At 64.1% G+C, this 53575-nt stretch carries 57 protein-coding genes and 1 pseudogene (2 of these 58 running past the window's edge); 28 read left to right on the forward strand and 30 right to left on the reverse strand.

What is annotated here, in order from left to right; all coding sequences use genetic code 11:
- On the forward strand, positions 1-644 hold the 3' portion of the coding sequence (locus ACFSOZ_RS05215) for a hypothetical protein (protein ID WP_379094389.1). Its footprint begins 40 nt before the window's first position; only the last 644 of its 684 coding nucleotides appear in the window; its start codon lies off the left edge, out of view; the stop codon is at positions 642-644.
- Here the strand turns inward: ACFSOZ_RS05215 and ACFSOZ_RS05220 are convergent.
- Together ACFSOZ_RS05220 and ACFSOZ_RS05225 are read right to left on the reverse strand one after the other, a co-directional pair.
- Positions 631-837: a DUF1737 domain-containing protein gene (locus ACFSOZ_RS05220; RefSeq protein ID WP_027046018.1), complete on the reverse strand. Its 207-nt coding sequence runs from the start codon at positions 835-837 to the stop codon at positions 631-633. The two genes, ACFSOZ_RS05215 and ACFSOZ_RS05220, sit on opposite strands and share 14 nt — an antisense overlap.
- Before the next feature lie 50 nt (positions 838-887).
- A complete protein-coding gene (locus ACFSOZ_RS05225) occupies positions 888-1778 on the reverse strand; it encodes an HpcH/HpaI aldolase/citrate lyase family protein (RefSeq protein WP_379094391.1) in 891 nt (296 codons plus the stop codon).
- A 501-nt stretch (positions 1779-2279) separates the two neighbouring features.
- On the opposite strand from ACFSOZ_RS05225, the gene ACFSOZ_RS05230 reads away from it, so the two are divergent.
- Genes ACFSOZ_RS05230 through ACFSOZ_RS05245 form a run of 4 tightly spaced genes read left to right on the forward strand, consistent with a single transcriptional unit; the run spans position 2280 to position 7311 of the window.
- Positions 2280-3818, forward strand: a complete 1539-nt coding sequence (locus ACFSOZ_RS05230; protein WP_379094393.1) for a DUF4153 domain-containing protein — start codon at positions 2280-2282, stop codon at positions 3816-3818.
- Between the two features lie 3 nt (positions 3819-3821).
- A complete protein-coding gene (locus tag ACFSOZ_RS05235) occupies positions 3822-4514 on the forward strand; it encodes a response regulator (protein WP_379094395.1) in 693 nt (230 codons plus the stop codon).
- Positions 4505-6106, forward strand: a complete 1602-nt coding sequence (locus ACFSOZ_RS05240) for an ATP-binding protein (RefSeq protein ID WP_379094397.1) — start codon at positions 4505-4507, stop codon at positions 6104-6106. Before ACFSOZ_RS05235 ends, ACFSOZ_RS05240 begins: the two co-directional genes overlap by 10 nt.
- 38 nt (positions 6107-6144) lie before the next feature.
- Positions 6145-7311 (forward strand): NAD(P)/FAD-dependent oxidoreductase, encoded by a 1167-nt coding sequence (locus tag ACFSOZ_RS05245; RefSeq protein ID WP_379094399.1) that lies wholly within the window; start codon positions 6145-6147, stop codon positions 7309-7311.
- A gap of 222 nt (positions 7312-7533) precedes the next feature.
- Here the strand turns inward: ACFSOZ_RS05245 and ACFSOZ_RS05250 are convergent, their stop codons facing one another.
- From ACFSOZ_RS05250 to ACFSOZ_RS05265, 4 genes are all read right to left on the reverse strand, one after another.
- Entirely contained in the window at positions 7534-8025 is a 492-nt protein-coding gene (locus ACFSOZ_RS05250; protein ID WP_379094401.1) for an SRPBCC family protein, read from the reverse strand.
- Positions 8026-8067: 42 nt separating this feature from the next.
- Positions 8068-8514 (reverse strand): SRPBCC family protein, encoded by a 447-nt coding sequence (locus tag ACFSOZ_RS05255; RefSeq protein ID WP_379094403.1) that lies wholly within the window; start codon positions 8512-8514, stop codon positions 8068-8070.
- Positions 8514-8825, reverse strand: coding sequence for an ArsR/SmtB family transcription factor (locus tag ACFSOZ_RS05260; RefSeq protein WP_379094969.1), 312 nt, complete (start codon positions 8823-8825; stop codon positions 8514-8516). Before ACFSOZ_RS05260 ends, ACFSOZ_RS05255 begins: the two co-directional genes overlap by 1 nt.
- A gap of 92 nt (positions 8826-8917) precedes the next feature.
- Positions 8918-9343 (reverse strand): GNAT family N-acetyltransferase, encoded by a 426-nt coding sequence (locus ACFSOZ_RS05265; protein WP_379094405.1) that lies wholly within the window; start codon positions 9341-9343, stop codon positions 8918-8920.
- A 170-nt stretch (positions 9344-9513) separates the two neighbouring features.
- On the opposite strand from ACFSOZ_RS05265, the gene leuD reads away from it, so the two are divergent.
- Positions 9514-10119: a 3-isopropylmalate dehydratase small subunit gene (gene leuD / locus ACFSOZ_RS05270; RefSeq protein WP_379094407.1), complete on the forward strand. Its 606-nt coding sequence runs from the start codon at positions 9514-9516 to the stop codon at positions 10117-10119.
- Positions 10120-10288: 169 nt separating this feature from the next.
- On the opposite strand, the gene ACFSOZ_RS05275 is transcribed toward leuD, so the two are convergent.
- Positions 10289-10915 (reverse strand): imm11 family protein, encoded by a 627-nt coding sequence (locus ACFSOZ_RS05275; RefSeq protein WP_379094410.1) that lies wholly within the window; start codon positions 10913-10915, stop codon positions 10289-10291.
- 247 nt (positions 10916-11162) lie between these two features.
- Here ACFSOZ_RS05275 and ACFSOZ_RS05280 point away from each other — a divergent pair, with 247 nt between their 5' ends.
- The 5 genes from ACFSOZ_RS05280 to ACFSOZ_RS05300 all read left to right on the forward strand — a co-directional run bounded on the left by ACFSOZ_RS05280 (position 11163) and on the right by ACFSOZ_RS05300 (position 14682).
- The gene (locus tag ACFSOZ_RS05280; RefSeq protein ID WP_379094412.1) at positions 11163-12092 is read left to right on the forward strand and encodes a hypothetical protein; all 930 of its coding nucleotides are present in this window, start codon (positions 11163-11165) and stop codon (positions 12090-12092) included.
- Between the two features lie 166 nt (positions 12093-12258).
- On the forward strand, positions 12259-12642 hold the full coding sequence (locus ACFSOZ_RS05285; RefSeq protein WP_379094414.1) for a RidA family protein: 384 nt from the start codon (positions 12259-12261) through the stop codon (positions 12640-12642).
- A gap of 13 nt (positions 12643-12655) precedes the next feature.
- A complete protein-coding gene (locus ACFSOZ_RS05290) occupies positions 12656-13006 on the forward strand; it encodes a VOC family protein (protein ID WP_379094416.1) in 351 nt (116 codons plus the stop codon).
- Positions 13007-13091: 85 nt separating this feature from the next.
- Complete coding sequence (gene leuB / locus ACFSOZ_RS05295; RefSeq protein ID WP_379094418.1) at positions 13092-14195, forward strand: 3-isopropylmalate dehydrogenase; 1104 nt, start codon at positions 13092-13094, stop codon at positions 14193-14195.
- A gap of 4 nt (positions 14196-14199) precedes the next feature.
- Positions 14200-14682, forward strand: a complete 483-nt coding sequence (locus ACFSOZ_RS05300) for a GNAT family N-acetyltransferase (RefSeq protein WP_379094420.1) — start codon at positions 14200-14202, stop codon at positions 14680-14682.
- Here ACFSOZ_RS05300 and ACFSOZ_RS05305 read toward each other — a convergent pair.
- Positions 14672-15382 carry a DUF805 domain-containing protein gene (locus tag ACFSOZ_RS05305; protein ID WP_379094422.1) on the reverse strand — a complete coding sequence of 237 codons (711 nt, stop codon included), beginning with the start codon at positions 15380-15382 and terminating at the stop codon, positions 14672-14674. The genes ACFSOZ_RS05300 and ACFSOZ_RS05305 overlap by 11 nt on opposite strands.
- 108 nt (positions 15383-15490) lie before the next feature.
- The gene (locus ACFSOZ_RS05310; RefSeq protein ID WP_379094424.1) at positions 15491-17371 is read right to left on the reverse strand and encodes a DEAD/DEAH box helicase; all 1881 of its coding nucleotides are present in this window, start codon (positions 17369-17371) and stop codon (positions 15491-15493) included.
- A gap of 463 nt (positions 17372-17834) precedes the next feature.
- On the opposite strand from ACFSOZ_RS05310, the gene ACFSOZ_RS05315 reads away from it, so the two are divergent.
- On the forward strand, positions 17835-18869 hold the full coding sequence (locus ACFSOZ_RS05315; RefSeq protein ID WP_379094426.1) for an aspartate-semialdehyde dehydrogenase: 1035 nt from the start codon (positions 17835-17837) through the stop codon (positions 18867-18869).
- 179 nt (positions 18870-19048) lie between these two features.
- Entirely contained in the window at positions 19049-19501 is a 453-nt protein-coding gene (locus ACFSOZ_RS05320; protein ID WP_379094428.1) for a GNAT family N-acetyltransferase, read from the forward strand.
- Between the two features lies 1 nt (position 19502).
- Here the strand turns inward: ACFSOZ_RS05320 and ACFSOZ_RS05325 are convergent, their stop codons facing one another.
- Positions 19503-19910: an ACT domain-containing protein gene (locus ACFSOZ_RS05325; protein ID WP_379094431.1), complete on the reverse strand. Its 408-nt coding sequence runs from the start codon at positions 19908-19910 to the stop codon at positions 19503-19505.
- Between the two features lie 184 nt (positions 19911-20094).
- Between ACFSOZ_RS05325 and ACFSOZ_RS05330 the strand changes: the two genes are divergently transcribed.
- The 4 genes from ACFSOZ_RS05330 to ACFSOZ_RS05345 all read left to right on the forward strand — a co-directional run bounded on the left by ACFSOZ_RS05330 (position 20095) and on the right by ACFSOZ_RS05345 (position 22570).
- Positions 20095-21000 carry a bestrophin family protein gene (locus ACFSOZ_RS05330; protein WP_379094433.1) on the forward strand — a complete coding sequence of 302 codons (906 nt, stop codon included), beginning with the start codon at positions 20095-20097 and terminating at the stop codon, positions 20998-21000.
- Positions 21001-21204: 204 nt separating this feature from the next.
- Complete coding sequence (locus ACFSOZ_RS05335; RefSeq protein WP_379094435.1) at positions 21205-21615, forward strand: DoxX family protein; 411 nt, start codon at positions 21205-21207, stop codon at positions 21613-21615.
- A 20-nt stretch (positions 21616-21635) separates the two neighbouring features.
- Positions 21636-22163, forward strand: a complete 528-nt coding sequence (locus ACFSOZ_RS05340) for an SRPBCC family protein (RefSeq protein ID WP_379094437.1) — start codon at positions 21636-21638, stop codon at positions 22161-22163.
- Positions 22164-22306: 143 nt separating this feature from the next.
- A complete protein-coding gene (locus tag ACFSOZ_RS05345) occupies positions 22307-22570 on the forward strand; it encodes a YMGG-like glycine zipper-containing protein (protein ID WP_379094972.1) in 264 nt (87 codons plus the stop codon).
- Between the two features lie 79 nt (positions 22571-22649).
- Here the strand turns inward: ACFSOZ_RS05345 and rpsP are convergent, their stop codons facing one another.
- From rpsP to ACFSOZ_RS05380, 7 genes are all read right to left on the reverse strand, one after another.
- Entirely contained in the window at positions 22650-23051 is a 402-nt protein-coding gene (gene rpsP, locus ACFSOZ_RS05350; RefSeq protein WP_184872646.1) for a 30S ribosomal protein S16, read from the reverse strand.
- Positions 23052-23101: 50 nt separating this feature from the next.
- The gene (locus ACFSOZ_RS05355) at positions 23102-23428 is read right to left on the reverse strand and encodes a chorismate mutase (protein ID WP_111544094.1); all 327 of its coding nucleotides are present in this window, start codon (positions 23426-23428) and stop codon (positions 23102-23104) included.
- A 7-nt stretch (positions 23429-23435) separates the two neighbouring features.
- On the reverse strand, positions 23436-25037 hold the full coding sequence (gene ffh / locus ACFSOZ_RS05360; protein ID WP_379094439.1) for a signal recognition particle protein: 1602 nt from the start codon (positions 25035-25037) through the stop codon (positions 23436-23438).
- Between the two features lie 291 nt (positions 25038-25328).
- Positions 25329-26288, reverse strand: coding sequence for a CPBP family intramembrane glutamic endopeptidase (locus ACFSOZ_RS05365; RefSeq protein WP_379094441.1), 960 nt, complete (start codon positions 26286-26288; stop codon positions 25329-25331).
- A gap of 275 nt (positions 26289-26563) precedes the next feature.
- Positions 26564-27160 carry a DUF1236 domain-containing protein gene (locus ACFSOZ_RS05370; RefSeq protein ID WP_379094443.1) on the reverse strand — a complete coding sequence of 199 codons (597 nt, stop codon included), beginning with the start codon at positions 27158-27160 and terminating at the stop codon, positions 26564-26566.
- A gap of 62 nt (positions 27161-27222) precedes the next feature.
- Positions 27223-28320 (reverse strand): zinc-binding metallopeptidase family protein, encoded by a 1098-nt coding sequence (locus tag ACFSOZ_RS05375; RefSeq protein ID WP_379094445.1) that lies wholly within the window; start codon positions 28318-28320, stop codon positions 27223-27225.
- Positions 28321-28412: 92 nt separating this feature from the next.
- Positions 28413-29660, reverse strand: a complete 1248-nt coding sequence (locus ACFSOZ_RS05380; protein WP_379094447.1) for a flavin monoamine oxidase family protein — start codon at positions 29658-29660, stop codon at positions 28413-28415.
- 147 nt (positions 29661-29807) lie between these two features.
- Here ACFSOZ_RS05380 and ACFSOZ_RS05385 point away from each other — a divergent pair, with 147 nt between their 5' ends.
- On the forward strand, positions 29808-30605 hold the full coding sequence (locus ACFSOZ_RS05385) for a lytic murein transglycosylase (protein ID WP_379094449.1): 798 nt from the start codon (positions 29808-29810) through the stop codon (positions 30603-30605).
- Between the two features lie 224 nt (positions 30606-30829).
- On the opposite strand, the gene ACFSOZ_RS05390 is transcribed toward ACFSOZ_RS05385, so the two are convergent.
- Both ACFSOZ_RS05390 and ACFSOZ_RS05395 read right to left on the reverse strand, forming a co-directional pair.
- Positions 30830-31045, reverse strand: coding sequence for a hypothetical protein (locus ACFSOZ_RS05390; protein ID WP_379094451.1), 216 nt, complete (start codon positions 31043-31045; stop codon positions 30830-30832).
- A 264-nt stretch (positions 31046-31309) separates the two neighbouring features.
- Entirely contained in the window at positions 31310-32533 is a 1224-nt protein-coding gene (locus ACFSOZ_RS05395; protein WP_379094453.1) for an argininosuccinate synthase, read from the reverse strand.
- A gap of 302 nt (positions 32534-32835) precedes the next feature.
- On the opposite strand from ACFSOZ_RS05395, the gene ACFSOZ_RS05400 reads away from it, so the two are divergent.
- On the forward strand, positions 32836-34923 hold the full coding sequence (locus ACFSOZ_RS05400) for a putative bifunctional diguanylate cyclase/phosphodiesterase (protein WP_379094455.1): 2088 nt from the start codon (positions 32836-32838) through the stop codon (positions 34921-34923).
- A gap of 129 nt (positions 34924-35052) precedes the next feature.
- On the forward strand, positions 35053-35694 hold the full coding sequence (locus tag ACFSOZ_RS05405; protein WP_379094457.1) for a LysE family translocator: 642 nt from the start codon (positions 35053-35055) through the stop codon (positions 35692-35694).
- Here the strand turns inward: ACFSOZ_RS05405 and ACFSOZ_RS05410 are convergent.
- The 6 genes from ACFSOZ_RS05410 to ACFSOZ_RS05435 all read right to left on the reverse strand — a co-directional run bounded on the left by ACFSOZ_RS05410 (position 35666) and on the right by ACFSOZ_RS05435 (position 39580).
- On the reverse strand, positions 35666-36139 hold the full coding sequence (locus ACFSOZ_RS05410; protein ID WP_379094459.1) for a hypothetical protein: 474 nt from the start codon (positions 36137-36139) through the stop codon (positions 35666-35668). The genes ACFSOZ_RS05405 and ACFSOZ_RS05410 overlap by 29 nt on opposite strands.
- A complete protein-coding gene (locus tag ACFSOZ_RS05415; protein WP_379094461.1) occupies positions 36136-36579 on the reverse strand; it encodes a hypothetical protein in 444 nt (147 codons plus the stop codon). The genes ACFSOZ_RS05410 and ACFSOZ_RS05415 overlap by 4 nt, the downstream gene beginning before the upstream one ends.
- Positions 36576-37811, reverse strand: coding sequence for a dual-specificity RNA methyltransferase RlmN (rlmN, locus tag ACFSOZ_RS05420; protein ID WP_379094463.1), 1236 nt, complete (start codon positions 37809-37811; stop codon positions 36576-36578). The genes ACFSOZ_RS05415 and rlmN overlap by 4 nt, the downstream gene beginning before the upstream one ends.
- Positions 37812-38005: 194 nt before the next feature.
- A complete protein-coding gene (locus tag ACFSOZ_RS05425; RefSeq protein ID WP_379094465.1) occupies positions 38006-38509 on the reverse strand; it encodes an invasion associated locus B family protein in 504 nt (167 codons plus the stop codon).
- Positions 38510-38783: 274 nt separating this feature from the next.
- Positions 38784-39146, reverse strand: coding sequence for a YkvA family protein (locus ACFSOZ_RS05430; RefSeq protein WP_379094467.1), 363 nt, complete (start codon positions 39144-39146; stop codon positions 38784-38786).
- Between the two features lie 137 nt (positions 39147-39283).
- On the reverse strand, positions 39284-39580 hold the full coding sequence (locus tag ACFSOZ_RS05435) for a 4a-hydroxytetrahydrobiopterin dehydratase (protein WP_379094469.1): 297 nt from the start codon (positions 39578-39580) through the stop codon (positions 39284-39286).
- Between the two features lie 88 nt (positions 39581-39668).
- Here ACFSOZ_RS05435 and ACFSOZ_RS05440 point away from each other — a divergent pair, with 88 nt between their 5' ends.
- Positions 39669-40187: a low molecular weight protein-tyrosine-phosphatase gene (locus ACFSOZ_RS05440; RefSeq protein WP_379094975.1), complete on the forward strand. Its 519-nt coding sequence runs from the start codon at positions 39669-39671 to the stop codon at positions 40185-40187.
- Here ACFSOZ_RS05440 and thpR read toward each other — a convergent pair.
- Positions 40091-40687 (reverse strand): RNA 2',3'-cyclic phosphodiesterase, encoded by a 597-nt coding sequence (gene thpR, locus ACFSOZ_RS05445; protein ID WP_379094471.1) that lies wholly within the window; start codon positions 40685-40687, stop codon positions 40091-40093. The two genes, ACFSOZ_RS05440 and thpR, sit on opposite strands and share 97 nt — an antisense overlap.
- 126 nt (positions 40688-40813) lie before the next feature.
- The gene (locus ACFSOZ_RS05450; RefSeq protein WP_379094472.1) at positions 40814-41458 is read right to left on the reverse strand and encodes an arylesterase; all 645 of its coding nucleotides are present in this window, start codon (positions 41456-41458) and stop codon (positions 40814-40816) included.
- 85 nt (positions 41459-41543) lie between these two features.
- Between ACFSOZ_RS05450 and ACFSOZ_RS05455 the strand changes: the two genes are divergently transcribed.
- The 4 genes from ACFSOZ_RS05455 (at position 41544) to ACFSOZ_RS05470 (ending at position 46476) form a co-directional block, all read left to right on the forward strand.
- Entirely contained in the window at positions 41544-42239 is a 696-nt protein-coding gene (locus ACFSOZ_RS05455) for an ABC transporter ATP-binding protein (protein ID WP_379094474.1), read from the forward strand.
- Entirely contained in the window at positions 42239-44788 is a 2550-nt protein-coding gene (locus tag ACFSOZ_RS05460; protein WP_379094476.1) for an ABC transporter permease, read from the forward strand. Before ACFSOZ_RS05455 ends, ACFSOZ_RS05460 begins: the two co-directional genes overlap by 1 nt.
- A 227-nt stretch (positions 44789-45015) precedes the next feature.
- Complete coding sequence (locus ACFSOZ_RS05465) at positions 45016-45795, forward strand: Bax inhibitor-1/YccA family protein (RefSeq protein WP_379094478.1); 780 nt, start codon at positions 45016-45018, stop codon at positions 45793-45795.
- Between the two features lie 108 nt (positions 45796-45903).
- On the forward strand, positions 45904-46476 hold the full coding sequence (locus tag ACFSOZ_RS05470; protein ID WP_379094481.1) for a GNAT family N-acetyltransferase: 573 nt from the start codon (positions 45904-45906) through the stop codon (positions 46474-46476).
- Between the two features lie 4 nt (positions 46477-46480).
- Here ACFSOZ_RS05470 and ACFSOZ_RS05475 read toward each other — a convergent pair whose 3' ends face one another.
- Both ACFSOZ_RS05475 and ACFSOZ_RS05480 read right to left on the reverse strand, forming a co-directional pair.
- Positions 46481-46867 (reverse strand): DUF2794 domain-containing protein, encoded by a 387-nt coding sequence (locus tag ACFSOZ_RS05475; protein WP_379094483.1) that lies wholly within the window; start codon positions 46865-46867, stop codon positions 46481-46483.
- Positions 46868-47705: 838 nt separating this feature from the next.
- Positions 47706-48461, reverse strand: coding sequence for a DUF1223 domain-containing protein (locus tag ACFSOZ_RS05480; RefSeq protein ID WP_379094485.1), 756 nt, complete (start codon positions 48459-48461; stop codon positions 47706-47708).
- A gap of 174 nt (positions 48462-48635) precedes the next feature.
- On the opposite strand from ACFSOZ_RS05480, the gene ACFSOZ_RS05485 reads away from it, so the two are divergent.
- Complete coding sequence (locus tag ACFSOZ_RS05485) at positions 48636-49307, forward strand: ceramidase domain-containing protein (protein ID WP_379094487.1); 672 nt, start codon at positions 48636-48638, stop codon at positions 49305-49307.
- A 72-nt stretch (positions 49308-49379) separates the two neighbouring features.
- On the opposite strand, the gene acnA is transcribed toward ACFSOZ_RS05485, so the two are convergent.
- A complete protein-coding gene (gene acnA / locus ACFSOZ_RS05490) occupies positions 49380-52070 on the reverse strand; it encodes an aconitate hydratase AcnA (RefSeq protein WP_379094489.1) in 2691 nt (896 codons plus the stop codon).
- A gap of 281 nt (positions 52071-52351) precedes the next feature.
- Between acnA and ccmA the strand changes: the two are divergent.
- Both ccmA and ccmB read left to right on the forward strand, forming a co-directional pair.
- A pseudogene (gene ccmA, locus ACFSOZ_RS05495) lies at positions 52352-52979 on the forward strand (heme ABC exporter ATP-binding protein CcmA).
- Between the two features lies 1 nt (position 52980).
- Positions 52981-53575, forward strand: the 5' portion of a protein-coding gene (ccmB, locus tag ACFSOZ_RS05500; protein ID WP_379094491.1) for a heme exporter protein CcmB. Its footprint extends 71 nt past the window's final position; the window shows 595 of its 666 coding nt (coding positions 1-595); it begins with the start codon at positions 52981-52983; the stop codon falls past the right edge of the window.

Consider the following 53575-nt stretch of genomic DNA (forward strand, 5'->3'; position numbering starts at 1 on the left):
TCATTTCGCTTCAGAGTCCAGCCGAAGAACCTCAGCACGAGGAGAATTTCGTGATTGCTCAGTCGAGCGCGGCTGTGCCCAGCGTCACGCTTTATCGGCTTGCCTCCGTCGCAGGGATGGGAAGCGCGCTTATTCTTCTGGTCAACGCGGCTAAACGCAGCTCGCTCATCGCGACCACCGATCTGACGCAACTTCTCGCACCAGTCGCCGAGATATTGGCGCTTGGTCTTGTCGTAGGCTTGTTTCTTGCGTTTGGCCGGCGCGCGGGCTTGTTCGGCACTATCGCGTTTGTCAGCAACTTCGTTGCATTGGCAAGCTTGGTAGGCGTGGAAGTGGTGATCAATCTCATATTTTCGAAACTTCCGCTGACGACCATCATCGACCTGCGAGCCGGGCCGCTCGGACTGGCTCTGGTCGTCAGTTCGGTTCTTTTTCTGCTTGGAACGCTCGCGTTTGTAATCTCTCTTGCCGTTGGAAGAGGCGTGCCGCGCATTCCTCTCGCCCTCTATTTCATTGGCGCGGCGCCTATCGCGCTCCGTGCGTTCGTGCCGGAGTGGGCTCTTGACCTGGGCTTGGTAACGCTTGCGGCAGCGATCGCCTGGCTGGCGGGGTGGTTGTGGATGCGAGCGCCTACCAGTCGCTGAGCTTGGTGTCCGGCCCGTATTCCTGACCGTCGATATCCTTGACCACGGCCTGGCCGCAGCGCATCGTCTTGGCTTTCTTGTCGTAGGCATAGGTCGGCGAGCCGAACAGGTGCCAGCCCTTGTTCAGCGCCGCCGTCACCTTGTGGCAGAAGCTGGCATCGTCAGGGGCAGTCAGAAAGCGGTAGAGTTTCATGTCTCAAGTCCTGTCGTGAGTGCCCATAGCCCGAGAGCATCAGGCTGATATCATGCGCCGATGACGGCCGCCTTCGCCAGCAGTTTTTCAGCCTGCGCAAGGTGCAGCCGCTCGACCATCCTGCCGTTCAGCGCGATCACGCCTTTGCCGGCATTCTCCGGAAGCGCGAAGGCATCTTTCACCAGGCGCGCCTCGGCCACTGCCTGCGTGGACGGCGCGAAGGCGCGGTTCGCCGCCTCGATCTGGGCCGGGTGGATGAGGGTCTTGCCGTCGAACCCCATGGCGGCGGCTTCCGTGCATTCACGGCCGAAAGTCTCGAGATCGCGGAAATCGTTGAAGACGCCGTCGAGCATGTCGAGGCCGCCGGCGCGCGCGGCCAGCACCATCTGCATCAGCCACGGCACCAGATAGCGCCGGTCGGGCGTCGCCAACACGCCGGTGTCGTTGAGCAGGTCATTCGTTCCGGCAACGAAACAAGCCAGCCGCGAAGCAGGGTCACGGCCAAGCTCGGCGATGACGCCGATGTTGAGCAGGGCCTTGGGCGTCTCGATCATCGCCCATAGTTTCACGCTGTCGGGAGCAAAATTGTCGTCGAGCACATCGCCGGCTTCGAGCAGGTCACGTGGCGTGTCGACCTTGGGCAAGAGGATGCCATCGGGCTCGCAGTTCGCGGCGGCCAGCAGGTCGTCGGCGCCCCATTCGCTGGCCAGCACATTGATGCGCACCACCATCTCGCAGCGGCGGCCAAGGTGGTTGGCAACCGGGCGGTTGGCGAGAATGCCGGCCAGTTTTTCGCGTGTCGCAATCTTGTCGGCCGGAGCGACGGCGTCCTCCAGGTCGATGATGACGGTGTCGCAGGCAAGCTGTGCGATCTTGGCCAGCGCCTTGTCGTTGGAGGCCGGGACGTAGAGCACCGAACGGCGCGGGCGATAGGTTTCCATGAGTGATCTATGCCGTCTGCGGGTGGTCGAGGCAAGTCGGCACAGGGCAATCACTTTTGAGTCCACCAATTGTCAGAGTTGGCGCCGCCCCTCATTGCCCTGCCGGGCATTTCTCCCCGGAGAACGGGGAGAAAGAGGCTGGCCGCAGCTTGGCGAAACCATCGACAACAGCGTCCCTCGCCCCGTTTACGGGGAGAGGATGCCGGCAGGCAGGTGAGGGGCAGCGCAGACGCCCGGGAGGATGACGGGGCGGCCCTGCACGAAAACTGCACACGCTTGCGGAAAACCTCCTCGGATCCGCCCCGCCGTCTCCCTGCCGGCCTGCGAAACAGGCGGCATGCAAAAGCGAGCAAAACCCCGTTGGTCCCTGCCCCGCAGGCTGTGCAGCGAAGGCTGGTGGCTGGTCGATCCGCCACACGCGAATTCGGTGGCAACCCTCATCCCTTTCGCCCGCAAATGCCCGCCGATCATCCGGCTGGAAGCCATCAGGAAAGCCAGGTCATGACAGCGTTCCTTACCGCCGCACCGAGCTATTGCACCCGCTTTGGTGTTGCCGCGCTGCTGGTCGCGCTGGCGGATTTTCTCTTTTACGGCCAGCCTGCCGGCATCACGGTTTTCCTGTTCGCCGTGCTGATTGCCGCTGCGGTCGTCGCCGTGCATCCCGCCGCCTTCAGCGACGGCAGGTTGTGGATCAAGCCCGCCGCGCTGCTTGTCGCGCTGCTGCCACTTGCCGAAAACGTCAGCGCCCTGTCGGTGTCGATCGCACTCGCGGCCTTGATCGTCTTCGCGCTTTCGCTCAGCGGGCGGCTGCGGCACCGGATCGCCCGCATTGCCGGCCAGATCGCGCTGTTCGGGCTGGCGGCGCCGTTCCGGTTCATTGGTGATTTCATCCGCTGGCGCAAGACGGCGCGCCGGTTCGGCCGCCGCCGCGTCCGGTTGGCGGCGATCGCCGTCTGGGTGATGCCGCTGACCCTGGGCGCGGTCTTCCTGGCGCTGTTCGGCGCCGCCAATCCGGTCATCGACTACTGGTTGTCGCTGATCGACCTTCTGAAACTGCTCGATCTCATCCAGCTCACGCGGATTGTCTTCTGGCTGTTCATGCTGGTCGGTGTCTGGGCCTTTCTGCGGCCACGCCTGCCTCGCCTGGTTCGTCGCATCCCGCGCGCGGCACCGCCAGTCAGCGCCCAATCCGAGAAAACCGTCACCACCATCGAGGACATTCTGTTCGGCAAAGCCGCCATCCTGCGCGCGCTTGTTATCTTCAACATGCTGTTTGCACTGCAGACCGGGCTCGACGCCGCCTATCTGTGGGGCGGGGCAGCACTTCCCGACGGGCTGAGCTACGCCGCCTATGCGCATCGCGGCGCCTATCCCTTGATCGTCACCGCGCTGCTTGCCGCCGGCTTCGTCCTGGCGGCGCTGCGGCCCGGCAGTGCGACATCGGCCGATCCGCTCATCCGCCGCCTGGTCTATGCCTGGGTGGCGCAGAACATCATGCTCGTCATCTCGTCGATCCTGCGGCTGGACCTCTATATCGGCATCTATGCGCTGACCTACTGGCGGGTCGCTGCTTTCGTCTGGATGGGGCTGGTGGCAGCCGGCCTCGCCCTGATCATCGCCCGCATCGCGCTTGGAAAATCCAATGAATGGCTGCTGTCCGCCAATCTTCTGACGTTATCGGCGACGCTTTATGCCGGCTGTTTCATCAATTTCGCCGCGCTGATCGCCAACTACAATGTCGACCATTCCCTCGAAATGACCGGCCAGGGCATTTCCCTCGACGCCTGGTATCTGCGCTCGCTCGGCCCGGGCGCATTTCCGGCGCTCGATCGCTTCTTCGACCATCAGAGCCGGACGCCTGCCGCCGGCGCTGTCCGCGAACTGGTGGAGCAGCGCCGCAGCGATGAAGGCTGGTATCGCGCCCTCCAGCAGAACTGGCGGGCCTGGAGCTTTCGCGACTGGCGTTTGCTTGCCTATCTCGACACGAGGGGCCCTGTCGTGGTTCCTGACGCCAGCAAATCTTTCGGGCCGGGCCGCTGATCCATGCCGCATCACATCCTCGTCGCCGACGATGATCCGCATATCCGCGAGGTGATCTGCTTTGCGCTGGAGAAGGCCGGCATGAAAACGCAGGCGGTGGCCGATGGCGCCGCCGCCCTGCAAGCGATCGGACGCCGGGCGCCAGATCTCGTCGTGCTCGACATCGGCATGCCGGAGATGGACGGGCTGGAGGTCTGCCGGCGGCTGCGGCACACATCCGATGTGCCGGTGCTGTTCCTGTCGGCGCGCGACGACGAGATCGACCGCATCCTCGGGCTCGAAATGGGCGGCGACGACTATGTGACCAAACCGTTCAGCCCGCGCGAGCTGGTCGCCCGCGTCAACGTCATCCTGCGGCGCGCCCGCCCGGCGCCGGCCGAACCGACCGACGACAGGCAATTCGCGCAGGGCAAGCTCGCCCTGGCGCCGGCCAGCCATAGCGCCAGCTTCGACGGCAAGCCGATTGCGCTGACGGGCATAGAATTCTCGATCCTGAAGGGGTTTTTGGCGCGGCCGACGCATGTGCTCGACCGCGACGCGGTGATGGCAAACGCCTATGCCGCGAACATCCACGTCGCCGACCGCACCGTCGACAGCCATATCCGCAACATCCGCGCCAAGCTGGCGGCAGCGGGTTGCCTGGATGCCATCGAAACCGTGCATGGCGTCGGCTTCCGGCTCGGCCGATGCGGCTGACGACCTCTCGCAAATGGATCGGCCGCAAATGGCGGCCTCGCCTCGCCACGGTCGTCGTCGCCATCCTGATCCTGGTGATGGCGCTGCCGCTGGTCGGCCTGTTCTTCTTCCGGCTCTACGAGAACCAGCTGATCCGCCAGACCGAGGCGGAACTGATCGCGCAAGGTGCCGCCATCGCCGCCATCTATGCGCAGGACGTGCGCGACGCCGGCATCCCGCCGGACAAGCTCGGCGCGCCGATGCCGCAGGGAAGCGGCGATGCGAGCCGAAGCGTCGATCCGGCCCCCCTATACAGGCCGATCGAACCCCGTCTCGATCTCGCCTCGGACTACGTTCTCCCGACCCGGCCGGCGGCGATATCAGCAACCGCCGATCCCACCTTCGTGGCGATCGGCGCGCGCCTGTCGGGCATTCTCGATGCCACGCAGAAAACCACGCTGGCCGGCTTCCGGCTGCTCGACCCCAAGGGCGTCGTCATTGCCGGGCGCAACGAGGTCGGGCAGTCGCTGGGCGAGGTCGAAGAGGTGCGAGAGGCGCTTGCCGGCCACTATGCCAGCGCACTCAGGCTGCGCATCCCCGACCAGCCGGCGCCACCGCTCTACTCGGTCAGCCGCGGCACCAAGGTGCGTGTCTTCGTCGCCCTGCCGGTGGCCGTCGCGGGCCAGGTCGCCGGCGTGGTCTATGTGTCGCGGACGCCCAACAACATCATCAAGCATCTCTATGGCGAACGCGGCAAGGTGACCCTGGCGGCAATCGCCATCCTCGGCGGCACGTTACTCATCGGCCTGGTCTTCCTGCGCACCGTCAGCCGGCCGATCTACGCACTGATCGATCGCACAGAGCGGATCGCCGCCGGCGATCGCGCGGCGATCCGGCCGCTCGACCACCACGGCACCTACGAAATGGCGGAGCTTTCCGCCGCCTTCCTCGACATGGCCGAAAAGCTGCAGGCGCGCTCGGACAGCATCCAGACCTTTGCCACCCATGTCTCGCACGAGCTCAAATCGCCGCTGACGGCGATCCAGGGCGCGGCCGAATTGCTGCGCGATTCCGGTTCGGCGATGGACGAGGCCGAGCGGCGGCGCTTCTCAGACAACATCGTCACCGATGCGGGGCGGCTCAACCTGCTGGTGCGCAGGCTGCTCGACCTGGCGCGGGCCGAAAATCTCGCGCCGAGCGGCGAAAGCACCTCGCTTGGCGCCGCGCTGGCGCTGCTGCCCGCCGATATCAGGCTGGCGGTTCGCGTCGAGGCCGGCGGCGAGATCGGCCTGCGCATGTCGGCCGAGAACGCGGCAATCGTGCTTGCCAATCTCATCGACAATTCGGCCAGGCACGGCGCGACGCTGGTCTCGATTGCCGCGGCGAGCGCAAGCGGCAAGGCGACGGTGCTGGTCAGCGACGATGGCGCCGGCATTTCGCCGAGCAACCGGGCGCGCATCTTCGAACCGTTCTTCACCACGCGGCGCGATTCCGGCGGCACCGGCATGGGGCTCGGCATCGTGCTGGCCCTCCTGAAAGCGCATGATGGTATGATCCGGCTGGTTGACTCCGAACGCGGCACGCGCTTCGAGATCATTTTGCCGACCGCATGACTTCCGATCAGCGGCTCGAACCGGAAAGGGCATAAAGCGTGCGCTACGACATCGTCATCATCGGCGGGGCCATCGTCGGGTCCTCGATCGCCTATTATCTGCGCGAGGAAGGGTTTTCGGGCTCGATCGCGCTGATCGAGCGCGATCCGCAATTCGCGCACGCGGCAACGACACTGTCCTGCGCCTCCATCCGCCAGCAGTTCTCCATCCCCGAAAACATCCGCCTGTCGCAGTTCACGCTAAAACTGTTCCGGCGGTTGACGGAAGAGTTCGGTGCCGACGCCGATATCGGCTTTCGCGAGGGCGGCTATCTCATCCTCGCCGGCGAAAACGGCTTGCCGATCCTGAAAGCCAATCACGACGCGCAGATGGCCGAAGGCGCCGACATCGTGCTCGAGGATGCAGATGCGCTGGTGCGCCGCTTCCCCTGGCTGTCGGCCGAAGGCATCACCGCCGGTGCCTATGGCCGAACTGGCGAGGGCTGGTTCGACGCGCATGCGATGCTGATGCTGTTCCGCAAGGCACTGCGCAGCAAGAAGATCGATTTTATCACCGCCGATGTCACCGGCATCGAGCGGCAGGGCGACCGCGCCACCAGCGTCAGCCTCGACAATGGCGAGACGCTCGAAGCCGGTACCGTTATCAACGCCGCCGGGCCGAATGCCGGCAAGGTGGCGGCGATGGCCGGGCTGGTGCTGCCGGTCGAGCCGCGCAAGCGCAACGTCTTCGTCTTCGAGGCGCGCGAGAAATATGCCGACATGCCGCTGCTGGTCGACCCCTCGGGCATCTATGTGCGGCCGGAAGGCTCGGTCTACATCACCGGCGGCGCCGAGCCGGAAGAGGGCGACGGTCCCGCTGACCCCGCCGATTTCGAGCCCGACTGGCCGCTGTTCGAAGAGGTGATCTGGCCGGTGCTGGCGACCCGCATTCCGGCCTTCGAGGCGATCAAGCCGACGCGCGCCTGGGCCGGCCATTACGACTACAACACGCTCGACCAGAACGCGGTGATCGGCCCGCATCCGCACGTCGGCAATTTCCTGTTCGCCAACGGCTTTTCCGGCCACGGCCTGCAGCAGGCGCCGGCGGTCGGCAAGGCGCTGGCCGAGCTGATCGTGCATGGCGGCTACCGCACGGTGGATTGCTCGGCGTTCGGGTATGGCCGGGTGGCGGAAGGGCGGGCGTTCCGGGAATTGAATGTGATTTGACGCCGGCGCTGCGGCCGGACGCGACCTCTCTTTCCCTTCTCTCCTTGTGGGAGAAGGTGTCGCCAAAGGCGACGGATGAGGGGTGCTCCAGCTTGGCAACCGACGCGCCCCGTCCAACACCCCTCATCCGTCCCGGCGCTACGCGCCGATCCACCGCCCTGGGCGAGTCACGGGCCTCGCCCGCCCTTTGGGCCCCACAGGGGGAGAAGGGAAGACGCGCGTCTAAGCTGCCGCTCGTCTACCCGCCCCGAAATAAGCCTGCAGCCAGCGCAGCACCCGCGCCCAACCTTCGGCATGCTCGGCCGCCGCGTCGTCCAGCCCGGCAAAGCCGCCATGGCAGATGGTGAGACGCGTGCCGGTGGCGATCGGCTGCAGCAGCCAGGCGACCGTCGTTTGACGCCGGCCAAGCGTCGGATGGTCCCACGCATAGGCCCGTGTCTGCACGATCCGGCGCGGCGCTTCGATGTCGAGGAATTCGCCGCTGGCCGGCAAATCGTGGCCGTCAGCCGTTCTGACGATGACCGTCCAGCGGCCGCCGACGCGAAGATCGGCTGCCCAATCGACCATCCGGTAGGTGTCGGCGGACCCCCACCAGTGTTCGACCTCGTCCGTGACCAGGGCGTGGAAGACGCGCTCCGCAGCTGCGCCGATGTCGGCGCTTGCCATGATGGTCTCGCCATTGGTCATGCTGTGCACGACAGGGACATGCAGCATGGTTGCCTCCCAACAAGATTGTTTCGCTATCGAAACGACGCCTCAGCCCTTGGACGCCGGACGCGACAGGCCCTTGCCGGTCTCGAGCAGGCTCTTGAGGCTCGACAGGACCAGCGGCCAGCCCTTGCCGACATGCTCCAGTAGTTTGTGCGGACCATCCGCCTCGTGGGTGACGGCAAGCTTCATCATGTCGCCTTCCTGTTCGATGACGAAGGTGCAGGTGGTGTAGCCGTCGGCCTTAACCTCCGGCATGAATTCGTTGCGCCATTTGATGACGATGCGCCGGGGCGGATCGATCTCGAGGATCTCGCCGCTGTCGGTGACGCGGCCGTCGGGGTAGACCATCTTCCACGCCGAACCTTGCTTCCAGTCGCTCTGCATCTGGGCGCCGAGAAAATATTGCAGGTGGAATTCCGGCTCGGTCAGCGCTTCCCAGAGGTTTTCGGGCGTGGTGCGGATATAGGTCACGTAGACGAAGGCGTTGCTCATCAGTCTTCCCTTTCGAGGCGTTTCTTCAAATCGCCAAGCGCGTTCAGCCGCCCGCGCTCGAATTTGCCGATCCAGCGGTCGGCGATCTCGTTGATGGGAACGGGGTTGAGGTAATGTTCCTTCTCGCGCCCCTTGCGGACGGTGGTGACGAGGTTGGCCTCCTCCAGGATCGCCAAATGCTTGGTCACCGCCTGGCGCGTCATGTCCATCTCACCGCACAGCGCGTTCAGCGTCTGCCCGTTCCTGGCATGGAGGCTGTCCAGCAATTGCCGGCGTGTCGGGTCGGCCAGGGCGCGAAAGACGGCATCCATGCTCATGGCTTTAATATGCAACCATTTGGTTGCATGTCAAGGCACAGTTTCCACGCCGTTGACGGCTGGATGCGGGCACAGGGGAAAAAATATCAGTCCTTGCGGGAGAACCAGAAGGCGTCGGGCATGCGCTTCATGCCGATGCGCTCGTAAAAGCCGACGGCGTCGGGCATCGAGATCAGGCTGATGGCGACGGATGGCCCGAGCTGCCGCCGCGCCTCGTCCATCAGGCCCTTGCCGATGCCGAGCCCCTGCGCCGATTGGGAGACGGCGAGCTTCGAGATGTAGCAGACCCAGGAAAAATCGGTGAGGGCGCGAGCAACGCCGATCAGCGGCTTGCCCTCCACGTCGAGACGCGCGGTCAGCACCAAATCGGCGCCCGCAAGCATCGCCTGCAGGCGGGCGCCGTCATCGACGGGGCGTGTCTCGCCAAGGCCGGATTCCACCAGCACACGGCGGAATTCGGCGATGTCGAGCGCGGGTTCGCGTGCATAGAGGACGTGGGAGTTTTCTGCCATGACCGCCAGACTGCACCATCGACCAGCGAATCCGAAGCCGTTTCGCGCGGCTGGCCGTCTTGCACAAGCAACTGGCCACCGCACACAAACAGTTGCCTTTTATTTGCCCGCGGCTTTGTGTAAACCGTGCCTCAGCAAATTCCCCCGCAACGAAAACACGGGCAAAAGCCATGGAAAAATTCACCAAGCTTACCGGCGTCGCCGCTCCGATGCCGATCGTCAATGTCGACACCGACATGATCATCCCCAAGGATTATCTCAAGACGATCAAGCGCACCGGGCTTGGCACCGGCCTGTTCGCCGAAATGCGCTACAATGATGACGGTTCGGAAAATCCGGATTTCGTGCTCAACAAGTCGGCCTACCGCAAGGCGCAGATCCTGGTCGCCGGCGACAATTTCGGCTGCGGTTCGAGCCGCGAGCATGCGCCGTGGGCGCTGCTCGACTTCGGCATTCGCTGCGTCATCTCGACCTCGTTCGCCGACATCTTCTACAACAACTGCTTCAAGAACGGCGTGCTGCCGATCACCGTCAGCCCCGAGGATCTTGAGAAGCTGATGGACGACGCCTCGCGCGGCTCCAACGCCACCCTGTCGATCGACCTCGAGGCCAAGGAAATCCGCGGCCCCGATGGCGGTGTGGTTGCGTTCGATCTCGACGACTTCAAGCGGCACTGCATGCTCAACGGGCTCGACGATATCGGCCTGACCATGGAGAAGGCCGGCGCCATCGCATCGTTCGAGAAGCGCAACGCCGAGCAGCGCCCCTGGGCTTGAAAGCCTGACGGCAAACGCGGCGATCCTTCGCGCCCTCTGGCCTGCCGAACGCTCCTCGCTCGGAGAGCCAAGCAGTTGGCTTTCCGTCCGCTGCACGGACCACTCTTCACCTCGAGGGGAGTTTGGCTGCCGCATCAACTTTCGCCGATCTCCCCCGTCGATGACTGGGCTAGTCAGCCTCAACGATGCGGCAGGCGCGGAAACCAAAAACTCTTGCCATTTTTGCTGCCCGTAGCGCTTGGGTCAGCCGATCACTCAGGAAAAAAATTCGGATCAAGGGCGGGCTTACCCACAGATCAGGTCCTTCGAGGGCAGCCGGGCTGACCGCCACATCGCCGTCTTGAAGCCACGACGGCATCATCATGGTCTTGTCGCCAAACTCCTTGACCAGCGGAGAATGTTTGCGCAGGAACGTATCCTTCCGCTCGCCGATGTTGAGACAAAAGTATTCGCCTTCGACCGGCGTCTTGCGGTCATGCTGGAGAAGTTTGATCGGGTAGAGCGAGGAGTGGCCGAGATCGAATTGCCGTAGCACGTCGGCGCAGATCGCTGAAACCACCACCGCGCCCGCGGCAAGCACGAGATCCGCCTGCTTCTTCTCCTTCTTGTCCGGATATTCGGCAAATATCTGCTTCGGGAAATGCTCGGCCGACATTCGTTCGCCCGTTTCATTCAACTCGGCCATCTGGCCGAGGTCCATTCCCGTTGGCAGCGGATCAGCGGTGAATAACCTGATCCGCGATGAGTCCATGAAGGCGCGACTGGCCCAGACCCGAGCGCTTTGAGACTGCGTCATTGCAACAATAATCTCCTGGACTTCAGCTTCCGAGCCATTCCCATCAAGCTTACATCCGGAAAGGTATAAGATTTGACGTCGTATCTTCTCTTAAGCTTCGATTTTGTTGCCACTCTGGAAACCAGGCGTTGGAGCCGCGATCTCCTTCTCGGCCATTGAGAGATCGCTGCTATTCGAGCGCGGTGGTGCGGACAGGTGTTTCGTTTCCATGATGACCGGCTATGATCTCGGGAAACGGAGGATCATCATGACTCGCTCGCTTCTTGCCGGCGCCTGTGGGCTGGCGTTTCTTCTGCTGACGGCGGCTGTAGGCCAGGCCCAGACGCAGACGCCCGCGGCACAGCTGGCGCCGTCGGCCGAGAAGCCCGCCGCTGATCAGGGTACGGGCGCCGCCGATGCTTCCGACGATGACAAGCAGGCGCCTGTGCCGTTCGAGGGCGGCCAGCTGACCATCACCCAGCCGGAACAGGACGGTGAAAAAGTGCTTGCCTATGATGGCCAGCAGCTGGCCACCAATTACGACGTCTTCTTCGACAGAATAGTCGAGGTCGGCGGCGTCAAGGTGGCGCTGTTCGATGTCGGCGATGGCGGCAACCAATGCGGCCCGGCCACCGTGATCGTCTGGAAGCCGGAAGGCGGCACCATCCAGAGCACGACGGTCGAACAGGACGAGTGCGGCGCGCCGCCGTCGGCGGTGTCCGACAACGCCATCTATTTCGTGCCCTATCTGTTGCCGGGTGATGAGAAGCCGGCTTTGCAATGGTCGCCGACCGAGGGGCTGACGACTTCAGGCAATCTGTCCTACATGCCGGAACCCGGCACGGACTGGAAAGACATCGATCCGGAAAAGTACCAGAACATCATCGACGCCTTCCACAACGAGGCTGTCTACAAGGAAGCGCAAAAGCTGCTCGGCAAGGACATGCCCGACATGGCGACCAGCCTGCTGGTCGGCGGCGGCACGGAAAAGACCGCATCGGGCGCCTTCTACGCCAGCGGCTGCGTGCCGCATGACTGCGGCGGCAATGACGGCTTCATGGCGGTCGACCCAGCCAACCACAAGCTCTATTTCGCCCGCCGCGGCGACAAGCCCGAGCCCGACGCCTGGCCGGCGGTGGCGACGTGGCCGGCGGATGTGAAGGAGGCGCTGGACAAGGCGCTGGGGTCGGGAAATTAGCTGTTTCGCGGCGGCCATCACCACACCTTCGTCGTGCCGGTCGAACTGTTCCGTCGCAATCCTTCGCGCCGGCATCTAAGGTTTGCACCGCCAATCCATCCGCGTTGGCCCATGGCCGGATCAACGTCTTCCCTGCAAAATGGGCGCCACATCCTGCGAGGACACAATGCGAAAACTCATCTCCACCGGCTCGCCGTTCGAAAAGACCGCCGGCTATTCGCGTGCGGTGGTGCAGGGCGACTGGTGTTTCGTGTCCGGAACGACCGGCTATGACTATCCGACGATGACGATGCCGGAGACGGTCGAGGCGCAGACGCGCAATTGCCTGGCGACGATCGGCAAGGCGTTGCAGGATGGCGGCTTCGATATGGCCGACGTGGTGCGGGCGCATTACTACATCACCGATGCCGCTTTCGTGGACGTCGTCTTCCCGATCCTGGGCGAGACGTTCGGCGACGTCAGGCCGGCGGCGACGATGATCGTGTGCCAGCTCAACAAGCCGGAAATGAAGATCGAGATCGAAGTGACGGCGCTGCGCCGCACCGCATGAAGGGCGGCAGACGATGAAAGTCCGGCGTATCGTCGCCAACATCGAGACACCAGACATCGCGGCGGCGAAGTCCTTCTACCAGGACGTGCTCGGCCTCGACGTGCTCATGGACCATGGCTGGATCGCGACCTTCGGTTCGCAAGCAAAAATGGACGTCCAGATCAGCTTTGCCATCGAGGGCGGCTCCGGCTCGCCGGTGCCGGATCTGTCGATCGAGGTCGACGATGTCGATGCGGCGCTCGACGCCATGAAGGCGGCCGGCTTCGCGATCGAATACGGCCCGGCCGACGAGCCCTGGGGCGTGCGGCGCTTCTATGTCCGCGATCCGTTCGGCAGGCTGGTCAACATTCTCTCGCATCGGTGATTGCGGTTGTGACACGCAGGCTTGCGCGCCGGGCGCTTGGCGTTTAGCAAGGCCGCGGTTCAAATTCTTTCCGGGACGGTTCTCCATGGCAACGAAGCATCTTTTCCTGCTCGCCGGCGACGGCATCGGTCCAGAGGCGATGGCCGAGGTCAAGAAGCTGATATCAGCCATGAACGACAAGCTCGGCAGCGGCTTCGTAACCGAGGACGGCCTGGTCGGCGGCTGCGCCTATGACGCGCATGGCGCGGCGATCTCCGATGCCGACATGGCAAAGGCGATGGCGGCGGATGCGGTGCTGTTCGGCGCCGTCGGCGGGCCGAAATGGGATGCCGTGCCTTACGAGGTACGCCCGGAAGCCGGCCTGCTGCGCCTGCGCAAGGACATGGAGCTGTTCGCCAATCTGCGCCCCGCCATCTGCTATCCGGCACTCGCCGCGTCCTCCTCGCTCAAGCAGGAGGTGGTCGAGGGCCTCGACATCCTGATCGTGCGCGAATTGACCGGCGGCGTCTATTTCGGCGAGCCGAAGCAGATCATCGATCTCGGCAATGGCCAGAAGCGCGGCATCGACACCCAGGTCTACGATACGTTCGAGATCGAGCGCATTTCGGGCGTCGCCTTTGAACTGGCGCGCACTCGCAAGAACCACGTCACCTCGATGGAAAAGCGCAACGTCATGAAGTCGGGCGTGCTGTGGAACGAGGTCGTCACCCAGACCCACAAGGCGCGCTATTCAGACGTCAAGCTCGACCACATGCTGGCCGACGCCGGCGGCATGCAACTGGTGCGGTGGCCCAAGCAGTTCGACGTCATCGTCACCGACAATCTGTTCGGCGACATGCTGTCCGACATCGCCGCCATGCTGACCGGTTCGATCGGCATGCTGCCGTCGGCCTCGCTCGGGGCGCCGGATGTGAAGACCAAGAAGCGCAAGGCGCTGTACGAGCCGGTGCACGGCTCGGCGCCGGACATTGCCGGCAAGGGCATCGCCAACCCGATCGCCATGATCGCGTCGTTTGCCATGTGCCTGCGCTATTCCTTCGGCATGGTTGATGAAGCCGACCGTGTCGAGGCCGCGATCGCCGCGGTGCTCGACCAAGGCCTGCGGACAAAAGACATCCTGTCCGAGGGCATGACCGAGGTCGGCACCGTCGAGATGGGCGACGCAATCATCGCCAAGTTCCTCGGCTGATACCGTGGCGGTCGACGTCCGCTGGGCGACGACCGGGGACGCGACGGCGCTCGCCGATATGCTGTGCGAGATGGCTGTTCACTACCGGCAGCCGCCTCTTGCCGCCGACCGCGCCTTGTCCGCGGCGCGGAAATGGCTCGGCGAGGAAAGCCCGGCCTATCCGCATTTCGCGCTGGCCTTCGTCGAGGGTGAGGTCAGCGGCCTGGCATCGGTGGCGATCGCGCATCCTGGCATCGATCTCGAGCGGTTGCTGTTCCTCAAGGACCTGTTCGTGCGCGACGGTGCCCGCAACGCCGGCGTCGGCCGGGCGCTGATCGGCTTTCTCGCCGGCCACTGCATGCGCGAAGGCATCGGCCGCATCGACCTGACCACCGAGGACTGGAACGAGGGCGCGCTGCGTTTCTATGACCGGCTTGGCGCCGAGCGCCACGGCCAGAAGGTCTTTCTCAGGCTTTCGGGCGGGGCGCTGAGGGCGGTCAAACCCTGACGCCCGCCGGTACCGGTCCCCACTTGTTTTCGCGGGCCTGCGTCGGAATCAGCGCGCAGACCAGGATGATCAGGCTGCCGATGGTCGGGATGAGGATCACCAGGCAGAGCCAGCCCGTCACGCCAATATCGTGCAGCCGGCGCACGATCATGCCGAGGCTGGGCAGGAACGTCGCCAAAATGAAGGTGCCGCAAAGCCCAACCGTTACCGCTGCCGACACATCGCTGTCGAAATCGCCCATATCCATATCGGTGAACAGGCCGATGCCGCCAATGATCAGCAGGCAAACCGTCCAGAACAGGCAGTAGCCCCAATATTCCTTGCGCCGGGCGCGGCCGGCGAAGTTGAAGTAGTTCCGCGTCACGCCGCGCCAAAAATAGCCCCACAAATCGGTGGGTTCTGCAGGCTCGGAGGAACGGCCGAAATGCTGTGCCTGGGATGCGCCGGCGGCAGCCTTATTGCCGGCTTGAGGCGGTGCGGCGCTCGTGCTGGCGTCGACGGCCGGGGCTGCAGACTGGGCGGCGATCGAAAAGACGTCTCGCGCTTGCCCGCCGCCCGGCCGGAACTCGACGGCCGCGCCCTTGGGCATGGTGGTTTCCCGGCGCAGGCTCTCGCGGGTGAAGGTGTAACGGTTGCCGTCGGCTCCGGTGATGAAGCCGAAGCCCTGAACCTCGTCATAGTGAAGCACTTCGCCGCGCATTTGCCACCCCCCTCTCGCCACGTCCCGGCCAAGATGTGGCACAGGGCCGAGCCCATGGGCAAGGCCGTGGCTGCGGTCACTGCGGCGGATGAAGCTAGCTTCCGGGTCCTACGAGGGCCGCTTCTTCGCCTTCTTGTGCTTCGGCGCGCCGGTGTTTTCGAACTTCGGCTTGCCCGGCTTCTTGGCCCAGGGCTTTGCTTCGAAGGCGCCGGCGGGGCGCTGATCGGCCGATGCCGGTGCCGGCGCACGCTTCTCGAATTTGCGCTTCGGCGCGTTCGGGTCGAACGGCGCCTTGCCGCGATGCGGTTTTTTGTCAGGGCTTGGCGGCTGATAGCCGGCCCGCGACAGGTCGGGCGTGCCGTCGAGCCGCTTCACCACGATGTTGTTCTGCAATTTGCGGTCGGGACCGATCGCCGCCAGGAAGCGGTCGGCCCAGTCGGCCGCGATCTGCACGAAGGTCTCTTCTGGCTGCATCTTGATGGCGCCGATCTCGCGCTTGCTGATGCTGCCGGCGCGGCACAGCATCGGGATCAGCCAGCGCGGCTCGGCATTCTGCCGGCGTCCGATCGACAGCGAGAACCAGACGCTGGCGCCGAAATCCTCGCGGCGGCTGGGCGCTTCGTCCCGGCGCGCGAAGTTTTCGCCCGCCAGTTTTTCACGCGATGGCGTAAACGGCGCGATCTCCATGAGATCCTCAGGCGCAGAGCGGCTGGCGCGGCACTGGCGCACGAAAGCGGCGGCGACCTGTTCGGCGCCATGCCGGGCGAGAAGCGCGTCGATGAAACCGCGCTCGTCATCCTTCACTTGCTCGTCGAAAGCCGGATCGGCAAGGATGCGCTCGTCGTCGCGCCGGATAACGTCGTCGGCCGAAGGCGGGCTGGCCCATGTCGCCTTGAGCCCGGCGTTCTGCAGCAGCCGCTCGGTGCGCTTGCGGGCGCTGTTGGGCACGATCAGCGCACTGACGCCCTTGCGCCCGGCGCGTCCGGTTCGGCCGCTGCGGTGCAGCAGCGTCTCCGGGTTGGTCGGCAGGTCGGCGTGGATCACCAGCTCGAGATTGGGCAGGTCGATGCCGCGCGCCGCGACGTCGGTGGCGATGCAGACCTTGGCGCGGCCGTCGCGCATCGCCTGCAGCGCATGGCTGCGCTCGTTCTGGCTGAGCTCGCCCGACAGCGCCACGACGGAAAAGTTGCGGTTGTTGAAGCGCGCGGTCAGATGGTTGACGGCGGCTCGCGTGTTGCAGAACACCAGCGCGTTCTTCGCCTCATAAAAACGCAGCACGTTGATGATGGCGTTCTCGCGGTCGGCCTGGGCAACGCTCAGCGCCCGGTATTCGATGTCGAGATGCTGCTTTTCCTCGCCGGCGGCGGAAATGCGCACGGCATTGCGCTGGTAGCCCTGGGCGAGCGTTGCGATCGAGCGCGGCACGGTGGCCGAGAACATCAGCGTGCGGCGCTCGGCCGGGGCGGCGTCGAGGATGAATTCGAGGTCTTCGCGAAAGCCGAGATCGAGCATCTCGTCGGCCTCGTCGAGCACCACGGCCTTGAGTGCCGACATGTCGAGCGAGTGCCGCGTGATGTGGTCGCGCAGGCGGCCGGGCGTGCCGACGACGATATGGGCGCCACGCTCCAGCGCGCGCCGCTCGGTGCGCATGTCCATGCCACCGACGCAGGACGCCACCGTGGCGCCGGTCAGCTCGTAGAGCCATTCCAGCTCGCGCGTCACCTGCAAGGCCAGTTCGCGCGTCGGCGCCACCACCAGCGCCAGCGGCGCCGAAGCATGGGCAAAGCGCTCCGCGCCGCCCAGCAGGGTCGGCGCCAAGGCGAGGCCGAAGGCCACGGTCTTGCCGGAGCCGGTCTGTGCCGACACCAGCGCATCCGCCTCACCGAGCTCGGGGGCCAGAACCGCCTTCTGCACCGGCGTCAGTTCGGAATAGCCGCGTTTTTCCAGCGCCCTGGCAAGCGCTGGAACAATAGCTTCGAAGTTGGACATCTTACTCTTTCGGAATTCGGATTCTTGTATGCCCGGCAATGGGTCATCCGTCGGCGAGCGCCTCTTGACAGCGCCACGAGCCGAACGATCTTGCCGTTCGTACTTCGCGCAGCCGCTATTGTACAGGGCGCGCGGGAAAGCGGGCGGCCGGCAGTGATTGACTCTTGACGCAAACCGCGTAAAAGCCGGCACCGAACAGGACAGTTTTCGATGCGCGGCCTTTTGATGGCGGTTCTTGCATTCGATTTCCCTGGCCACAATGCAAATCATTGGGCCGGGCGCGTCGGCGCGTCTCCTCGTTCCAGCAAAACCATGTTCTTGGCCAAAACTGGCAAAACGACCACCAAAACGGTCTGATTCCCTTGGCCTAACCACCCTCTCCCGGGTCCGGCCCGGGGGTTGAAACCCGCATCGGCCGGCGGGTTTTCTCCAAAAACCGAGCGGAGAGGGACAGGAGATCTTTATGAGTTTCAAGGTTGCAGTCGTCGGCGCCACGGGCAATGTGGGCCGGGAAATGCTCAACATACTGGAAGAGCGCGGCTTTCCGGTGAGCGAAGTCGTGGCGCTGGCCTCGCGGCGCAGCCAAGGCACCGAAGTGTCGTTCGGCGACCGCACGCTGAAGGTCAGGACGCTCGACCAGTATGATTTTTCCGACACCGATATCTGCATCATGTCGGCCGGCGGCAATGTCTCGAAGGAATGGTCGCCGAAGATCGGCAAGCAGGGCTGCGTCGTCATCGATAATTCGTCGGCCTTCCGCTACGACCAGGACGTGCCGCTGATCGTGCCGGAAGTGAACCCGGACGCGATCTCGCTGTTCACGCGCAAGAACATCATCGCCAACCCGAACTGCTCGACGGCGCAGCTGGTGGTGGCGCTGAAGCCGCTGCATGATTTCGCCACCATCAAGCGCGTCGTCGTCGCCACCTACCAGTCGGTGTCGGGCGCCGGCAAGGAAGGCATGGACGAGCTGTTCACGCAGACGCGCGCCGTGTTCGTCGCCGACAGCGTCGACGTCAAGAAGTTCACCAAGCGCATCGCCTTCAACGTCATTCCGCATATCGACGTCTTCCTCGACGACGGCTTTACCAAGGAAGAGTGGAAGATGGTCGCCGAGACCAAGAAGATGCTCGACCCCAAGATCAAGCTGACGGCGACCTGCGTGCGCGTGCCGGTGTTCATCGGCCATTCGGAAGCGGTCAACATCGAGTTCGAAAAGCCGATCACCGCCGATGAGGCGCGCGATATCCTGCGCGAGGCGCCGGGCTGCCAGGTCTTGGACAAGCGCGAGGACGGCGGCTACATCACGCCGCTGGAATCGGCCGGCGAGGACGCCACCTTCATCTCGCGCATCCGCGAGGATTCGACCATCGACAACGGCCTGTCGATGTGGATCGTCTCCGACAATCTGCGCAAGGGCGCGGCACTCAACGCGGTGCAGATCGCCGAGCTGCTGGTCGAGCGCGGCCTGATCCAGCCGAAGAAGAAGGCGGCATAGTTTTCGCTCACGGGCCGTATCGCCGCTGCCGCGGCGGGCCCTCCGCGGGGGCGCCGGACGACCGGCGGCCCGCAGTCGCGGGTTCGGCCTTTGGCCGGTAGCTCTCTTCTCCCCGTTCACGGGGAGAAGGTCCCGGCAGGGGGATGAGGGGCGGCGCCGGCCTTTGTTGAGGAACGTTTGTGAGCGATAACCCCAGAGTCGTTCTGCGTCCGGCAATCGGCTCCGACGCAGGCGCCATCGCGAAGGTTATGCGGACGGCGCTTGGCTCGTTCGACTGGATGCCGGTCATCCACACGCCGGACGAGGACTTCGCCTTCATCCGCGACATCGTGCTGCCAGGGCAGCAGGTGACGGTCGCTGAGGCCGGCAAGGAGATTGTCGGCTTCATCGCCGTCAGCGGTGAATGGGTGGAGCAGATCTATCTCGCTCCGGACTGGACGGGGCAAGGCATCGGCAGCCGGTTGCTGATGGACACGACCGCGTCGTTGCCCGTTGTCAAACTCCATTGTTTTCTGTCCAACACCGGCGCCCGGCGCTTCTACGAGTGCCATGGGTTCCGCGCGGAGTCCTTCGGGGACGGCACCAACAACGAGGAAGGCCTGCCTGACATCCTCTATGTCCGCAGGCGCTGATTCAGCCGGCGCTGTCCTCGGCCAACTGGCGCAGCAAATCCAGCGCCTCCTCGGCCCGGTCGGCGGGGACGAACAGATGGTCGTGGTAGAAAGCCGAGACCGGATTGACGCCCATGCCGGCGGCGGCCAGCCGCGTGGTGATGGCGGCGAGGAAGCCGACCGCTTCCAGCGACGAATGGATGTTCAGCGTCACCATGCGGCAGCGGAAGGAAGCGGTCAGCCCCGCTTCCCTCGCCGCCTCCTCGGTCACGATCAGCGTCACGCCTTCGCGCTCGCGAAACACCATCACCGCTTCGAGGCCTTCCGGCTGGGGAAGGCCAGACGCCAGCGTGACGAAGACGTAGGTGCCGGCCAGCAATTCCGGCGTCATCGATGCCAGCAGGGTCTTCAGATCGGTCTCGCCGGTCATTGTATTCTCTCGCCCGATGCAGGAACGGGCCACAGCCCGCGTGCTCCTCAATATCCGCGACTGGCCGGTGCCGATAGCCCGCACGCTGCACGGACGACATGGCGATGTCGCTGACGGCTGAGCTTGCCGGCCTGTTGCCCCGCACAATAGACAAGCCCAGTGCCGGTCCGTGAAAGGCCTCCCCATGATCGTTCGTCCGCGCCCGACGTTCCTGCAGCTGTTCTTCGTCATGCGCGGCTCGGTGGTGCCACGCATCCTGCCGCAGATCCTGGGTTTTGCGCTTTATTCCGCAGTCATTCTTGCCGTGGCGCGCCAGTTCCATCTCGATTTCAGCGTCTTCAACATCACGCCGTTCGGGTTGGTCGGCGTGACATTGTCGATCTATCTGTCGTTCCGCAACAACGCCGCCTACGATCGCTGGTGGGAGGCGCGCAAGCTGTGGGGCACGCTGGTCTTCGAAATCCGCAATCTGGCGCGCGCCACCACCAGCCTCATCGCCGATCCGGCCGAACAGCGCGCGCTGCTGATGGAGGCGCTTGCCTTCTGTCACTTCCTGCGCGGCCAGTTGCGCAAGATCGACAGCATGAAGGACGCCCGCGCCTTCATTGCCGCCGAGGCCGACACGGCTGCAAACTTCGCCAACCCGGCGGACGAGATGGTCAGGCGCATGGGCCGGCGCGCCAACGCGCAGCGCCGGGCCGGCGAGGTCGATCCGATCGGCTTCCGCATTCTCGATGAAAGGCTGGCATCGCTCACCGCCATCCAGGCCGGCTGCGAGCGGATCGCCGGCACGCCCTTGCCGTTCGCCTATACGCTTTTGGTGCATCGCACGGCCTACATCGTCTGCCTGCTTCTGCCCATCGGCCTGATCTCGAGCACCGGCTGGGCGACGCCGCTGTTCACGGCGCTGATCGCCTACACCTTCTTCGGCCTCGATGCGCTGTCGGAAGAGCTGGAGGATCCGTTCGGCACCGAGGCCAACGACCTCGCCCTCGATGGTCTGTGCCGTGTCTGCGAGATCTCGGTGTTCGAGGCGCTGGGCGAGACGCCGCCGAAAATGCTGCCGGCCGAGAAGTTCTATTTTTCGTAGGTGCTCGACACGGCGTTCTGTCTGCCGCCGCGATGTGGAATCTCGAACGCTGGCGCGAAGTATCGCTACACGGCTCAATCTGCATCGCTGCCTTCTTTTGCCGTTACGGCGCCAAAAAATTCCCGACCCTGTAGGATTGCCACCCCATGCCGCGTCCTTGGTTCGACCCCGCAAAAAGGGCTCGAAACATCAGGAGGGAACACCATGAGCATCTCCGAAACCGCGCCCGTCTCATCAGGCGCCCTGTGGACCGGCCGCGCACTCAGCGGCGTCATCGTGCTGTTCATGATCTTCGACGGCGTCATCAAATTGCCGCCGCTCGAGATCGTCACCCAGACGATGGTGCCGCTTGGCTGGCCGGCCGACGCGAATGTCGCGCGCATGCTCGGCGTCATCGGGCTGATCTCGACCGCGCTCTACGCCTTGCCGCGCACCGCGGTGCTCGGCGCCATCCTGCTCACCGCCTATATGGGCGGCGCCATCGCCACCAATGTGCGTGTCGACAACCCGCTGTTCTCGCACACGCTGTTCGGCGTCTATCTCGGTGTCATCCTGTGGGGCGGCCTGTACCTGCGCGACCCCCGGGTGCGCGCGCTGATCCCGTTTTCTCGTTGAGATTTGTAAAGGAAAAGAAGATGTTCACCACCATTGCCATCGTCCTGCTGGTCCTGATTGCCACCGTGCTCATCTACGCCGCGACCCGGGCTGATGATTTCGTCGTCACCCGCTCGGCCAGCATCAAGGCGCCGCCGGAAGCGATCTTCCCGCTGATCAATGATTTCAGCCGCTGGCCGGCATGGTCGCCATACGAAAAGCTCGACCCTCAGATGAAGCGCACGCTCTCCGGCGCCGAAAGCGGCAAGGGCGCGGCCTATGCCTGGGAAGGCAATGCCAAGGCCGGCAAGGGACGCATGGAGATCGTCAATTCGGTGCCGTCCTCGCTGGTGTCGCTCAAGCTCGACTTCGAGAAGCCGTTCAGGGCCAACAACAGCGTCGACTTCACCCTGACGCCGTCCGGCGACAACACGGCCGTTAGCTGGGCGATGCGCGGCAGCCGGCCCTTCATCGCCAAGCTGATGGGCCTGTTCATGAACTTCGACACGCTGATCGGCAAGGATTTCGAGGCCGGCCTCGCCAATCTGAAGCGCCTCGGCGAAAAGTGACGCTGGTCGGGATCGATCGCCAATCGATGCAGATCAATCCCCAAGCCGGCAATCCTTCTCCCCTGCCGCTGGATCAAATCGCCGAGTCGCGAGTTAGAGATTCGTTGGCGGCGGAAACGTTCCCCGCAGGAGAAGGAATGACAATGAAGAAAACGATGCTTTTGATGGCCCTGCTGGTGCCGCTTGCCGCCTGCTCGCAAACCGAACGTGGGGCGGCGGTCGGCGGACTGGGCGGTGCGGCGATCGGTGCGGCGGTCGCCGGCGATCCGGTTGAGGGTGCTGTAATCGGCGGCGCTGCCGGGGCGATAGCCGGTGCGTTGATCGGCCGGGCGAGCGAGCGTGGCGAATGCCGCTACCGGGATCGCCGTGGCCGCGTCTACATCGACCGCTGCCCGCGCGGCTATTGATCGGGCCGCGTTTCGGCATGACGTCCAAATAGCAAAACGGCGGGCCTGGGCCCGCCGTTTTCCTGCGTTGAGGCAATATTTATTCGGCGGTGGCGGCTTCCGCCTCGGCCGGTGCAGCTGCGGCTGCCGCGACGGCGGCAGCGGCGTCTTCCTGTGCCTTCTTCAAAAGGGCAGCACGTTCCTGCGCCTTCTTGCCCGGCTCGGCCTTCTTCGGGTTGGAGCGGGCGTCGCGCTTGGCAATGCCGGCCTCGTCGAGGAAGCGCAGCACGCGGTCGGTCGGCTGGGCGCCGTGCGACAGCCAGTGCTTGACGCGGTCGGCGTCAACCTTGACGCGCTCGCCGTCCTTGGGCAGCAGCGGGTTCCACGAGCCGAGCGACTCGATGAAACGGCCATCGCGCGGCGAACGGGCGTCGGCGACGACGACGTGGTAGTAAGGACGCTTCTTCGAGCCCGCACGGGCCAGTCTGATCTTCAATGGCATTTCTTTTCTCCTAAAAACTCTGATTTCGTTAGTTGGTTGTGGCTGGTTTCTCAGCCGGCTTTCATCACGCCGTTGGAAGCGGCGATCTGTTCGTGGTGGCGGATCACTTCGCGGACGACGAAGTTGAGGAATTTTTCCGCGAAATCCGGGTCGAGATGCGCATCCTTCGCCAGCTGGCGAAGGCGGGCGATCTGCTGCTGCTCGCGCGCCGGGTCGGCCGGCGGCAACCCATGCGTCGCCTTCAGCACGCCAACCGCCTTGGTGCAGCGGAAGCGCTCGGCCAGCATGTGGATGAGTGCTGCGTCGATATTGTCGATCGAGGCGCGATAGTCGGCCAGGATGGTACGTGCGTCGGCCATGTCCTTTTCTTCGTTCATCGCGTCCTCACTTCTTCTTGCCAAGGCCGGGCAGACCGCCGCCACCCATGCCGGGAAGGCCCGGAAGCTTCATGCCGCCGGGCAGACCGGGCAGGCCACCACCGCTGGGAAGACCGCCGGGCAGGGCCTTCATGCCGCCGAGGCCGGCCGCCTGTGCCTGCTTCTGCAGGGCTTCGAGCTGCTTGGGATCCATCTTCGACAGGTCGGGCATGCCGCCGCCCATGCCGCCCATGCCCGGCATCATGCCGCCGAGGCCCATCTTGGAGGCAAGGCCGCCCATCATGCCGCGCATCAGGCCGCCGCCTTTGCCCTTGCCGCCCATCGCCTTCATCATGTCGGCCATGCCGCGATGCATCTTCAACAGCTTGTTGATTTCGGCCGCGTCGGTGCCGGAACCGGCGGCGATGCGCTTCTTGCGCGAGTGCTTGAGAATATCGGGATTGGCGCGCTCGGCCTTGGTCATCGACGAGATGATGGCGAGCTGGCGGCCGAACATCTTGTCGTCGAGACCGGCGGCGGCCATCTGGTCCTTCATCTTGCCCATGCCGGGCATCATGCCCATGATGCCGCCCATGCCGCCCATCTTCGACATCTGCTGGAGCTGGCCGGCAAGGTCGTTCAGGTCGAACTTGCCCGACTGCATCTTCCTGGCCATCGCCGCCGCCTGTTCGGCGTCGATGTTTTCGGCGGCCTTTTCGACGAGCGAGACGATGTCGCCCATGCCGAGGATGCGGTCGGCGATGCGCTTGGGGTGGAATTCCTCCAGCCCGTCCATTTTTTCGCCGGTGCCGATCAGCTTGATCGGCTTGCCGGTGACGGCGCGCATGGAGAGAGCGGCACCGCCGCGGCCGTCGCCGTCCATGCGGGTCAGCACAAGGCCGGTGATGCCGACGCGCTCGTCGAAGCTCTTGGCCAGGTTGACGGCGTCCTGGCCGGTCAGCGAGTCGGCGACCAGCAGGATTTCGTGCGGGCTCGACACCTTCTTGATGTCGGCCATCTCGACCATCAGCGGCTCGTCGATATGGGTGCGGCCGGCGGTGTCGAGGATGACGACGTCGTGGCCGCCGAGCTTGGCCGCCTGCACGGCGCGGCGGGCGATATCGACCGGCGACTGGCCGTCGATGATCGGCAGTGTCGCCACCTTGACCTGCTCACCGAGCTGGCGGAGCTGCTCCTGCGCGGCCGGGCGCCGCGTGTCGAGCGAAGCCATCAGAACCTTCTTGTTCTGACGCTCGGAAAGGCGCTTGGCGATCTTGGCCGAAGTGGTCGTCTTGCCGGAGCCCTGCAGGCCGACCATCATGATGACGACCGGCGCCGGTGCATTGAGGTCGACGGCGACGCCTTCGGCGCCGAGCATCTCGACCAGCTCGTCATGGACGATCTTGACGACCATCTGGCCGGGCTTGATCGACTTGACGACGGCAGCGCCGACGGCCTTCTCGCGCACCTTGTCGGTAAACGACCGCACCACTTCCAGCGCCACGTCGGCCTCGAGCAGCGCACGGCGCACCTCGCGAAGTGCTGCCGAGACATCCGCCTCCGACAGCGCGCCGCGACCGGTCAGGCCGTTCAGGATCGAACCAAGACGTTCCTGTAGCGATTCAAACATTCGTTTTCCTTTTCCCTGGCACCCGCATGGTGCCCGAGAGGTAATGCGTTCGCGCCAGGTGTCCAAGCAAAAGCCAAAACCAAAAAGCACCCGGGGGCGCTCAGCGCTGCCGGGTGTTGGCCTCCAGGATCGATTTACAGCACTCCACCTCAAAGAGGTTTCGGCGTCCTGGTCGGCTTGCTCGGAGGGATACTCGTCGCGGAATTCGGGGCGTGTAGACAGGAAATCGGCGGCAGAGTCAAGACAAGGCTTGGATGGTGCCCGTGCCAATCGTGTCGCGCCGAGCCAGAATCAGTTCGCGCTGCTCGCTTCCGAGCTGTTGGCCGCGACGTTCAGCGGTGAGAGCGGATGCAGCAGCAGCACAACCGTCAGCAGGCTGCAGGCGATGCCGATGAAGGCAATGAGAGCTGCATCCGACGTCGTCCAGCCCGGCCCTTCGAGAGGCTTGGCGCCGAACAAGGCGAAGGAATTGTAGCTCTGCTGATGCGAGATCAGCAGGAATCCGGTCAGATTGTTGCCGAGATGGGCGCCGAAGGCAGCTCCGAGATTGCCGGTGGCATAGACCACAAGCGTCAACAGCAGCGCGAAAGCGGCGATAGAGGCCAGCACGCAGGCGTTGATGGCCGGCGACCCGCTGTTGCTCCAGTGCAGCGAGGTGAACAGCAGGGCCGGCAGCAGCGCCCAGATGAACGGGCTCCTGAACCGGTTGGCCAAACCGCGCAGCAGATAGCCTCGGAACAGCACCTCCTCCGAAGACGTCTGCAGCAAGGTGAGGGCGACGATCGGGATCAGGAACTGCAGCCAGGACGACAGGCTGATCGGGCCACGGGCGATCTCGGGCTGCAGCACATACAGCAGGATCTCCGACACGAGCGAGGTGATCAGCACCGCGATCAGCCCCTTGAGGAAGCCCGACAGCGACACGCGACGGCTGACGCCGAAGAGCGCCGAGAGGGGCTCGCCATGCACCCAGCGCATGGCCATCCACAGGCCGATCCAGATGCCGGCAAAAGAGGTGAGCGCGGTGAGGATGCCGATGGGCGAGGCGAGGAAGCCCTGCATCGCTCCTTCGGGCGGGGGAACCGCGGATTCCTGCCAGGTGAGGAAAAGATAGGTGCCGCCGATCAGCACGGCCACGGTCGTTGCCGCCCAGAGCAGGATGACGATCGCCGATCCCAGGAACAGGCGCGGCAAGGTCGTCCTGGCGTTCGGCGAATGCCGGTAGCGTTCGAAGGCGGCAGGGTCGATCACGCGAATTCCTGGGCAAGTGCTTCGGGTCGCATGATCTAGGGGATCGCCGTCTTGCGCGCAATCGTGTCTGGTCGGAGAGCGTTGGCGCCCTACGAGTTGCAAAAACGGCGCAGGCGTGCCGGCCAGCGTCTTTCTCCCCGCTCTACGGGGAGAAATGCCCGGCAGGGCAATGAGGGGCGGCGCCGACTTCGACGATTTCGCACCGACCGATCCGGTGTGGCGACATGCGAGAAAGGCGACCGCCGCTGCGCTTGGCAGCGGTCAGCCCGTCAACGTCAGCGCACCACGTACATGATGCGTCGCGTCTGCGGATCGATCAGCGCCGGCTGACCGTTCACATAGACATAGCGGTAGTTGTAGTCCGGAATTTCGCGCAGCTCGACGGTGTCGGGCAAGGTCGCGCCGGTCACCACCTCGCCGTCGAGATAGACGGGGTCGAGGCGATGCGTGTCGACATAGGTTCTGACTTCGGTCGGCGGTGGCGGGAAGGCGTCGTTGAGCGGATCGCTGGCGATGATCGCTCCGGTGTAGTCGGTCGAGTAGTCGTCCGGCGGCGCGACGACCGCAATGCTGGAACCGTGCGGGCGCTGCGTCAGCACCACCCGGCTGCCGCCGAAATCAGCCGTCACATAGTCGGAATAGACCCAGCCCTGGCCGCCGGCTTCGGCGATGGTGCACCATTTGCTGTTTTCGATGCAGCCATTGAGCGTCGCCGACTGACCGGCGGCGAGCACGCCGATCACCGGATACTGCGGACCGGGACCGGCGCGCACGTTGAGATCGGTGACGGCGGATACGGCGGTGTCCCCCATCGCGGCGCCCGACATGATCGTCAGCATTCCGGCGACCGCGGGAAACAATACGGATTTCATGGTTTCTCTCCGTTTTCATGATCCCTCGCCACGCAAACGGAGCAGCGGCGCATGCGTTCCCGCTAAAATGCCCGCGCCAACTCACGATTTGTTCCGGCTTCTTGCGGCAAACCGGTCAGAAGGTCGTGAACGAAGGCCAATTTCCGCGCCGTGACGTCGGAAATGACGAAGGGGTAGAGGTCGGGCAGGCCCATGCAGCGGTTGATCGAATTGGAGGCTTCCGACAGCACCAGCCAGCGGGCGAGGATCTTTTCGAAAGGCTCGGGTGCTGCGGGAGGTTCCGAAGGCGCGGCCTGCAGTCCACCGCCGGTGTCGCCTTGCGGCAAGTCGTTGGCCTCCACGGTCTCCAGCCGGCCGAGCGGAAAGTTCAGCGCATGGACCATCTCCAGCGTGTCGGTGATGTGCAAATGGTGGGCCCAGGTTTCCGCCCAGTCCTCCCACGGATGCGAGGTCGCATAGGCCGAGATGTGGCTTTGCTGCCAGTCGGGTGGCGCGCCATTGGCGTAATAGGTCTTCAGCGCCTGTTCGTAGTCGGCGTGATCGTCGCCGAACAAGGCGCGAAAAGCCTCCAGCCTTTGCGGATCGTCGCGGATCAGGCGATCCCAGTAATAATGGCCGAGTTCGTGGCGAAAATGGCCGAGCAAGGTGCGATAGTTCTCGCCCATTTCGACGCGCCGTTTTTCGCGCTCGGCGGAATCGGCCTCGGCGACGTTGAGCGTGATCAGGCCATTGTCGTGGCCGGTCAGGATGCGCTCGCCGCCTGGGCCGCCGCCGATCGGATCGGCCAGGAAGTCGAAGGCAAGGCCGACCTCGTCGGCAGGGTTCTGCTTGGGCGCGACCGGCAGCCCTGAAGCGAGCAGCGAATAGATGGCGCGCTTCTTCGCCGCCTCGACCCGGATCCAGCGGCGGCGGTTGCCGTCGACGGAGAGATCCGGGATCAGCTGGTTCAGCACGCAAGCGCGGCAAAAAGCCTGTCCCGGCTCGGCCATCCAGTTGCAGGCGCATTCGTCGGCGTTGGTGCACTGGAAGATGCCGTCGAGACCCGACAAGGCAAAACGCGCATGTTCGGGATCGTAGAGCACGAGGCTCGAGCAGTTCAGGCACTGGGCGTTCTCGAAATAGAGACGGTGGCCGCAATGCGGGCAGTCGAAGAGTTTCATGTCGGCCTCGAACCTTCAGAGCCAGCATATAGGTGCGCGGCGGCAGGTGCCCAACGGCCAACCGCCGGCCGGCGTTCCGCGTTCGATCGAGGCTATTTTGCCGCAAGCTGCGCGGCGACCTGTCTGGCCACCGCTTCGCCTGACAGCCGTGCGCCGCCGCAGGTCTGGATCAGCGGACCGGCGAGGTGCTCGCCGGCAAAGAAGATCTTGTCGGCTACCGGCTGCATCAGCGCGGCGCGCGCAGCCGAACGGCCCGGGCGGGCCGCCGCATAGGCGCCGCGCACGAAGCGCTCGCCGCCCCAATTGGTCATCATGGCGCGCGCCACGTGCTTTCGTGTGTCGCCGCCGAAAATGCCGCACAGTCGGTCGACGACGAAATCGATGCCCGCCGCCTCGCCCGCCGCCGACATTTCCCAAGCGAAGTCGCCGCCGACGAAGCCGACCATCAGGTCGAGATCGAAGGGAAAGCACAGGAAATAGATGTCGTGCCTGGCCATCCGTTCGATCAGAAGGTCGTCGAAGGGCTGCAGCCCAAGCCGCGTGCCCCGGATCTCGACCGGCAATTTGGTCAGCATGCCCATCGGCAGGTCGAAGAAGGCTCCAAAATGCGCGTCGGGAAGTGTCGGCGAGAATTCGATCTCCTCGAAGGCGAGCACCGCCGGCGAGGCTGTGACGATGACCGCCTTGGCGCGAACGGTGCCGCGATCGGTGACGCAGGCGACACCGGGCACGTCCCAGAGGATCTTGCGCACCGGCGTCGACAATTCGACCGGCAGGTCGGCGCCGAAACGGGCGACCAGCGCGCCAAAGCCCTCCTTGCTGAAGTAGTTGGGGTCGAGATCGGCGGCGGCCTGGAAGTCGCGGATCGAGATCTCGTCCTCGTCGGCGCCGAAATCCATCGGCCCGGCGAAGGTCGCCGCGGCGCGCGGGGCGTGGCCCCTGGCGAGCAGCGCCGAAAGCCGGTCGTCGTCGCCCTCCCTCACTTCATGCCTGGCCAGCAGTTCGAACAGCCGCGCGTCGGCCGCCTTCATCTCGGCTTCCTCGTCCTCGCTTGCCTTGCGGCTGCGATAGTAGAGATGGTCGACATTCATGTCGTGATGATGCAGCGTCCAGCCGGCAGCCTGGGCTTCGGGAAAATACGGGTTGCGGTCGGCGGCATGCAGCCAGGCGCAGCCGATATCGAAGGGCACGCCGAAATGCTGGTCGCTGGTCCATGCGCGTCCGCCGATGCGGCCCATCGCTTCGAGCAGCTTGAAGGAGAGGCCGGCTGCCTGCAGGGTCCTGGCCGCAGCCAGACCCGCCGAACCGGCGCCGATGATCACAACATCAACGTCTTCCATGGCTATTTCGACCCCGCCACAATATTCACTTGATCGTAGGCAAATTCCCCGGCATTCGCCAGCACTGCAGCAGAGACAGTGACAAGTGCGGGTTTCGCTGGCAAATTCGCAACCGGGACGTGATTCAGGCAATCAGGAGAGAAAAGCATGGCATTACTTGCCAAGGGAAAGATTTTTGTGGCTTCGGTGGTGGCGGTGCTTGCGCTGGCGACGGGCGCGCAGGCGGCGGCCAGCTGTGGCAAGACTGGCGCCGGCTTCGAAGCCTGGAAGCCGGAGTTCGCAGCGGAGGCCAAGTCCGAAGGTGTCGGTCCGAAAGGTCTGGCCGCGCTGGCTGGCGCAACCTACGCAACAAAGACGATTAGCGTCGACCGCGGCATTCACAAGGCGTTCAGCGGCTCGGTGGAAGATTTCATGAAGCGCCGTGGCGGCGCCACGATCATTTCCAAGGGCCGTTCGCTGAAGAAGTCGAACGCGGCGCTGTTCAGCAAAATCGAAAGCAACTACGGCGTGTCGCCAGGCGTGTTGCTCGCCATCTGGGGAATGGAGACCGGCTTCGGTTCGGCAATGGGCAACCAGAATACGGTTTCCGCCATTTTGACGCTTGCCTATGATTGCCGCCGCCCGGAGTTCTTTTACCCGCATGCCATTGCAGCCCTGAAGCTGGTCGATCGTGGAGCGTTGACCGCCTCGTCGGTCGGCGCCGCGCATGGCGAGATCGGCCACACGCAGTTCCTGCCCGGAAATGTCTTGAAGTATGGCGTCGGCAGCGGAAACCTGCGCGATAAGGCCACCGCGTTGGCTTCCACCGCCAACTTCCTCAAGGGTCATGGCTGGCGGGCCGGCGCGAGTGCGCAGTCGAATCTCGACGCCATTGCCGGCTGGAATTCCGCCAACGTCTATCAGCAGGCCATCGCCCGCATCGCCACGGCGATCGACGGCGACTGATAGAAATCTCTATCTCTTTGTTTTGGCGACAGAAAGCCCGGCCATGCGCCGGGCTTTTTTGTTGATGCGTATGGCAAATGCCATGCCGGCTGAGCGCCTGTCACGTCGCTCTCAATAATTCGCGTAGCCGCTCAACGGGCATTTCCAGGAAGCGGAAGTCTGGAAGGTACCGGCAATACCGTTGCAGTACGGAATTTGGAGTTCCGCGGCGCCGGCGCTGCCTTTTACTTACCCTTGATGACCATCCAGATTTCGGTCGGCTGGTCGAGCTGCAGGTTGTTTATGTCGGAATAGCTGATCCGTCCGCTGCGCAGTCCTTCGGCAATGCGCTGGCAAAACAGAGCCGGCATGCGCTCCTGCGAGACGCCCATGAAAGAGGCGATGTCGTGCTTGAACGTGAGGCCCCATGCCGCTTGGACAGAGGTGACGCACCCGCTCAAATCAACCTTCGGGCCGGGTTTGGCGCTTGCCTGCGAGAACTGGCATACCGTCAAAACGACGACCAAGCCAAGCCGAAGTAGAATACCTTTTTTCACTATCAAAACCCCCTCTGTCCCGTAGGAGACCTAAGATGATGTCACCGAAAGGTCAAACAGGAACTTCCTTGAGCGGGCCTGATTTGCATTATATTAGAAATTACAAATAAAACCCGATCTCCACCGGGTTCTTGGGTCGCCCCAGTCTTGGTGTGATCGGCAGAGCCGTCAGCCCAGGCGATTGCGCGCCGCCAGCGTACGCAGCCTCAGCGCGTTGAGGCGGATGAAGCCGGCGGCGTCCTTCTGGTCGTAGGCGCCGCGGTCGTCCTCGAAGGTAACCAGCGCATCCGAATAGAGCGTCTTCTTCGACTTGCGGCCGGTGACGATGACGTTGCCCTTGTAGAGCTTGAGGCGCACCGTGCCTTCGACGTCTTCCTGGCTCTTGTCGATCATCGCCTGCAGCATCAGGCGTTCGGGCGCGAACCAGAAGCCGTTGTAGATCAGCTCGGCGTAGCGCGGCATGAACTCGTCCTTGAGGTGGGCGGCTCCGCGGTCGAGCGTGATCGATTCGATGGCGCGGTGGGCAGATATCAGGATGGTGCCGCCGGGCGTCTCGTAGACGCCGCGCGATTTCATGCCGACGAAGCGGTTCTCGACCAGGTCGAGCCGGCCGATGCCGTTGTCGCGGCCGAGATCATTGAGTGCCGCCAGCATCGTCGCCGGCGACAGTTTCTTGCCGTTGAGCGCGATCGGATCGCCCTTGAGAAATTCGATCTCGATCTCGGTGACGGCGTCCGGTGCATCCATCGGCGAAACGGTGCGCTGGTGGACGAATTCCGGCGGCTCGCTCCACGGGTCTTCCAGCACTTTGCCCTCGGAGGACGAATGCAGCAGATTGGCGTCGACCGAGAACGGCGCGTCGCCCTTCTTGTCCTTCGGCACCGGGATCTGATGCTGCTCGGCGAAGTTGATCAGGTCGGTGCGCGACTTGAACGACCAGTCGCGCCATGGCGCGATGACCTTGATGTCGGGGTTCAGTGCATAGGCGGAAAGCTCGAAGCGGACCTGGTCGTTGCCCTTGCCGGTCGCGCCGTGCGCAATCGCGTCGGCGCCGGTCTCCCTGGCGATCTCGACCAGATGCTTGGAGATCAGCGGCCGGGCGATCGAGGTGCCGAGCAGGTAGGTGCCTTCATAGACGGCATTGGCGCGGAACATCGGGAAGACGAAGTCGGACACGAATTCCTCGCGCACGTCGACGACGCGGATGTCCTTGATGCCCATCATCTCGGCCTTGCGGCGGGCCGGCTCGAGTTCGCCGCCCTGGCCGAGATCGGCGGTGAAGGTGACGACTTCGGCGCCGAGTTCGGTCTGCAGCCATTTCAGGATGATGGATGTGTCGAGGCCGCCGGAATAAGCGAGCACGACCTTCTTGACGTCTTTGGCCTTGGACATTTTTACTCCGTCGATGGCGGACGCCCTCACCGAGGCGTCACGGATTGTCGGAGGGCCTTTTAGCAGGAACGGCAGAGCGAGCAAGCAGGCGTGCTCGCATGGCTTCTGGTCCAGCGCATGGCGAGGGGTGGTGCCGGCAAGGGAAACAACCTGCTGCAATCAAAGGCTGCATTTACCTGCAGCATTTAATCAAGTTTTCACGCCCCGGCACTACCAATGCGGACAAAGCCGCCTTTGGCCACACCTGCCGGGCGGCTCCTGCCTGCTTCGTTACGGGCACCCTCTGGCTTGGGCCGTTCTTGATGCGCGTTATATCATGTATCGCCACGGAGCATAATCTGTGGCTTGTCCTGCTGGCGGCGCTGATGTGCGTCACCGGCTGCCGGGTGACGATCGGCCTCTTCGACCGCGCCAGGAAAACCGCCGGCGTGCAGATGAGGGGCTGGCTGTTCCTGACCGCGGTCGCCGCCGGCTCGTCGATCTGGTGCACGCACTTCATCGCCATGCTGGCCTACCAGCCCGGCGCACCGATCACTTTCGATCCGGTCCTGACCATGGTGTCGCTGGTCATCGCCGTCGCCGGAACCGGAGTGGGCTTCACCCTTGCATCCGACAAGAGCCGTCGTATTGCGCCGGAGTGGGGCGGAGGCGTCGTCGGACTGGCGATCTCGGCCATGCACTACACCGGGATGATGGCCTATCACGTTGCCGGCATCGTCGAGTGGGACGGTTCCTATGTCGTCGCCTCGCTGGTCATCTCGGCGGTGTTCTCCGCCGTGGCTGTCGGCCATGCCGTGCGCCGGCCATACCGCTGGTCGCAATATCTCGCCATCGGGCTGCTGGTGCTGGCAATCGTCGGACTGCATTTCACGGCGATGGCGGCGGTGGCGGTGACGCCGCTGTCCTTCATCACCACCGGCACCAATCCCGATATTCTCGTGGCGATGGCGGTCGCCGTCGCCGTCGTCGGCCTGATCGTCGCCGCCACCGGCTTCGCCAGCTATCTGATCGATGAACGCGGCCGTCTGGAAAGCTTCGAGCGGCTTCAGCATCTCGCCCTCAACGACGCCCTCACCGGCCTTCCCAACCGGGTCTCCTTCAACGACCGCCTCGATCATGAGATCGACCGGGCGCGGGAGGACGAGGACACGATGACGGCCGTCATCGTCATCGATCTCGACCGCTTCAAGGAGATCAACGATCTCAGGGGACACGCGGCCGGCGACCAGGCTCTCAAGATCGTTGCCCGCCGGCTGGGGAAACTCACCGGTGACGGCGAATTCGTCGCACGGCTCGGGGGTGACGAGTTCGCCGCGATCAAGCGCTTCAAGGACCAGAACGACCTTCTCGGCCTGGTCTCGAGGCTGGAGAAATCGCTGTTCCAGCCCTTGCTGCTCGACGATTTCGAAATCGCCGCGGGCGCCAGCATCGGCGTCGCCGTCTATCCGCGCGACGGGGCCGATCGTGAGCGGCTGGTCAGCAACGCCGACCTCGCCATGTACCGGGCAAAGAACGACGTGTCACGGGCTGTCTGCTTCTACGAATCCGCCATGGACGAGACGGCGCGGGCGCGCCGCGCGCTGGCCACCGACCTACGACAGGCGATCGAGCGCGGCGAGCTTTCGCTCCACTATCAGGTGCAGACCTCGGTCCCGACCGGTGCCACCTGCGGCTACGAGGCGTTGCTGCGCTGGACGCATCCAGTGCATGGCATGATCCCGCCAACCGAATTCATCCCGATTGCCGAGGAGAACGGCTCCATCATGGCGATCGGCGAATGGGTGCTGCGGACCGCATGCCGCCAGGCGGCCTCCTGGGACAATGGCCACAAGATCGCGGTCAACCTGTCGCCGGTGCAGTTCGCCCATACCGATCTGGCCAAGCTCGTCCACCAGATCCTGGTCGAGACCGGGCTGTCGCCGAAGCGCCTGGAGCTGGAGCTGACCGAATCGACGATCGTTGCCGACAAGGTGCGGACGCTGCACGTCCTGCGCCAGATCAAGGCGCTGGGGGTGACGATCGCGATCGACGATTTCGGTACCGGCTATTCGTCGCTTGACACGCTGCGCTCGTTTCCCTTCGACAAGATCAAGCTCGACCGCTCCTTCATGGCCGATGTCGAGCGAAGCCCGCAGGCCAAGGCGATCGTCCGGGCGGTGCTGACGCTGGGCCGGAGCCTCGACATTCCGGTGCTCGCCGAGGGCGTCGAGACGCATGTCCAGCTGACCATCCTGCAGGTGGAAGGCTGCAACGAGGCGCAAGGCTATTTCCTCGGCCGGCCCAAGCCGATCGATCAGATCCTGCTCCCCGGCGCGGCAGGCCTCCATGTCCCGAACGATCGGCCCGTCGCCGAGGAACCCGCCAGGATGCGGCTAGGCAGGCAGGCATAGGATTGTGGCCTGTGGCCGCCCGCCGGCGCCCTCGTTGCGTGCCCGCTGGATCGACCGTCGAAGCGCCCCTGCATCTGGAACCGGCACGGCGCATCCTGTATAGGCGCTTTCATTCCGCTGGGGCCGCTCATGTCGTTCATTCCTGACACCACCACGCTGATCCAGTTCGCCATCGCCACCGTGATCCTGGCGATCACGCCTGGGCCGGACATGACCCTGTTCGTCTCGCGCACGCTGAGCCAGGGCCGCGCCACCGGCTTTGCCTCGATGGCCGGCGCGCTTTGCGGCACGCTGATCCACACCACGCTGGTGGTGGTCGGTATCTCGGCGCTGATCGTCGCCTCGCCGATGGCTTTCCTCGTGCTGAAGATTTTCGGTGCCGGCTATCTCGTCTTTCTGGCCTGGCAGGCGATCACCAGGGGCTCGGCCTTTTCACCGGAGAAGAAGACGGGACCCGAGATTTCGCTGTTGCGCAGCTGGGCGGCGGGCCTCGGCGTCAATCTGCTCAACCCCAAGATCATCCTGTTCTTCATGACCTTCCTGCCGCAGTTCGTTTCCGCGCATGACCCGAACGCTCCGGGAAAGCTGTTTTTCCTCGGCTCGATGTTCATCGTGCTGTCGATCCCGGTGACCGTGCCGATGGTGCTGGCGGCGGAAAAATTCTCGGCGGCGATGAAGGCCAGCCCGCGCGTCACGCGGGTGGTCGACTATCTCTTCGCCGGGGTGTTTTCTGCCTTCGCGCTCAAGATCCTGACGGCCCAGGCGAAATAGGCGGTTTTTCGTCCTTCAACCACCAGCTTCCGGCCCAGCGCCCGGCGCTGAGCCAGTAGAAGATGCCGCCGACCATGCCGCCGCCAATCACCGCCATGATCGCGCTGGTCTCCCTGACCGCGAAGGTGGCATCGCCGGCGTGGTCGACCAGGCCGAGGAAAACGGCCGCGACCACCGCGCCCGCCAGCGCGTAGAACAGCCAGTCGCGCCGGCCGAGGATTTCGGCAATCAGGATGGCGACGCAGGCCGGCATCAGGGCGAAATAGGCGACGAACAGGGCGACGAAGGGAATTGAAAAATACAGGGAGGCCGTCGGATGCGCGTGCTCCGGCGTGAGCGAGGCCAGGAACAGGATGTTGAGGAAGGCGCTCGTCGCCAGCGAGGCGACCGTGTAGCCGAACAGGATGACGGCGAAACGGACGAGGTAGGCAATGAGGCGGCTCATTGCAGATTCCGGTGCTCGCCGGACTTGCGTCCGGCCAGAAGCCAGTAGACCGAACCGGCGGCAATGCCGGCCGTGGCCAGGAACCCGAGATAGCCCGGATTGAAGACAAAGCTTCCGGCCGATCGCGGCATGGAAACGCCAAAGGCGGTGGAGGTCATCGCACCGGTGACGGCAAAGTAGAGCCATCCTCGCAGCGACAGCCGTTCGGCGACAAAGATCGCCGGGCCGACGATCAACAGCGCGCCGACCATCACCGTCAACACGGCGAGCGGGAAGGAGCCCAGCCAGTCGAATGCGAAAATGATGGACCAGTTGCCGTCCTCAATGCCTTCCAGAAGGGCGATCAGCAGCACGGGGACCAGGATCGAGGTCAGCACGGCGAAGAGATAGCCGACGGCTATCATGGCGAGTCGCTTCAGCCAGGCGAAGCGGCGGCTCACGCCTCGCCGTGCCCCGCAATCATCATCGCTTCCAGCGCCAGCCGGTCGACCTTGCGCATGCGCTCGGAGTCGGACTTCAGCTGGCCGCAGGCGGCGAGGATGTCGCGGCCGCGCGGCGTGCGGATCGGCGAGGCATAGCCGGCATTGTTGATGTAGTCGGCGAATTTCTCGATCGTCTCCCAGTCCGAGCACTGGTAGTTGGTGCCCGGCCACGGGTTGAACGGGATCAAATTGATCTTGGCCGGAATGCCCTTGAGCAGCTTGATCAAACCCTTGGCGTCCTCGATTGAATCGTTGACGTCCTTCAGCATCACGTATTCGAAGGTGATGCGCTTGGCGTTTGACAGGCCGGGATAGGCGCGGCAGGCGGCGATCAGCTCCTTCAGCGGATACTTCTTGTTGATCGGCACCAACAGGTCGCGCAGATCGTCATTGGTGGCGTGCAGCGAGATCGCCAGCATGACACCGATCTCCTCGCCGGTGCGGAAGATTTCCGGCACGACACCGGAGGTCGAGAGCGTAATGCGGCGCTTCGACAAGGACAGGCCGTCGCCGTCGGAGGCGATCAGCAACGCCTTCTTCACCGCCTCGAAATTGTAGAGTGGCTCGCCCATGCCCATCATCACGATGTTGGATACTTTGCGGCCCTCGGCCGGCACGATGGCGCCGTCGGGCGTGTCGCGGTCGGGGAAATCGCCAAGCCGGTCGCGGGCGGTGAGCAACTGGGCGAGGATTTCCTCGGCCGTCAAATTGCGCACCAGCTTCTGCGTGCCGGTGTGGCAGAACGAGCAGGTCAGCGTGCAACCGACCTGCGAGGAGATGCAGAGCGTGCCGCGGCCTTCCTCCGGGATGTAGACGGTCTCGATCTCGACCGGCCGGCCGGCGCCTCGCGGCGGAAAGCGGAACAGCCACTTTCGCGTGCCGTCGGAGGAAATCTGTTCCTCGACGATCTCCGGCCTGGCAACGGTAAAGTGCTTGTCGAGTTCGGCGCGCAAATCCTTGGAGATGTTGAACATGCCGGCAAAGTCGGAAACGCCGCGCACATACATCCAGTGCCACAGCTGCTGGGCGCGCATCTTGGCCTGGCGCTCCGGCACGGTGCCCGAGGCAACCAGCGCCTCGCCGAGCTCGGCCCGCGTCAGGCCGATCAGCGACTGCTTTTCCGGCTGTGCTGCGCGGGCGCGCAACGCGTCGCGGGCGCCCTCGGTGGTGAGATCGAATGAAAGGGTCATGGTTGCACTGATATAAGCGGTTTGCGGCCGATTTCACTCATCGTGCCGGAAATGGAGCGCGGCGCATAGCACAGGTTTAGGGCGGAGTCATGCGTTGTGCGGTGACGCACTCTCTTCAGAGATCCACTGATCGGCCCAGAAAAGCAAAAGGCCGGGCTTTGCGGCCCGGCCTATCGTTCAGGACGAAGCTTTGCCTATTTGCACTTGGCGATCGAGGACAGCGCCGCCGAAATGCCCTTCAGCGAGAAGACATAGGAGGTCGGGTTGCCGCGGCCGGACTTCGCCGTCACCTTCATGTCGGTGCCGGTCTTCATGGCGGCGATCAGCACCGGCTCCTCGGCGGCATTCTCGACCCAGGCCGACTTGCCGCGCGTGAACATCGAGAACGACTTCTTGTCGATGGTGACGGTGGCCTTGGAGCCTTCCTGGAAATTGTAGCCGGCGATGAATTGCGGCTCGTAGGACACTTGCTGGCCGGGCCGCTGGCTGACGAAGAAGAACATGTCGCCATGGTCGAGCGTCGGCGGCTGCTTGTCGGTCGGCACGGTCAGGACATAGCAGACCTTGCCGCCCGATGCCTGGTAGCTGTAGGTGCCCCAGGCATTGTGCTGGCCGATCTTGGTCGCCGACTGCGCCAGTGCCGGCGCTGCCACGGCCACCAGGACCAGGCTCGAAACTATAGCAATCAATCCGCGCATCGCTTTTCCCGTATTCCAAAGGTGCGGAGGCAGGCCGGCTCGGCGTCCTGCCCGTCGCTTCATTTTGATTTAATCTGGGTTACCAAACGGTGAATTTCCTTTGAGAAAAGGACCATCACCCGAGGAAACCGCCGCCATTCCCGCGCCGCCGCCTTGCGAGCGGGTGGCGCGACGTCCCTTTCGCGACTTGGAGGCCACGAAAGCGGCAAGAGTTTGACTTTTTGTTTTGCCGCCAAAAGCCGGCTTCGAAGGCGTTTGGCGCGCGACGGCGTGCTCAGCCCTTGTCGGCGATGGCGTCCTTGGCGGCCTGGCGGTGCGCCGGCGTGATGTGGGCGCTGACGGCGGTGATCGCGGCGGTGAGCACGGCGATGTCGTCGGTGAAGCCAAGCCCCAAGACGAAGTCGGGGATGACGTCCACCGGCAGCACGAAATAGCCGAGCGCAGCCAGCAGAATGCCCTTGGCGCGCATCGGCGTGTTCTTGTCCATGGCGCAGTAATAGGCGGCCACGACCTCTTCCATGAAGGGGATCTGCCGCGCGGCCTTCTTCACTGTGCGCCAGAATTTCTCGCGCACTTCGTTCTCGTCGCCCCGCTTGCCGCCAAAGCCGAAGAAATCAAAACCGGATTGTTGCGCCATCAATGTCTCCTAGCAGGGCTCATGCGCATCCCGGCGCATGCCCGCGAGGGAAAATGTGGTGAAACCCGACCCCCGCTGCAAGATGCCGGCGCCGATTTGGGTCTTGCTGCTCGATCGCAACCACGGACAGGAGCCGCTCAGCCACCGAAATAGCGGTTCATCTTCTTGGCCAGATCGATATCGAGCGCGGTCACGCCGCCGGCATCGTGGGTGTTCAGCGTCACGTCGACGGTCTTGTAGACATTCGACCAGTCGGGATGATGGTCCATCTTTTCGGCGGCGAGCGCGACGCGGGTCATGAAGGCGAAGGCTTCGGAGAAGTTCGCGAAGGTGAATGTGCGCTTGATGGAGGCCCCGTCCGCGGCCGGCGCCCAGCCTTCGAGCCCGGTCAACGCAGCAGCGACTGCTTCCTTGCTCAGTTTCTCTCTCGTCATGTTCGTTTCCCGTGCTATTTCCAAAAATGACCCTCACCATAATGCATGTCGCCGGGATAGCGACATGCCCAAAAAGAATTCCGGATCGATGAGCGCGAAGCCCATAAATTCCATTCTTTTCGTCTGCCTCGGCAACATCTGCCGGTCGCCGCTGACCGAGGGCGTTTTTCGCGCCGTTTGGGCGGAGCGCGGATTGGGCCGGGATATCCTGCTCGATTCAGCCGCAACCAGCGGCTGGGAGGTCGGCTCTGCCCCCGATCCACGCTCGATCGCGGTTGCGGTTCGTCACGGCATCGACATTTCCCGGCAGCGGGCGCGCAAGGTCACGCCGGAGGATTTTCACCGCTTCGACCTGATCCTCGGCATGGACCGGGCGAATGTTCGCGACCTGAAAGCGCTGGCGCCGGCGGCAATGCACGACCGTATCCATCTGTTCCTGGAATTCGCCGAGGCGAAGGCGCGCGACGTGCCGGACCCCTATTATGACGGGGCGGATGCCTTTGCGTCGGTCTACCGCATGATCCGCGAGGCGTCGGAGGCGCTGGCGGCAAGGCTGGCGGCGCGGGCATCCGTGCCCGACAGCGGCCAGGCCTCCTCGACGATGTAGGGGCCACCGCCGACCGAATCGCGCGACGACATCAGCACGAAACGACCGATGCGAAACGGCAGCGTCGAGAAATTGCCGCGAGCCGACAGATACTGGGCGACGTCCAGCGGGGTCGAATTGCGCAGGCGCGCCAGCGTCACATGCGGCATGAACTTGCGCGGGTCGGCGGGGATACCGAGCCGCTGGCAGATGCGGTCGATCTCGCCCTGAAGGGCGGCAAGATCGGGCGAGGCGGACGCGCCCGCCCACACCGCGTGCGGTTTCTTCTGGCCGAAAGCGCCAACGCCGGACAGCGTCAGCGAGAAGGAGGGGCGGTGGACGCGGTCGAGCGCGTTGGCGATCTCGTCGGCGACATGACCCGGTACATCACCGATAAAGCGCAGCGTCAGATGGTAGTTCTCGACGTCGATCCAGCGGGCACCGGGCAGGCCGCCCCGCAGCAGGGAAAGCGAAAGAGCGGCGTCACGCGGTATTTCGAGGGCGGTGAAAAGACGCGGCATGAAGAGCCTCCCTTCCTCGAATCGAAACATTAGCCCTAGCGAATCATCGAAAATCAAACGGAGCAAGAGGTTTGTTGGTCACAGGCATTGCTAAAAGCTTCCCTAACGGAAGCAGTCAGTCTGATCTCACGAACCTCCCGGCACTGCCGCGATCGCCTTTTCGACCGTCGGCAAGATGCGTTCGACCATCTGGTCGACGCCTCGCACGCTCGGATGCAAGCCGTCATCGAGCTGCATGCCAGGCTGGCCGGCGACGCCGTCGAGAAAGAACGGATAGAGCGGAACGCTGTATTTCTTGGCAAGGTCCGGAAAGATGGCGTCGAAGGCGTTCTGGTAGTCGGGGCCGAGATTGGGCGCGGCGCGCATGCCGGCCAGGAGCACGGCAATCCCGCGCTCTTTCAGCTTGCCCAGCATCTCATCCAGGTTCTTTCTGGCGATGTCGGGCGAGACGCCGCGAAGCATGTCGTTGGCGCCGAGTTCCAGAATGACCAGCTGCGTGCCGTCGGGCACCGACCAGTCGAGTCGCGCCAGGCCGCCGCTGGTCGTGTCGCCCGAAACACCGGCATTGGCGACCGTCACATCATGGCCCTTGGCGCGCAGCGCAGCCTGCAGTTTGTCGGTAAAGCCCTGGTCCGGCCCAAGGCCATAGCCCGCAGTCAGGCTGTCGCCGAAGCCGACGATCTTGAACGGCTCGGCAGGCGCCGACGAAATGGCGCCGCCAATGGCGAGGAAAACGACGAAGCCTGCGGCAATCAGGCGTTTGAAAGACATGCGGCAGGCCCCATATGACCAAGGAATTCTTCCGACGGCATCCGGCAAGCAGAGCCTTCATTCTCCCATATAGGACGCTTTCATTTTGACAGAAGCCGTCATCGCGCTGAAAGACGTATCGCTGACACTTGGCGAAGGGGCGTCGTCCGTGCATGTGCTGAAGGGCGTCAGCCTCGATGTGGCACCTGGCGAGGCGACCGGCATCGTCGGCCCTTCGGGCTCGGGCAAGTCGACATTGCTGATGGTTCTGGCAGGCCTGGAAAAGGTCGATTCGGGTACCGTACGAATCGCCGGTGAGTTGCTCAACGGCAAAAGCGAGGACCGGATTGCTTCGTTTCGTGGCCGAAACATTGGCATCGTGTTCCAGTCCTTCCACCTCATTCCCAACATGACGGCGCTCGAAAATGTCGCGGTGCCGCTGGAGCTGGCCGGCCACGCCGATCCGTTTTCGGTGGCGGCGCACGAACTGGCAGCCGTTGGCCTCAGCGACCGTGTCACCCATTATCCCGGCGAATTGTCGGGCGGCGAACAGCAGCGCGTGGCGATCGCCCGGGCGCTGGCGCCATCGCCGCGCATTCTCATCGCCGACGAGCCGACCGGCAATCTCGACCAGGCGACAGGGCGGCAGGTTGCCGACCTGCTGTTCGCCAAGGCGGCCGAGCGCGGCATGACGCTGGTGCTGGTCACCCATGATCCGGCACTTGCGGCGCGCTGCTCGCGCCAGGTTTCGATGCGGTCGGGCCGGATCGAGCTGCCGGCGTCCGTCAAGGTCACCGCCTGATGCCGTTGTCGCGGACGCTGAGGCTCGCCGTCCGCTTCTCGTTGCGCGAAATGCGCGGCGGCCTGTCCGGCTTCCTGATCTTCCTTGCCTGCATAGCGCTCGGCGTCGCGGCCATCGGCGGCGTCAACTCGGTGGCGCGGTCGATCACCGCCGGTGTCGCCAATCAGGGCCAGACGCTGCTCGGCGGCGATCTTCGCTTCCAGGTCAACCAGCGCGACGCCAGCCAGGCCGAAAATGCCTTCCTTGACGGGCTGGGCGTAATTTCCAGAACCGCCAGCATGCGCTCGATGGCGCGTCTTGCCGACGGATCCGACCAGGCGCTGGCCGAGGTCAAGGCGGTCGACCATGCCTATCCGCTCTATGGCGCGCTGGAGACCCAGCCGGCGCTGTCGAAGCAGGAGTTGTTCGGCGAAGAGTTCGGCGTTTTCGGCGCCGCGGCCCCCGATCTGCTGTTCGAGCGCCTGCATCTTCAGATCGGCGACCGGCTGAAGCTCGGCACCGCCACCTTCGAACTGCGCGCCAGGCTGGTCACCGAGCCGGACGCCGTGTCCGACGGTTTTGGCTTCGCGCCGCGGCTGATGATCTCGACCGAAGGGCTGGCCGCTTCCGGTCTCGTCCAACCCGGCAGCCTGGTCGAAAATGCCTACAAGATCCGGCTGCCCGCCGATGCCGATGAGACGCGGCTCAAGGCCATCCAGGATCAGGCGGCCAAGGATTTTCCGCAGGCCGGCTGGTCCATCCGCACGCGCAGCAATGCCGCCCCGGCGCTGTCGTCCAACATCGAACGCTTCTCGCAATTCCTGACGCTGGTCGGGCTGACGGCGCTGGTGGTCGGCGGCGTTGGCGTCGCCAACGCGGTGCGCGCCTATCTCGACGGCAAGCGCGGCGTCATCGCCACCTTCAAGAGCCTGGGCGCTTCGGGCGGCTTCGTCTTTGCCGTCTATCTGGTGCAGATCCTGATCATCGCCGCCCTGGGCATTGTGCTCGGCCTGGTGCTCGGGGCGCTTATGCCGTTCGCTGCCAGTGCAGCACTTCAGTCTGTTATTCCGGTGCCGGCGGAAGGCGGCTTTTATCCCGGCGCGCTCGGCATGGCGGCGCTGTTCGGCCTGCTGGTGACGCTGGCCTTCGCGCTTCTGCCGCTCGGCCGCGCCCGCGATGTGCCGGCGACCGCATTGTTTCGCGAGATGGGGCTCGAGGGCCGCGGCTTTCCGCGCCCTGTCTATGTTGCGGCGGCCGTCGGCATCGCGCTGCTGCTGGCGGCGCTGGCGATCCTGTTTTCGGGCGACCGCCGCATCGCCTCGATCTTCGTCGGCGCCACCATCTTCGCGTTCCTGGTGCTGCGCCTGGTCGGCACGCTGGTGCAATGGGCGGCCAGGAAGACCCCGCGCGTGCGCTTCGTGGCGCTGCGGCTCGCCGTCGGCAACATCCACCGGCCCGGCGCCTTGACGCCGTCGGTGGTGCTGTCGCTGGGGCTCGGCCTGACGCTGCTGGTGACGCTGGCGCTGATCGACGGCAATCTGCGGCAACAGATTTCCGGCAGCCTGCCGGAGCGGGCGCCGAACTTCTTTTTTGTCGACATTCAGAGCAGCGATGTCGATGCGTTCTCCGCGCTGATCGGCAGGCAAGCGCCGCAGGGAACACTGGCCAAGGTGCCGATGCTGCGCGGCCGGGTGATGGCGCTCAACGGCGTCGATGTCGACAAGGTCAAGGTGCCGGCGGAAGGCGCCTGGGTGCTGAAGGGCGATCGCGGCCTGACCTATGACGCGAAGCAGCCGGACAACGCGACGCTGACCGAGGGCAGCTGGTGGCCGGACAATTATGCCGGCGAGCCGCTGGTCTCGTTTTCGGCCGAGGAAGGCAAACAGATTGGCCTGAAACTCGGCGACACCATCACCATCAACGTGCTCGGCCGCAACGTGACGGCCAGGATCGCCAATTTCCGCCAGGTCGAATGGGAGACGATGGGCATCAATTTCGTCATGGTGTTCTCGCCCAACACATTTGCCGGCGCGCCGCATGGCTGGATGGCGACGCTCACCGACAAGAATGCCTCGACGGCCGATGACGCGCGCATCCTCAATGCCGTCACCCGCGCCTTCCCGGCGGTGACGACGGTCCGGGTCAAGGACGCGCTCGATGTCGTCAACCGGCTAGTCGGGCAGCTCGGCACGGCGATCCGGGCGGCGGCCGGCGTGGCGCTGATCGCTTCGGTGCTGGTGCTGGCCGGCGCGCTTGCCGCCGGCAACCGGGCGCGCATCCATGACGCGGTGGTGTTGAAGACGCTGGGCGCGACACGCACGACTCTGATTGCCGCCTTTTCGCTCGAATACATGCTGATCGGGCTCGCCACCGCGATCTTCGCCCTGGCGGCGGGCAGTGCGGCTGCCTGGTTCGTCGTCGCGCGCATCATGACATTGCCATCGCATTTCATGCCCGGGGTGGCGGTGGCGACCATCGTCTTTGCGCTGGTGATCACGGTCGGCATTGGTCTTGCCGGCACCTGGCGGGTGCTCGGCCACAAGGCCGCGCCGGTGCTGCGCAACCTGTGAAACCTGTCTGTCGGGGACCGGGATTTGGTTAAATCGGCGTAATGTTGCCCCGCCAAAGGCCAGAAAACCGGATCGTGTGTGCCTCACGAAGCATTACACCCGGTTACGGACTTGTTCTTGACGCGAATAACCATCATATTTCGTCACAGGCATGCTGGAGCCCCGCCAGCGGCGCCTGGGTCCGGTGGACCTGACACCCGACGGGGCAGAAGCAATAGAGGACTCCCATGGCTGAACCCATTCGCAACTATCAGACGCGCGCCGTGCCCGGCGCCGGCGTCGATGCAGGCATCGATCAGGGCCTGCGCGCCTACATGATCAAGGTCTACAATCTGATGGGGCTTGGCCTCCTCATCACCGGCCTTGCCGCCGTCGGCACGATCATGCTTGCCACCACCACCGATCCGGCCTCGGCTGTCGCAACGCTGCCGAGCGGCGAGATGCTGACCTCCTTCGGCTACGCGATCTTCGGGTCGCCGCTGCGCTGGGTGGTGATGCTGGCGCCGTTGGCCGCCGTGCTGTTCCTGTCGTTCCGCGTCCAGTCGATGAGCGTTTCGGCGGCGCAGACGACGTTCTGGGTCTATGCCGGCCTCGTCGGCCTGTCGCTGTCGTCGATCTTCCTGGTCTACACCACGGCCAGCATTTCGCAGACCTTCTTCGCCACCGCTGCGGCCTTCGGCGCGCTGTCGCTCTACGGTTACACCACCAAGCGCGACCTGACCGCTTTCGGCTCGTTCCTGATCATGGGCGTGTTCGGCATCATCATCGCGTCGGTGATCAATATCTTCCTGCAGTCGTCGGCGCTGTCCTTCGCCGTCTCGGCGCTCGGCGTGCTGATCTTTTCGGGCCTCACCGCCTATGACACGCAGAAGATCAAGGAGATGTATTTCGAAGGCGACGCTTCGGATGTCGCCGGCCGCAAGGCGATCATGGGCGCGCTGACGCTCTATCTCGACTTCATCAACCTGTTCATGTTCCTGCTGCAGTTCATGGGCGACCGTCGCTAATCAGCAGCGTTGGACCATCTGGTTCTTGAAGGGCGGCCCAACGGCCGCCCTTTTCTTTTGTGTCGGGTTTTGCTGTTATCGCGGGCAGAACAATGGCGTGCATAAATAATGAGCAGCAGCATCATAATCCGGCCCGCGATGGCAACCGACCTCGACCGGATCACGGAAATTTATGCAGACGCGGTCACTCAGGGCACGGCGAGCTATGAGCTGGAGCCGCCCAGCCGCGGCGAGATGGGCGCGCGATTCGACAGTTTGATGGCTGGCGGATTTCCCTATCTGGTGGCGGAAAAGGACGGCGCCATGCTCGGCTATGCCTATGCCGGCGCGTTCCGGCCACGCCCGGCCTACCGCTTCATCGTCGAGGATTCCGTCTATGTCGCGCCCGAGGCCAAGGGCCAGGGCGTCGGGCTGATGCTGATGCAAAGCTTGATCGAGGCATGCCGAGCGGTGGGCTTTCGTCAGATCATCGCGGTGATCGGCGACGGGCGGCCGGACAGCGCTTCGGTGCGGCTGCACGAAAAGCTCGGCTTTCGCCATTCGGGACGCCTTGAAGGCTCCGGCTACAAGCACGGGCGCTGGCTGGACACCGTGTTCATGCAGATATCGCTAAATGGCGGGGCGCTCGCTCCGCCTGATCCCGACTCGCTGCCGGAGCGAAAATTCCGCCAGCAAAAATAAAGGGTTAAGCCTCGACGAGCTTCAGCTTGCCGTCGAAGATGCCAAGCACGCGGCCGAGCTCCTGGCCACGCTTCAGGATGCGGCCACCGGCGGCGATGACGGCAAAGGCGCCCTGCTTGCGGGCCAGTTTCGGATCCTTGACGATCTGGAACAGCGGCACTTCGCTGGCGCGGCGGAACACGGAAAACACGGCCCTGTCGGTGAGATGGTCGATGGCGTAGTCGCGCCATTCATTGGCGGCGACCATGCGTCCGTAGAGCCGGAGGATCTGGTCCAGTTCACGCCGGTCGAAGCGCACCGGCTGATCGAGGCGCTCGCGTCGCGCCTCGTGCAGCGGGATCAATATTGCGGATGCGTCCCCATCCCCCGTCCCGCTGCCGTCATCGGTCATGCCTCGATCCTTCAAAATGAATCTTTGCCAACCAAAGTTGGCGCGTTCGCGGCTGAATTGCAAGACCCGGCGAAGCGAGGGCGGCGCCGCGCTGTTTCTGCAACGTCCAGTCACTTTTATGAAACGCCTTGTTGGAATTGGTGATGCGCCGCCACATTCTCGCCATTTTTTATCCGCGCTCATGCCCCAATGTCCGACGAATTTACCGGCGTTGCCTGAGACGGTTCGGTCCGGCACCGGCTCGTAAACCCCAAGCCCCCCGCCCACGGGTCTGCGTCGGATCGAACCAACCTCGGTCTTTCTTCGGAAGGATCGGGTGCGACGATCCCAAAACCTAAATGACCGACGTCAGAAGCAAGCTGACGTCGGTTTTTTGTTTTCCGGTGGAGCGCGGGGTGAAGTCCCCTCGCATTCGGTTGTTCTATCCACTGACATCCAACGCAGGTGATCCTTCGTGCCCCTGTGTCCTGCCGGCGTTCGTCGTTCGGAAAGCCAAGCAATTGGCTTTCCGTCCGCTGCGCGCACCACTCCTCAACCCCACAAGGAGGGAGATTGGCCGTCATCTCCACCTTCGCCAATCTTCAACGCAGCAAGACGGGCTGGACGGCGAAGCTGCCGATCTCCCCCCAAGTGGGGGATGTCCGGTAGACAGAGGGGTGCGCTGTCCCGCCGACATCTCAACGGAACGCCTCAATCGAGATGTGAAAACGTCTAGAGCGGTTCATCGTTTCACTGAAACGCCGAACCGCTCTATCTCTTTGTTTTGACGCAATTCCGAAGGGAAAGCGGCTATGCGCTTTTCCCGGGAAAACCGTTTCACACTTTTCCTGGAATTGCTCTAAGGCTTGTGAATGAAGGCGGCGCCCAGAATGGGGCCGGGCAGGCCGTCCTTACCGACCGACTGCAGCAGCACGGCGCAGCCGCCCTTCTTGGAAATCTCGCTCATCGGCAATTCGTAGCGCTGCGCCTTGCCGTGCCACATGCCGGCGGTCTGGATGCCCGAGACCGCGTTCCAGTAGGTCATCCTGCGGCCGGTGTTCTCGCCCTGGCCGATCTTGATCGTCTGCGGCGGGTCGAAATAGACGATGACGACATGGGCATCGCTGGGGCCGGCTCCGGCATCGCCGGCGTCGATCATCACGCGGTCGCTGGTGCGGCTGACCTTGACGGCGACGCGCATGCCTTCGCCGCTCCTGGCCATGCGGGCAAGCGCCCCATCGACCTCGCCGCGGCTGGCGCCGTTGACATGGACGCGGCCGTTGATGACCGCCTGCGGCGTATAGACCGAGCGGCTGCCGAAGGCGCGCATATAGTCATATTGCCGCTCGGTGTTCTCCTTGCGGCTCAGCGTGTCCTGCCAGCCGAGGTAGTCCCAGTAGTCGACATGATAGGCGAGCGCGATGATGTCTTCCTTGGCGGCAAGCTCGGCGAACAGCGCATCGGCCGGCGGGCAGGAATTGCAGCCCTGGCTAGTGAACAGCTCGACCACGCCCAAGGGTTTGTCGGGCTCGGCGGTTTGCCCAGCGCCGGCAAACGACGAGAAGGCCAGCGCAAAGGCTGCCAGCCACAATGATTTTCGCGATGCCATGGCCATTCCGATTCCCGCCGGTGGCGCCGGCTTTATTTTGGTTGCTAAAGTATGTGGCAGAACCGGAAGTCAACGGGAAGTCACGTTGCGGTGAAATTTTGCCATTGCAACCGACTGCGGCGGCGCAATAGGAAAAGGGCTTGCACTTCAGGGTAGAAATCGATTCGAGCGGCAATCACGATGTGGCAAACTCTTTTGGCGCCGGTCGATCTCTATTGCGAGCGGACCGGGCCGGAATTCTGGTCCGAACCTGTCAATGCGCTGACAAATCTTGTCTTTGTCGCCGCCGGCCTATGGGGCGTGCGCGAGGTGCGAAGGCTGGGCACCGGCACCTTCGCCGAGGTACTGGCCTGGTGGGTGGTGGCGATCGGCATCGGCTCGACGATCTTCCATACCTTTGCCACCAAGGGCACGATCTGGGCCGACGTGCTGCCGATTGCCGGCTTCACGCTGGCCTATACGCTGTTCAATCTGCGCCGCTTCCTCGGCATGCGATGGGGCAAAGCGATTGCCATCTTCGTTATCTTCTACGTGATTGCCGGGGCGATAACCTTCGCCGTGCCGGACTGGCTGCGCCAGGCCTCGAACGGCACGACGGGCTATCTGCCGCCGTTCCTGGCGCTCGCCTTCTTCGGCGCCCTGGTGGCGGCGAGCGGCAATCGCGCCGGCTGGTACAATCTGGCGGGGTCGGCGATCTTCGTCGTGTCCGTCATCTGCCGCATGATCGACCCGCTGGTCTGCGGCAGCTTCCCGCTCGGCACGCACTTCCTCTGGCACATCTTCAACGGGCTGATGCTCGGCGTGCTGCTGGCGGCAGTGGCGCGCTTCGGTGCGCCGAAGGCAGGGCAGTAGGGGAGTACGGCAGTAAGGCAGTAGGGGATAGGTTTTTAGCCTACTGCCCTACTCCCTTACTGCCTTATTCCCTTAAGCTGCCAGATCGCGCAGCACGTATTGCAGAATGCCGCCGTTCTTGAAGTAGTCGAGTTCGTCCAGCGTATCGATGCGGCAGATGATCGGCACGTTCTTCACCGTGCCGTCGCCATAGGTGATTTTGGCGGTCATCGTCTGGCGCGGCTTGATGGTGCTCAGCCCGTCGATCTCGACCAGCTCGTCACCCTTCAGGTTGAGCGAGGCCCAGGACGTGCCGTCCTCGAAGACGAAGGGGATGACGCCCATACCGACCAGGTTCGAGCGGTGGATGCGCTCGAAGGACTGGGCGATGACGGCGCGCACGCCGAGCAGATTGGTGCCCTTGGCCGCCCAGTCGCGCGACGAGCCATTGCCGTATTCGACACCGGCGAAGATGACCAGCGGCACGCCTTCCTTCTTGTATTCCATCGCAGCGTCGTAGATCGATTCCTCTTCCTTCGACGGGTAGTGAATGGTGTAGCCGCCCTCGCGGCCGTTCTCGCCCAGCATGTGGTTGCGGATGCGGATGTTGGCGAAGGTACCGCGCATCATCACCTCGTGATTGCCGCGGCGCGTGCCATACTGGTTGAAGTCGGCGACGCCGACGCCATGGTCGGTGAGGTATTTGCCGGCCGGTGAGGCCGCCTTGATCGAACCCGCCGGCGAGATGTGGTCGGTGGTGATCTTGTCGCCGAACAGGCCAAGCACGCGGGCGCCCTTGATGTCGCCGATCTTGCCGAAACCAGCGGTCATGCCGGCGAAATAGGGCGGGTTCTGCACATAGGTCGAATTGTCGTCCCAGGCATAGGTCTGGCCTTCCGGCGCCTTGACGTTCTGCCAGTATTCGTCGCCCTTGAAGACGTCGGCATATTTGCGGGCGAACAGCTCGCGGGTGACGTTCTTCTCGATGAACTCCTGGATCTCGGCCGAGCTCGGCCAGATATCCTTGAGGTAGACCGGATTGCCGTTCTTGTCCTCGCCGAGCGGCTCGGTGGTGAGGTCCTTGGTGACGGTTCCAGCCAGCGCGTGGGCGACGACCAGCGGCGGCGAGGCGAGATAGTTCGCCTGCACGTCGGGTGAGACGCGGCCTTCGAAGTTGCGGTTGCCGGACAGGACCGCGGCGGCAATCAAGCCCTTTTCGTTGATGGTTTTCGAGATCGGCGCCGGCAGCGGACCGGAATTGCCGATGCAGGTGGTGCAGCCGAAGCCGACCAGGTTGAAGCCGATCTGGTCGAGTTCCTTCTGCAGGCCGGATTTCTCCAGATATTCGGCCACAACCTGGCTGCCTGGCGCAAGCGAGGTCTTGACCCATGGCTTCTGCTTCAAACCGAGGCGGTTGGCGTTGCGCGCCAGGAGGCCGGCACCGATCAGCACGCTCGGGTTCGAGGTGTTGGTGCAGGAGGTGATGGCGGCGATGACGACGTCGCCATGGCCGAGATCGTGGCTGGTGCCTTCGACGGCGTAGCGCTTGTGGATCTCGGCGGCCTTCTTGTATTCGGTCTCCATCGCCTTGGCGAAGCCTTCCGGAATGCCTTCCAGCGCGACGCGGCCTTCAGGCCGCTTGGGGCCGGCCATCGACGGCACGACGGAACCAAGTTCCAGCTCGAGCAGGTCGGTGAACACGGGGTCGGCCGAACCGGTGTCGCGCCACAATCCTTGCGCCTTCGCATAGGCCTCGACCAACGCGATGCGATCCTCGCTGCGGCCGGACATGGTCAGATAGCGGATGGTCTCGCTGTCGACCGGGAAGAAGCCGCAGGTGGCGCCGTATTCGGGCGCCATGTTGCCGATGGTGGCGCGGTCGGCCAGCGTCATGTTGGAGAGGCCCGGTCCGAAGAACTCGACGAACTTGCCGACGACGCCCTTCTTGCGCAGCATCTGGGTGACGGTGAGCACGAGGTCGGTGGCGGTGACGCCTTCCTTCAGTCTGCCGGTGAGGCGGAAGCCGATGACCTCGGGCAAAAGCATGGAGACGGGCTGGCCGAGCATGGCCGCCTCGGCCTCGATGCCGCCGACGCCCCAGCCCAGCACGCCAAGGCCGTTGATCATCGTGGTGTGCGAATCGGTGCCGACGCAGGTGTCGGGATAGGCGGTGGTTTCGCCGTCCTCGGTGTTGGTCCACACAACCTGGCCCAGATACTCGAGGTTGACCTGATGGCAGATGCCGGTGCCGGGCGGCACGACGCGGAAGTTGCGGAACGCCTGCTGGCCCCATTTCAGGAATTTGTAGCGTTCCTCGTTGCGCTCGTATTCGAGCTCGACATTGCGGGCGAAGGCCATCGGCGTGCCGAACTCATCGACGATGACGGAATGGTCGATGACGAGGTCGACGGGCACCAGCGGGTTGATCTTCTGCGGGTCGCCGCCGAGCGAGGCCATGGCGTCGCGCATGGCGGCAAGGTCGACCACGGCCGGAACGCCGGTGAAATCCTGCATCAGCACGCGGGCCGGGCGATAGGCGATCTCGACGCCCGCGGTGCCCTTGTCGGTCAGCCAGCCGGCGACCGCCTGGATCGATTCCTTGGTGACGGAGCGGCCGTCCTCGTTGCGCAGCAGGTTCTCCAGCAGCACCTTCATCGAATAGGGCAGCTGGGCGATGCCGGTGAGGCCGTTCTTCTCGGCCTCGATGAGATCGAAATAGACGTACTCCGTGCCGCTTGCGGTCAGGGTGCGGCGGCAATTGAAACTATCGAGGGATTTTGACACGTGCGATCCTTGTCTGTTCAGCCTGAAAGGGAACGGACGCCGATGGCATGCAATCACGCGCAAAGGTGCGGGTACGGCCATTTCCGCTGTCCGTTCCCAAGCAACCCGAGCCGTTCAAGGCGGCGCGTGCGCTGGTTCGGCGCTAATTCTGTTCCCGCGCCGACCGCTGGCACGGATGCACCGCATATAGAGAATTTTCTGGAATAGTTCTAGACAGTTGCAAAGCAAATTTGTGCGATGCGGCGGCTGCCGCGACAGATGGTTTTCAGGGCAGGCGAGGGATGCGGCTGATCGCCGAAAATCTGGGCGGCGAACGCGGCGGCGACACGGTGTTTTCCGGCATCGGCGTTGCCCTGCAGGACGGTCAGGCGCTGGTCGTCACCGGGCCGAATGGTGCGGGCAAATCGACCTTGCTGAGGGTTATCGCCGGGCTGCTGCCGGTGGTGGAAGGCAGCGTGCGGATCGAAGGTGGCGGCGAGGCGTTTCCGTCGATCGCTTCGGCCTGTCACTATCTTGGTCATCAGAACGCGATGAAGCCGGCGCTCAGCGTTGCGGAAAAACCTGCGCTTCTGGCGCGACTTCAACGGCGATGGAGATATCGGCGTCGAAGAGGCGCTGGAAACGGTCGGCCTGGGCGGCATCGGCCATCTGCCGTTCGGCTATCTCTCGACCGGCCAACGGCGCCGCGCGGCAATCGCCAAGCTTTTGGTCAGCCAGCGGCCGCTGTGGCTGCTGGACGAGCCGACGGCGGGACTGGACAAGGCTTCGGAGGCGCGATTCGCGGGGCTGATGGCGAAGCATTGTGGAGCGGGTGGGATGATCGTCGCGGCAACGCATCTGCCGCTGGGGCTGGATGGGGCGGAGGAGTTGCTGATGGGAGCCTCAACCTCCCCACAAGGGGGAGGGTAAGATGCTAGCGCTCTTCCTGCGCGACATCCGCCTCAACATCCGCGCCGGCGGCGGAGCGCTGACCGGGGTCATCTTCTTCCTCGCCGTCATCGCCACCATCCCTTTCGGGGTCGGGCCGGATCTCAAGCTGCTTGCGCGCATCGGGCCGGCGATCCTGTGGATCGGTGCGTTGCTGTCTTGCCTGCTTGGTCTCGACCGACTGTTCCAGGCCGACCGCGAGGACGGCTCGCTCGATCTGCTGGTACTCGGCAACGACCGCCACATGCTGGCGTTGACGGTGCTGATCAAATGCCTGGCGCATTGGGCGGGCAGCGTGCTGCCGCTGGTTATTGCCGCTCCCTTCCTCGGCCTGTTCATGAACATGGAGCCCCTGGCCATCGGCGCCACGGCGCTGACGCTGCTTGTCGGCACCCCGGCGATCACCTTCATCGGCGCGGCGGGTGCCGCGGTGGCGGTGGCGCTGCCGCGTGGCGGGCTGCTGATCTCGGTGCTCGTGCTGCCGCTCACCATTCCGGTGCTGATCTTCGGCGTTTCGGCGAGCTATGGCGCGACGGCCAATCCCGATCCGTTCCTGCAGCCCCTTCTCATTCTTGCCG

Origin of the sequence: Mesorhizobium newzealandense (assembly GCF_042682145.1) — a bacterium.
GTDB classification, from domain to species: Bacteria; Pseudomonadota; Alphaproteobacteria; order Rhizobiales; family Rhizobiaceae; genus Mesorhizobium; species Mesorhizobium newzealandense.

Excerpts from the sequence above, each read along its gene's own strand:
- ACFSOZ_RS05220 (WP_027046018.1), bottom strand. The coding sequence starts at position 837 with ATGAAACTCTACCGCTTTCTGACTGCCCCTGACGATGCCAGCTTCTGC.
- ACFSOZ_RS05240 (WP_379094397.1), top strand. The coding sequence starts at position 4,505 with ATGCGGCTGACGACCTCTCGCAAATGGATCGGCCGCAAATGGCGGCCT.
- ACFSOZ_RS05225 (WP_379094391.1), bottom strand. The coding sequence starts at position 1,778 with ATGGAAACCTATCGCCCGCGCCGTTCGGTGCTCTACGTCCCGGCCTCC.
- ACFSOZ_RS05380 (WP_379094447.1), bottom strand. The coding sequence starts at position 29,660 with ATGGAAGACGTTGATGTTGTGATCATCGGCGCCGGTTCGGCGGGTCTG.
- ACFSOZ_RS05260 (WP_379094969.1), bottom strand. The coding sequence starts at position 8,825 with ATGGATGCCGTCTTTCGCGCCCTGGCCGACCCGACACGCCGGCAATTG.
- ACFSOZ_RS05230 (WP_379094393.1), top strand. The coding sequence starts at position 2,280 with ATGACAGCGTTCCTTACCGCCGCACCGAGCTATTGCACCCGCTTTGGT.
- ACFSOZ_RS05315 (WP_379094426.1), top strand. The coding sequence starts at position 17,835 with ATGAGTTTCAAGGTTGCAGTCGTCGGCGCCACGGGCAATGTGGGCCGG.
- ACFSOZ_RS05435 (WP_379094469.1), bottom strand. The coding sequence starts at position 39,580 with ATGACGAGAGAGAAACTGAGCAAGGAAGCAGTCGCTGCTGCGTTGACC.
- ACFSOZ_RS05440 (WP_379094975.1), top strand. The coding sequence starts at position 39,669 with ATGAGCGCGAAGCCCATAAATTCCATTCTTTTCGTCTGCCTCGGCAAC.
- rlmN (WP_379094463.1), bottom strand. The coding sequence starts at position 37,811 with ATGACCCTTTCATTCGATCTCACCACCGAGGGCGCCCGCGACGCGTTG.
- ACFSOZ_RS05370 (WP_379094443.1), bottom strand. The coding sequence starts at position 27,160 with ATGAAATCCGTATTGTTTCCCGCGGTCGCCGGAATGCTGACGATCATG.
- ACFSOZ_RS05355 (WP_111544094.1), bottom strand. The coding sequence starts at position 23,428 with ATGAACGAAGAAAAGGACATGGCCGACGCACGTACCATCCTGGCCGAC.
- ACFSOZ_RS05335 (WP_379094435.1), top strand. The coding sequence starts at position 21,205 with ATGAGCATCTCCGAAACCGCGCCCGTCTCATCAGGCGCCCTGTGGACC.
- ACFSOZ_RS05375 (WP_379094445.1), bottom strand. The coding sequence starts at position 28,320 with ATGAAACTCTTCGACTGCCCGCATTGCGGCCACCGTCTCTATTTCGAG.
- ACFSOZ_RS05405 (WP_379094457.1), top strand. The coding sequence starts at position 35,053 with ATGTCGTTCATTCCTGACACCACCACGCTGATCCAGTTCGCCATCGCC.
- ACFSOZ_RS05480 (WP_379094485.1), bottom strand. The coding sequence starts at position 48,461 with ATGGCCATGGCATCGCGAAAATCATTGTGGCTGGCAGCCTTTGCGCTG.
- ACFSOZ_RS05385 (WP_379094449.1), top strand. The coding sequence starts at position 29,808 with ATGGCATTACTTGCCAAGGGAAAGATTTTTGTGGCTTCGGTGGTGGCG.
- ACFSOZ_RS05430 (WP_379094467.1), bottom strand. The coding sequence starts at position 39,146 with ATGGCGCAACAATCCGGTTTTGATTTCTTCGGCTTTGGCGGCAAGCGG.
- ffh (WP_379094439.1), bottom strand. The coding sequence starts at position 25,037 with ATGTTTGAATCGCTACAGGAACGTCTTGGTTCGATCCTGAACGGCCTG.
- ACFSOZ_RS05285 (WP_379094414.1), top strand. The coding sequence starts at position 12,259 with ATGCGAAAACTCATCTCCACCGGCTCGCCGTTCGAAAAGACCGCCGGC.
- ACFSOZ_RS05275 (WP_379094410.1), bottom strand. The coding sequence starts at position 10,915 with ATGACGCAGTCTCAAAGCGCTCGGGTCTGGGCCAGTCGCGCCTTCATG.
- ACFSOZ_RS05305 (WP_379094422.1), bottom strand. The coding sequence starts at position 15,382 with ATGCGCGGCGAAGTGCTTCACTATGACGAGGTTCAGGGCTTCGGCTTC.
- ACFSOZ_RS05280 (WP_379094412.1), top strand. The coding sequence starts at position 11,163 with ATGACTCGCTCGCTTCTTGCCGGCGCCTGTGGGCTGGCGTTTCTTCTG.
- ACFSOZ_RS05330 (WP_379094433.1), top strand. The coding sequence starts at position 20,095 with ATGATCGTTCGTCCGCGCCCGACGTTCCTGCAGCTGTTCTTCGTCATG.
- ACFSOZ_RS05485 (WP_379094487.1), top strand. The coding sequence starts at position 48,636 with ATGTGGCAAACTCTTTTGGCGCCGGTCGATCTCTATTGCGAGCGGACC.
- ACFSOZ_RS05410 (WP_379094459.1), bottom strand. The coding sequence starts at position 36,139 with ATGAGCCGCCTCATTGCCTACCTCGTCCGTTTCGCCGTCATCCTGTTC.
- ACFSOZ_RS05290 (WP_379094416.1), top strand. The coding sequence starts at position 12,656 with ATGAAAGTCCGGCGTATCGTCGCCAACATCGAGACACCAGACATCGCG.
- ACFSOZ_RS05450 (WP_379094472.1), bottom strand. The coding sequence starts at position 41,458 with ATGTCTTTCAAACGCCTGATTGCCGCAGGCTTCGTCGTTTTCCTCGCC.
- ACFSOZ_RS05345 (WP_379094972.1), top strand. The coding sequence starts at position 22,307 with ATGAAGAAAACGATGCTTTTGATGGCCCTGCTGGTGCCGCTTGCCGCC.
- ACFSOZ_RS05325 (WP_379094431.1), bottom strand. The coding sequence starts at position 19,910 with ATGACCGGCGAGACCGATCTGAAGACCCTGCTGGCATCGATGACGCCG.
- thpR (WP_379094471.1), bottom strand. The coding sequence starts at position 40,687 with ATGCCGCGTCTTTTCACCGCCCTCGAAATACCGCGTGACGCCGCTCTT.
- ACFSOZ_RS05340 (WP_379094437.1), top strand. The coding sequence starts at position 21,636 with ATGTTCACCACCATTGCCATCGTCCTGCTGGTCCTGATTGCCACCGTG.
- rpsP (WP_184872646.1), bottom strand. The coding sequence starts at position 23,051 with ATGCCATTGAAGATCAGACTGGCCCGTGCGGGCTCGAAGAAGCGTCCT.
- ACFSOZ_RS05475 (WP_379094483.1), bottom strand. The coding sequence starts at position 46,867 with ATGACCGATGACGGCAGCGGGACGGGGGATGGGGACGCATCCGCAATA.
- leuB (WP_379094418.1), top strand. The coding sequence starts at position 13,092 with ATGGCAACGAAGCATCTTTTCCTGCTCGCCGGCGACGGCATCGGTCCA.
- ACFSOZ_RS05255 (WP_379094403.1), bottom strand. The coding sequence starts at position 8,514 with ATGAGCAACGCCTTCGTCTACGTGACCTATATCCGCACCACGCCCGAA.
- ACFSOZ_RS05465 (WP_379094478.1), top strand. The coding sequence starts at position 45,016 with ATGGCTGAACCCATTCGCAACTATCAGACGCGCGCCGTGCCCGGCGCC.
- ACFSOZ_RS05395 (WP_379094453.1), bottom strand. The coding sequence starts at position 32,533 with ATGTCCAAGGCCAAAGACGTCAAGAAGGTCGTGCTCGCTTATTCCGGC.
- ACFSOZ_RS05460 (WP_379094476.1), top strand. The coding sequence starts at position 42,239 with ATGCCGTTGTCGCGGACGCTGAGGCTCGCCGTCCGCTTCTCGTTGCGC.
- ACFSOZ_RS05310 (WP_379094424.1), bottom strand. The coding sequence starts at position 17,371 with ATGTCCAACTTCGAAGCTATTGTTCCAGCGCTTGCCAGGGCGCTGGAA.
- ACFSOZ_RS05265 (WP_379094405.1), bottom strand. The coding sequence starts at position 9,343 with ATGGCAGAAAACTCCCACGTCCTCTATGCACGCGAACCCGCGCTCGAC.
- ACFSOZ_RS05400 (WP_379094455.1), top strand. The coding sequence starts at position 32,836 with ATGCGCGTTATATCATGTATCGCCACGGAGCATAATCTGTGGCTTGTC.
- ACFSOZ_RS05470 (WP_379094481.1), top strand. The coding sequence starts at position 45,904 with ATGAGCAGCAGCATCATAATCCGGCCCGCGATGGCAACCGACCTCGAC.
- ACFSOZ_RS05235 (WP_379094395.1), top strand. The coding sequence starts at position 3,822 with ATGCCGCATCACATCCTCGTCGCCGACGATGATCCGCATATCCGCGAG.
- leuD (WP_379094407.1), top strand. The coding sequence starts at position 9,514 with ATGGAAAAATTCACCAAGCTTACCGGCGTCGCCGCTCCGATGCCGATC.
- ACFSOZ_RS05425 (WP_379094465.1), bottom strand. The coding sequence starts at position 38,509 with ATGCGCGGATTGATTGCTATAGTTTCGAGCCTGGTCCTGGTGGCCGTG.
- ACFSOZ_RS05250 (WP_379094401.1), bottom strand. The coding sequence starts at position 8,025 with ATGCTGCATGTCCCTGTCGTGCACAGCATGACCAATGGCGAGACCATC.